This window comes from Pseudomonas songnenensis (genome assembly GCF_003696315.1).
GTDB lineage: Bacteria > Pseudomonadota > Gammaproteobacteria > Pseudomonadales > Pseudomonadaceae > Stutzerimonas > Stutzerimonas songnenensis.
The window spans coordinates 791,714-848,389 of record NZ_RFFN01000001.1 but is presented as its reverse complement, the minus strand read 5'-3'; the positions used below and the strand labels follow the sequence as shown (position 1 = coordinate 848,389).

50 protein-coding genes, 1 other RNA gene and 2 pseudogenes (1 of these 53 running past the window's edge) are annotated in these 56,676 nt (G+C 63.8%); 18 read left to right on the top strand and 35 right to left on the bottom strand.

All coding sequences use genetic code 11. The annotated features are described in order from the left end of the window. The first annotated feature begins 212 nt into the window (after positions 1 to 212). The 7 genes from EA798_RS03920 (at position 213) to ssrA (ending at position 8,935) form a co-directional block, all read left to right on the top strand. Positions 213 to 1,907 carry an L-lactate permease gene (locus EA798_RS03920; protein ID WP_122098111.1) on the top strand — a complete coding sequence of 565 codons (1,695 nt, stop codon included), beginning with the start codon at positions 213 to 215 and terminating at the stop codon, positions 1,905 to 1,907. A 233-nt stretch (positions 1,908 to 2,140) separates the two neighbouring features. After that, complete coding sequence (locus EA798_RS03910; RefSeq protein ID WP_122098109.1) at positions 2,141 to 2,962, top strand: (Fe-S)-binding protein; 822 nt, start codon at positions 2,141 to 2,143, stop codon at positions 2,960 to 2,962. Continuing rightward, the gene (locus EA798_RS03905; protein ID WP_122098108.1) at positions 2,959 to 4,419 is read left to right on the top strand and encodes a LutB/LldF family L-lactate oxidation iron-sulfur protein; all 1,461 of its coding nucleotides are present in this window, start codon (positions 2,959 to 2,961) and stop codon (positions 4,417 to 4,419) included. The genes EA798_RS03910 and EA798_RS03905 overlap by 4 nt, the downstream gene beginning before the upstream one ends. Then, positions 4,416 to 5,087, top strand: coding sequence for a LutC/YkgG family protein (locus tag EA798_RS03900; RefSeq protein WP_122098107.1), 672 nt, complete (start codon positions 4,416 to 4,418; stop codon positions 5,085 to 5,087). The genes EA798_RS03905 and EA798_RS03900 overlap by 4 nt, the downstream gene beginning before the upstream one ends. Continuing rightward, a complete protein-coding gene (locus EA798_RS03895; RefSeq protein ID WP_122098106.1) occupies positions 5,084 to 7,936 on the top strand; it encodes an FAD-binding and (Fe-S)-binding domain-containing protein in 2,853 nt (950 codons plus the stop codon). The genes EA798_RS03900 and EA798_RS03895 overlap by 4 nt, the downstream gene beginning before the upstream one ends. Positions 7,937 to 8,117: 181 nt before the next feature. Then, positions 8,118 to 8,423 (top strand): hypothetical protein, encoded by a 306-nt coding sequence (locus EA798_RS03890; RefSeq protein ID WP_104096814.1) that lies wholly within the window; start codon positions 8,118 to 8,120, stop codon positions 8,421 to 8,423. Positions 8,424 to 8,556: 133 nt separating this feature from the next. Continuing rightward, positions 8,557 to 8,935: a transfer-messenger RNA gene (gene ssrA, locus EA798_RS03885) on the top strand. An 89-nt stretch (positions 8,936 to 9,024) separates the two neighbouring features. Here the strand turns inward: ssrA and EA798_RS03880 are convergent. From EA798_RS03880 to EA798_RS03840, 9 genes and pseudogenes are all read right to left on the bottom strand, one after another. Beyond that, positions 9,025 to 9,354 (bottom strand): XRE family transcriptional regulator, encoded by a 330-nt coding sequence (locus EA798_RS03880; RefSeq protein ID WP_037038764.1) that lies wholly within the window; start codon positions 9,352 to 9,354, stop codon positions 9,025 to 9,027. Between the two features lie 3 nt (positions 9,355 to 9,357). Beyond that, positions 9,358 to 9,711 (bottom strand): type II toxin-antitoxin system RelE/ParE family toxin, encoded by a 354-nt coding sequence (locus tag EA798_RS03875; RefSeq protein ID WP_122098105.1) that lies wholly within the window; start codon positions 9,709 to 9,711, stop codon positions 9,358 to 9,360. A 48-nt stretch (positions 9,712 to 9,759) separates the two neighbouring features. Beyond that, positions 9,760 to 10,743, bottom strand: coding sequence for a phage integrase (locus tag EA798_RS03870; protein ID WP_122098179.1), 984 nt, complete (start codon positions 10,741 to 10,743; stop codon positions 9,760 to 9,762). Continuing rightward, a pseudogene (locus EA798_RS03865) lies at positions 10,743 to 11,819 on the bottom strand (hypothetical protein); the annotation flags it as partial. The pseudogene EA798_RS03865 and the gene EA798_RS03870, both read right to left, overlap by 1 nt. 126 nt (positions 11,820 to 11,945) lie before the next feature. Beyond that, a pseudogene (locus EA798_RS21050) lies at positions 11,946 to 12,149 on the bottom strand (hypothetical protein); the annotation flags it as partial. A 69-nt stretch (positions 12,150 to 12,218) separates the two neighbouring features. Next, the gene (locus EA798_RS03855; RefSeq protein WP_244221253.1) at positions 12,219 to 12,497 is read right to left on the bottom strand and encodes a hypothetical protein; all 279 of its coding nucleotides are present in this window, start codon (positions 12,495 to 12,497) and stop codon (positions 12,219 to 12,221) included. A 108-nt stretch (positions 12,498 to 12,605) separates the two neighbouring features. Next, positions 12,606 to 12,995, bottom strand: coding sequence for a hypothetical protein (locus tag EA798_RS20690; protein WP_208643706.1), 390 nt, complete (start codon positions 12,993 to 12,995; stop codon positions 12,606 to 12,608). Then, the gene (locus EA798_RS03845) at positions 12,988 to 13,203 is read right to left on the bottom strand and encodes a hypothetical protein (RefSeq protein WP_045666264.1); all 216 of its coding nucleotides are present in this window, start codon (positions 13,201 to 13,203) and stop codon (positions 12,988 to 12,990) included. The genes EA798_RS20690 and EA798_RS03845 overlap by 8 nt, the downstream gene beginning before the upstream one ends. Beyond that, positions 13,200 to 13,418, bottom strand: coding sequence for a hypothetical protein (locus EA798_RS03840; protein WP_045429958.1), 219 nt, complete (start codon positions 13,416 to 13,418; stop codon positions 13,200 to 13,202). Before EA798_RS03840 ends, EA798_RS03845 begins: the two co-directional genes overlap by 4 nt. A gap of 245 nt (positions 13,419 to 13,663) precedes the next feature. On the opposite strand from EA798_RS03840, the gene EA798_RS20830 reads away from it, so the two are divergent. Beyond that, positions 13,664 to 13,813 carry a hypothetical protein gene (locus EA798_RS20830; RefSeq protein ID WP_338068754.1) on the top strand — a complete coding sequence of 50 codons (150 nt, stop codon included), beginning with the start codon at positions 13,664 to 13,666 and terminating at the stop codon, positions 13,811 to 13,813. A gap of 162 nt (positions 13,814 to 13,975) precedes the next feature. Here EA798_RS20830 and EA798_RS03830 read toward each other — a convergent pair whose 3' ends face one another. From EA798_RS03830 to EA798_RS03800, 7 genes are all read right to left on the bottom strand, one after another. Continuing rightward, the gene (locus EA798_RS03830) at positions 13,976 to 14,824 is read right to left on the bottom strand and encodes a putative phage abortive infection protein (RefSeq protein ID WP_147456776.1); all 849 of its coding nucleotides are present in this window, start codon (positions 14,822 to 14,824) and stop codon (positions 13,976 to 13,978) included. A gap of 750 nt (positions 14,825 to 15,574) precedes the next feature. Further along, positions 15,575 to 16,600 carry a sensor histidine kinase gene (locus EA798_RS03825; protein ID WP_122098101.1) on the bottom strand — a complete coding sequence of 342 codons (1,026 nt, stop codon included), beginning with the start codon at positions 16,598 to 16,600 and terminating at the stop codon, positions 15,575 to 15,577. A 9-nt stretch (positions 16,601 to 16,609) separates the two neighbouring features. Next, positions 16,610 to 18,088 (bottom strand): ATPase domain-containing protein, encoded by a 1,479-nt coding sequence (locus EA798_RS03820; RefSeq protein WP_106157707.1) that lies wholly within the window; start codon positions 18,086 to 18,088, stop codon positions 16,610 to 16,612. Continuing rightward, complete coding sequence (locus tag EA798_RS03815) at positions 18,085 to 18,519, bottom strand: hypothetical protein (protein ID WP_244221249.1); 435 nt, start codon at positions 18,517 to 18,519, stop codon at positions 18,085 to 18,087. Before EA798_RS03815 ends, EA798_RS03820 begins: the two co-directional genes overlap by 4 nt. Before the next feature lie 270 nt (positions 18,520 to 18,789). Next, positions 18,790 to 19,905: a maltose/maltodextrin ABC transporter ATP-binding protein MalK gene (gene malK, locus EA798_RS03810; protein ID WP_122098100.1), complete on the bottom strand. Its 1,116-nt coding sequence runs from the start codon at positions 19,903 to 19,905 to the stop codon at positions 18,790 to 18,792. Positions 19,906 to 19,981: 76 nt separating this feature from the next. Beyond that, positions 19,982 to 21,610, bottom strand: a complete 1,629-nt coding sequence (locus EA798_RS03805; RefSeq protein WP_122098099.1) for an alpha-glucosidase — start codon at positions 21,608 to 21,610, stop codon at positions 19,982 to 19,984. A gap of 150 nt (positions 21,611 to 21,760) precedes the next feature. Beyond that, positions 21,761 to 22,309, bottom strand: coding sequence for a sugar O-acetyltransferase (locus EA798_RS03800; protein WP_122098098.1), 549 nt, complete (start codon positions 22,307 to 22,309; stop codon positions 21,761 to 21,763). A 177-nt stretch (positions 22,310 to 22,486) separates the two neighbouring features. On the opposite strand from EA798_RS03800, the gene EA798_RS03795 reads away from it, so the two are divergent. Beyond that, a complete protein-coding gene (locus EA798_RS03795; RefSeq protein WP_122098097.1) occupies positions 22,487 to 23,110 on the top strand; it encodes a glutathione S-transferase family protein in 624 nt (207 codons plus the stop codon). A gap of 45 nt (positions 23,111 to 23,155) precedes the next feature. On the opposite strand, the gene EA798_RS03790 is transcribed toward EA798_RS03795, so the two are convergent. From EA798_RS03790 to malE, 5 genes are all read right to left on the bottom strand, one after another. Further along, positions 23,156 to 23,584 carry a hypothetical protein gene (locus EA798_RS03790; RefSeq protein WP_122098096.1) on the bottom strand — a complete coding sequence of 143 codons (429 nt, stop codon included), beginning with the start codon at positions 23,582 to 23,584 and terminating at the stop codon, positions 23,156 to 23,158. 136 nt (positions 23,585 to 23,720) lie between these two features. Next, positions 23,721 to 26,468 carry an HTH-type transcriptional regulator MalT gene (gene malT, locus EA798_RS03785; protein ID WP_122098095.1) on the bottom strand — a complete coding sequence of 916 codons (2,748 nt, stop codon included), beginning with the start codon at positions 26,466 to 26,468 and terminating at the stop codon, positions 23,721 to 23,723. A gap of 99 nt (positions 26,469 to 26,567) precedes the next feature. Beyond that, complete coding sequence (malG, locus tag EA798_RS03780) at positions 26,568 to 27,458, bottom strand: maltose ABC transporter permease MalG (RefSeq protein WP_038663183.1); 891 nt, start codon at positions 27,456 to 27,458, stop codon at positions 26,568 to 26,570. 10 nt (positions 27,459 to 27,468) lie between these two features. After that, positions 27,469 to 29,034: a maltose ABC transporter permease MalF gene (gene malF / locus EA798_RS03775; protein WP_208643705.1), complete on the bottom strand. Its 1,566-nt coding sequence runs from the start codon at positions 29,032 to 29,034 to the stop codon at positions 27,469 to 27,471. 67 nt (positions 29,035 to 29,101) lie between these two features. Then, positions 29,102 to 30,289, bottom strand: coding sequence for a maltose/maltodextrin ABC transporter substrate-binding protein MalE (gene malE / locus EA798_RS03770; protein WP_122098093.1), 1,188 nt, complete (start codon positions 30,287 to 30,289; stop codon positions 29,102 to 29,104). 252 nt (positions 30,290 to 30,541) lie between these two features. Between malE and EA798_RS03765 the strand changes: the two genes are divergently transcribed. Together EA798_RS03765 and EA798_RS03760 are read left to right on the top strand one after the other, a co-directional pair. Then, complete coding sequence (locus EA798_RS03765) at positions 30,542 to 32,611, top strand: alpha-amylase (protein ID WP_122098092.1); 2,070 nt, start codon at positions 30,542 to 30,544, stop codon at positions 32,609 to 32,611. Next, complete coding sequence (locus EA798_RS03760; RefSeq protein ID WP_122098091.1) at positions 32,608 to 33,726, top strand: hypothetical protein; 1,119 nt, start codon at positions 32,608 to 32,610, stop codon at positions 33,724 to 33,726. The genes EA798_RS03765 and EA798_RS03760 overlap by 4 nt, the downstream gene beginning before the upstream one ends. A 357-nt stretch (positions 33,727 to 34,083) precedes the next feature. Here the strand turns inward: EA798_RS03760 and mta are convergent, their stop codons facing one another. Continuing rightward, the gene (gene mta / locus EA798_RS03755) at positions 34,084 to 35,742 is read right to left on the bottom strand and encodes a glucan 1,4-alpha-maltotetraohydrolase (protein ID WP_038663198.1); all 1,659 of its coding nucleotides are present in this window, start codon (positions 35,740 to 35,742) and stop codon (positions 34,084 to 34,086) included. A gap of 387 nt (positions 35,743 to 36,129) precedes the next feature. Here mta and EA798_RS03745 point away from each other — a divergent pair, with 387 nt between their 5' ends. Together EA798_RS03745 and EA798_RS03740 are read left to right on the top strand one after the other, a co-directional pair. After that, positions 36,130 to 37,422, top strand: a complete 1,293-nt coding sequence (locus EA798_RS03745; RefSeq protein WP_106157695.1) for a maltoporin — start codon at positions 36,130 to 36,132, stop codon at positions 37,420 to 37,422. Between the two features lie 120 nt (positions 37,423 to 37,542). Then, positions 37,543 to 38,466 (top strand): MalM family protein, encoded by a 924-nt coding sequence (locus tag EA798_RS03740; RefSeq protein ID WP_122098090.1) that lies wholly within the window; start codon positions 37,543 to 37,545, stop codon positions 38,464 to 38,466. Positions 38,467 to 39,295: 829 nt separating this feature from the next. Here the strand turns inward: EA798_RS03740 and sugE are convergent. The 6 genes from sugE to zwf form a co-directional block, all read right to left on the bottom strand. Continuing rightward, entirely contained in the window at positions 39,296 to 39,616 is a 321-nt protein-coding gene (sugE, locus tag EA798_RS03735; protein ID WP_003283584.1) for a quaternary ammonium compound efflux SMR transporter SugE, read from the bottom strand. A gap of 270 nt (positions 39,617 to 39,886) precedes the next feature. Continuing rightward, the gene (locus tag EA798_RS03730) at positions 39,887 to 40,750 is read right to left on the bottom strand and encodes an aldo/keto reductase (RefSeq protein WP_122098089.1); all 864 of its coding nucleotides are present in this window, start codon (positions 40,748 to 40,750) and stop codon (positions 39,887 to 39,889) included. Between the two features lie 12 nt (positions 40,751 to 40,762). Beyond that, the gene (locus EA798_RS03725; RefSeq protein WP_122098088.1) at positions 40,763 to 42,391 is read right to left on the bottom strand and encodes an NADP-dependent glyceraldehyde-3-phosphate dehydrogenase; all 1,629 of its coding nucleotides are present in this window, start codon (positions 42,389 to 42,391) and stop codon (positions 40,763 to 40,765) included. A gap of 70 nt (positions 42,392 to 42,461) precedes the next feature. Then, positions 42,462 to 43,199: a bifunctional 4-hydroxy-2-oxoglutarate aldolase/2-dehydro-3-deoxy-phosphogluconate aldolase gene (locus EA798_RS03720; protein WP_122098087.1), complete on the bottom strand. Its 738-nt coding sequence runs from the start codon at positions 43,197 to 43,199 to the stop codon at positions 42,462 to 42,464. 18 nt (positions 43,200 to 43,217) lie between these two features. After that, entirely contained in the window at positions 43,218 to 43,931 is a 714-nt protein-coding gene (pgl, locus tag EA798_RS03715) for a 6-phosphogluconolactonase (RefSeq protein WP_122098086.1), read from the bottom strand. Beyond that, positions 43,918 to 45,387: a glucose-6-phosphate dehydrogenase gene (zwf, locus tag EA798_RS03710; protein WP_041014497.1), complete on the bottom strand. Its 1,470-nt coding sequence runs from the start codon at positions 45,385 to 45,387 to the stop codon at positions 43,918 to 43,920. The genes pgl and zwf overlap by 14 nt, the downstream gene beginning before the upstream one ends. A 171-nt stretch (positions 45,388 to 45,558) precedes the next feature. On the opposite strand from zwf, the gene EA798_RS03705 reads away from it, so the two are divergent. After that, a complete protein-coding gene (locus EA798_RS03705; RefSeq protein ID WP_014820929.1) occupies positions 45,559 to 46,428 on the top strand; it encodes a MurR/RpiR family transcriptional regulator in 870 nt (289 codons plus the stop codon). Positions 46,429 to 46,501: 73 nt separating this feature from the next. Here the strand turns inward: EA798_RS03705 and EA798_RS03700 are convergent, their stop codons facing one another. The 4 genes from EA798_RS03700 to mdtD all read right to left on the bottom strand — a co-directional run bounded on the left by EA798_RS03700 (position 46,502) and on the right by mdtD (position 51,305). Continuing rightward, the gene (locus EA798_RS03700; RefSeq protein WP_003279722.1) at positions 46,502 to 47,461 is read right to left on the bottom strand and encodes a glucokinase; all 960 of its coding nucleotides are present in this window, start codon (positions 47,459 to 47,461) and stop codon (positions 46,502 to 46,504) included. Further along, complete coding sequence (edd, locus tag EA798_RS03695) at positions 47,458 to 49,284, bottom strand: phosphogluconate dehydratase (RefSeq protein WP_122098085.1); 1,827 nt, start codon at positions 49,282 to 49,284, stop codon at positions 47,458 to 47,460. The genes EA798_RS03700 and edd overlap by 4 nt, the downstream gene beginning before the upstream one ends. Before the next feature lie 100 nt (positions 49,285 to 49,384). Then, positions 49,385 to 49,645 carry a hypothetical protein gene (locus EA798_RS03690; protein ID WP_122098084.1) on the bottom strand — a complete coding sequence of 87 codons (261 nt, stop codon included), beginning with the start codon at positions 49,643 to 49,645 and terminating at the stop codon, positions 49,385 to 49,387. 232 nt (positions 49,646 to 49,877) lie between these two features. Then, positions 49,878 to 51,305, bottom strand: coding sequence for a multidrug transporter subunit MdtD (gene mdtD / locus EA798_RS03685; protein WP_003279717.1), 1,428 nt, complete (start codon positions 51,303 to 51,305; stop codon positions 49,878 to 49,880). A gap of 273 nt (positions 51,306 to 51,578) precedes the next feature. Between mdtD and EA798_RS03680 the strand changes: the two genes are divergently transcribed. The 4 genes from EA798_RS03680 to EA798_RS03665 are packed head-to-tail and all read left to right on the top strand — an operon-like array spanning position 51,579 to position 54,700. After that, positions 51,579 to 52,112, top strand: a complete 534-nt coding sequence (locus EA798_RS03680) for an iron transporter (RefSeq protein ID WP_003279715.1) — start codon at positions 51,579 to 51,581, stop codon at positions 52,110 to 52,112. Then, positions 52,112 to 52,450 (top strand): cupredoxin domain-containing protein, encoded by a 339-nt coding sequence (locus tag EA798_RS03675; RefSeq protein ID WP_003279714.1) that lies wholly within the window; start codon positions 52,112 to 52,114, stop codon positions 52,448 to 52,450. Before EA798_RS03680 ends, EA798_RS03675 begins: the two co-directional genes overlap by 1 nt. Positions 52,451 to 52,472: 22 nt before the next feature. Continuing rightward, positions 52,473 to 53,330: an FTR1 family iron permease gene (locus EA798_RS03670; RefSeq protein ID WP_122098083.1), complete on the top strand. Its 858-nt coding sequence runs from the start codon at positions 52,473 to 52,475 to the stop codon at positions 53,328 to 53,330. Continuing rightward, a complete protein-coding gene (locus EA798_RS03665) occupies positions 53,327 to 54,700 on the top strand; it encodes a 4Fe-4S binding protein (protein ID WP_122098177.1) in 1,374 nt (457 codons plus the stop codon). The genes EA798_RS03670 and EA798_RS03665 overlap by 4 nt, the downstream gene beginning before the upstream one ends. A gap of 176 nt (positions 54,701 to 54,876) precedes the next feature. On the opposite strand, the gene EA798_RS03660 is transcribed toward EA798_RS03665, so the two are convergent. The 3 genes from EA798_RS03660 to EA798_RS03650 form a co-directional block, all read right to left on the bottom strand. Continuing rightward, positions 54,877 to 55,572, bottom strand: coding sequence for an anaerobic ribonucleoside-triphosphate reductase activating protein (locus EA798_RS03660; RefSeq protein ID WP_122098082.1), 696 nt, complete (start codon positions 55,570 to 55,572; stop codon positions 54,877 to 54,879). Next, positions 55,569 to 55,724 (bottom strand): anaerobic ribonucleoside-triphosphate reductase, encoded by a 156-nt coding sequence (gene nrdD / locus EA798_RS03655; protein ID WP_003279708.1) that lies wholly within the window; start codon positions 55,722 to 55,724, stop codon positions 55,569 to 55,571. Before nrdD ends, EA798_RS03660 begins: the two co-directional genes overlap by 4 nt. A 74-nt stretch (positions 55,725 to 55,798) precedes the next feature. Then, a protein-coding gene (locus EA798_RS03650) for a ribonucleoside triphosphate reductase (RefSeq protein ID WP_122098081.1) crosses the window boundary here: on the bottom strand, positions 55,799 to 56,676 show its final stretch. The gene runs 1,141 nt beyond the window's last position; the window shows 878 of its 2,019 coding nt (coding positions 1,142-2,019); its start codon lies beyond the right edge, outside the window — the gene reads right to left on this strand; its stop codon occupies positions 55,799 to 55,801.

The window sequence follows — 56,676 nt, the reverse complement described above, 5'->3', positions numbered from 1 at the left end:
CACAAGGCCAGCGGTTGCGACCAAAGTCTATAGCTAGCTAATTGACGCCCCTATACGCAGCTCTTACGCTGGCCATTCCCTTCTGTTAATTGGTCTTACCAATTTACAGACTGGTCTAAAAATAAGAGGACTCAGCATGAGATCTGCGCACAACAACAACTCCACGGTCCGCTCAGGGCCCCATCTGAACCGAACCGCAGGGGAAGCCTGACATGTCCAACGGACTGCTCGCACTTTTCGCCTTCACACCCATTCTGCTCGCAGCAATCATGCTGATCGGTCTGCGCTGGCCCGCCAGCCGCGCCATGCCGCTGGTCTTCCTGTTCACCGCAGCCATCGGGCTGTTCGTCTGGGACATGAGCGTCAACCGCATCATCGCCTCCACGCTGCAGGGCCTGGTGATCACCCTCGGCCTGTTGTGGATCATCTTCGGCGCGATCCTGCTGCTGAACACCCTCAAGCATTCCGGCGGCATTACCGCCATTCGCGCGGGCTTCACCACCATCAGCCCTGACCGTCGTATCCAGGCCATCATCATCGCCTGGCTGTTCGGCTGCTTCATCGAGGGCGCCTCCGGCTTCGGCACCCCGGCCGCTATCGCCGCACCGCTACTGGTTGCGGTCGGCTTCCCGGCGATGGCCGCAGTCCTGCTGGGCATGCTGGTACAAAGCACGCCGGTGTCGTTCGGCGCGGTCGGCACACCGATCGTCGTAGGCATCAATAGCGGCCTGGATACCGCCACCATCGGTGCACAACTGGCGGCACAGGGTTCGAGCTGGAACGCCTACCTGCAGCAGATCACCAGCAGCGTGGCGATCACCCACGCCATCGTCGGCACCGTGATGCCGCTGATCATGGTGCTGATGCTGACGCGCTTCTTCGGCAAGGAGAAGAGCTGGAAAGCCGGCTTTGAAGTACTGCCGTTCGCGATCTTCGCCGGCCTGGCATTCACCCTGCCCTACGCCGCCACAGGCATCTTCCTCGGCCCGGAATTCCCATCGCTGCTGGGTGGCCTGGTGGGCCTGGCAATCGTCACCACCGCCGCCCGCTTCAAGTTCCTGACGCCGAAGACTACCTGGGACTTCGCCGACGCCAAGGAATGGCCGGCCGAGTGGCTGGGCACCATCGAAATGAAGCTGGACGAGATCGCCGCCCGCCCGATGAGCGCCTTCCGTGCCTGGCTGCCCTACGTGCTGGTCGGTGCGATCCTGGTGATCAGCCGCGTGTTCCCGCAGGTCACTGCCACGCTGAAATCGGTCTCCATCGCCTTTGCCAACATCCTCGGCGAAACCGGTGTCAATGCGGGCATCGAGCCGCTGTACCTGCCGGGCGGCATCCTCGTCATGGTGGTGCTGATTACCTTCTTCCTGCATGGCATGCGCGTTTCCGAGCTCAAGGCTGCCGTGAAGGAATCCAGCGGCGTACTGCTCAGCGCCGGCTTCGTGCTGCTGTTCACCGTGCCGATGGTGCGCATCCTGATCAACTCCGGCGTCAACGGCGCCGAGCTGGCCAGCATGCCGATCGTGATGGCGCGCTATGTAGCCGATAGCGTCGGCAGCATCTACCCGCTGCTGGCGCCAGCCGTCGGTGCGCTGGGTGCGTTCCTCGCCGGCTCCAACACCGTCAGCAACATGATGTTCAGTCAGTTCCAGTTTGGCGTTGCACAGTCGCTCGGAATTTCCGGCGCGATGGTAGTTGCCACCCAGGCTGTTGGCGCTGCGGCAGGCAACATGGTTGCGATCCACAACGTGGTTGCTGCTTCCGCCACCGTCGGCCTGCTCGGCCGTGAAGGCTCCACGCTGCGCAAGACCATATGGCCTACGCTGTACTACGTGCTGTTCACGGGGGTGATCGGCCTGATCGCCATCTACGTGCTAGGCGTGACCGACCCACTGGTCGGAGTGTAAGAAACAGGAATCGTGCCCCCGCTTGGGGGCATGGTTGCATTCCAGAAACCGCACCTGACAGGCAATTGAAAAACCTAGGCGAGGCAGGCAAGACGAGGCAAAAGCAGCCGAAGACGCGCAGTTTAGGTTTCTAAACGAGCATTCTCAGGCCGCTTTTAACGACGTATGCCCACGCAGATAGTTTTTTCAAAAGCCTGTTTGCGGATAACCGGGCTAACCCGGAGACCAAGCCGATGAGCGAACTCTTCTACGATGCTGCGCCGAACGCTACCCGCGTCGCGCCGCCGCTGCCAAAGCCGCGCGAATACCCCGCCAAGCCGAGCCAGGTTTATCTGTTCGGTACCTGCGTGGTCGACCTGTTCTATCCCGAGGCAGGCCTGGATGCCATCCGCCTGCTCGAACGTGAAGGCCTGACCGTGCACTTCCCGCAAGGTCAGACCTGCTGCGGTCAGCCGGCCTACACCAGCGGCTACACCGACGAGGCACGCAACGTCGCACGGGCGCAGCTGGATCTGTTCGCCAACGACTGGCCGGTGGTCGTCCCTTCCGGTTCCTGCGCCGGCATGCTGCGCCACCATTATCTGGACCTGTTCAAGGACGAGCCGCAGACCCTCAAGAAGGCGCAAGCGCTGGCCGAGCGCACCTTCGAGCTGGCCGAGTTCCTGCTCAACGTCTGCAAGGTCGATTTCAAGGACGCCGGCACGCCGACCAAGGTTGCCCTGCATACCTCCTGCTCGGCCCGCCGCGAAATGAACACCCACCTGCACGGCCGCGCCCTGCTTGCCCAGCTGGGCCAGGTCGAGCGCGTCGAGCACGACCACGAAAGCGAATGCTGCGGCTTCGGCGGCACCTTCAGCGTACGCATGCCCGACATCTCCGGCGCCATGGTGCTGGACAAGACCCGCGCACTGAAGGAATCCGGCGCGCATCAGGTAGTCAGCGCCGACTGTGGCTGCCTGATGAACATCAACGGTTCGCTGGAGAAGCAGCGTGAAGCCCTGCGCGGTCAACATCTGGCGACCTTCCTCTGGCAACGCACCGGAGGTGCCCGATGAACGCCGAACAACGTATTCCCGCGATACAGATCGAGAACGCCGGCGACCCGGATTTCCGCGCCCGTGCCCGCAAGTCCCTGAAGGACGACCAGCTGCGGCGCAACTTCCGCACCGCCATGGACTCGCTGATGACCAAGCGTGCCGTGGCCTTCAGCGATGCCGACGAACGCGAGCGGCTGCGCGAGATGGGTAACCGGATCCGCGCCCGCGCACTGTCCAAGCTGCCCGAACTACTCGAGCGGCTGGAAACCAACCTGACCCGCAACGGTGTGAAAGTGCACTGGGCGGAAACGGTTGAAGAGGCGAACAACATCGTCCTCGAGATCGCCCGCGCCCACGAGGCGAAGCAGGTGATCAAGGGCAAATCGATGGTCAGCGAAGAGATGGAGATGAACCATTTCCTCGAAGGCCATGGCATCGAATGCCTGGAATCGGACATGGGCGAGTACATCGTCCAGCTCGACCACGAAAAGCCTTCCCATATCATCATGCCGGCAATCCACAAGAACGCCGGCCAAGTCGCGTCCCTGTTCCACGAGAAACTCGGCGTGGAGTACACCAAGGACGTCGACCAACTCATTCAGATCGGCCGCCGCACCCTGCGCCAGAAGTTCTTCGAGGCCGATATCGGCGTCTCGGGCGTGAACTTTGCGGTGGCTGAAACCGGCACCCTGCTGCTGGTCGAAAACGAGGGCAACGGGCGCATGTCCACCGGCGTGCCGCCGGTACATATCGCCGTCACCGGGATCGAGAAGGTCGTGGAGAACCTGCGCGACGTGGTCCCGCTGCTCTCGCTGCTGACCCGCTCGGCGCTCGGCCAGCCGATCACCACCTACGTCAACATGATCTCCAGCCCGCGCAAGGCCGACGAGCTCGACGGCCCGCAGGAAGTACATTTGATCCTGCTGGACAACGGTCGCAGCCAGGCCTTCGCCGACAGCGAGCTGCGCCAGACGCTCAACTGCATCCGCTGCGGCGCCTGCATGAACCATTGCCCGGTGTACACCCGCGTCGGCGGCCATACCTACGGCGAGGTCTACCCCGGTCCGATCGGCAAGATCATCACCCCGCACATGGTCGGCCTGGACAAGGTGCCGGATCACCCCAGCGCCTCGTCGCTGTGCGGCGCCTGCGGCGAGGTCTGCCCGGTGAAGATCCCGATTCCGTCCATCCTGCGGCGCCTGCGCGAGGAGAACGTCAAGGCGCCGGACGACCCGCAAAAGGTCATGCGCGGCCAGGGCAGCAAGTACTCGCGCAAGGAACGGCTGATGTGGGCCGGCTGGCGCCTGCTCAACACCAGCCCGACGCTGTACCGCGTATTCGGCTTCTTCGCCACACGCCTGCGCGGCCTGACGCCATCGAACATCGGCCCCTGGACGCAGAACCACAGCGCACCGAAACCTGCTGCCCGCTCGCTACACGAGCTGGCCCGCGAGCACCTGGAGGGCAAGCGATGAGCGCCAAGGCCAATATCCTCGCCAAGCTGAAAAAGAGCCTGGAAGGCACCACGCCTATCGTCGATGACTACGACGTATCGCTGGTCACCCAGCCCTGGAGCTACGCGCCCGAGCAGCGTATCGCCCGGCTGCGCCAGCTGATGGAAGCGGTGCACACCGAGATTCACCTGACCACGGACGCCGGTTGGCCCACCCTGCTCGAACAGCTGCTGCACGACCGCCAGCTGCCGAGCCTGCTGATCGCCCCGACCACGCCGTACGGCCAGCGCTTCACCGCGCATTGCGCCGGCCGTGAAGGCCTGCCGACGCTGAAGGCCTACGACCGCCCGGTCGAGGACTGGAAGGACGAGCTGTTCAACGACACCCCGGCGAGCCTCACCGGCACCCTCGGCGCCATCGCCTCCACCGGCAGTCTGATCATGTGGCCGACCCGCGAGGAGCCGCGCCTGATGAGCCTGGTGCCGCCGGTGCATTTCGCCATCCTCAAGGCCAGCGAAATCCACGACAACTTCTACGAGATCCAGCAGAAGTTCCAGTGGGCCGCCGGCATGCCGACCAATGCGCTGCTGGTCTCCGGCCCGTCGAAAACCGCCGACATCGAACAGGTGCTGGCCTACGGCGCCCACGGCCCGAAGGATCTGATCCTGCTGATCCTGGAGGACGCATGAACGCGGCCGCGCAGCTCGAACGCGCGCCATTACCGGCAGTGTTCCTCCGCGAAGTCGAACGCCTGATCCCGGTCGAGCGGCGCTTCGACGACCCACTCTCCACCCTCGCCTTCGGCACTGACGCAAGCTTCTACCGGCTGATTCCCAAGCTGGTGGTGCGCGTCGAATCCGAAGCCGAAGTGATCGCACTGCTCAAGCTGGCCCACGCGGAAAACGTTCCGGTGACCTTCCGCGCCGCCGGCACCAGCCTTTCCGGCCAGGCGATCAGCGACTCGGTGCTGATCGTGCTCGGCGACAACTGGAACGGCCGCGAGATTCGCAACGGCGGCGAGCAGATCCGCCTGCAGCCCGGCGTCATCGGCGCCAATGCCAACGCCGTGCTCGCACCTTTCCAGCGCAAGATCGGCCCTGATCCGGCCTCGATCAATGCCGCCAAGATCGGCGGCATCGTCGCCAACAATTCCAGCGGCATGTGCTGCGGTACGGCACAGAACACCTACAAGACCCTCGCCGGGCTGCGCGTCGTGCTGGCCGATGGCACCGTGGTCGACAGCGAGGATGCCGCCAGCGTTGCCGCGTTCCGCAACAGCCACGCCGCTCTGCTCGAGCAGCTGGCTGAGCTGGGCCGCGAAACCCGCGCCAATACCGAACTGGCGGCGAAGATCCGCCACAAGTACCGGCTGAAGAACACCACCGGCTTTTCGCTCAATGCGCTGGTCGACTACGACGAGCCGCTGGATATCCTCAACCACCTGATGGTCGGTTCCGAAGGCACGCTGGGCTTTATCAGCGCGGTGACCTACGACACCGTACCGGACCACCCGCACAAGGCCAGCGCGCTGGTGGTGTTCCCCGACGTGGAAACCTGCTGCCTCGCCGTACCGGTGCTCAAGCAGCAACCGGTGTCCGCGGTGGAGCTGCTCGACCGCCGCAGCCTGCGCTCGGTCGAGCACAAGGCCGGCATGCCCGAGTGGGTGAAGGAACTGTCGCCGACTGCCTGCGCACTCTTGATCGAATCGCGCGCCGCCAGTCAGTCGCTGCTGCACGAGCAGATCAACCTGATCATGACCTCGATCGCGCATTTCCCGGTGGAAAAGCAGGTCGATTTCAGCGAAGACCCGGTGGTTTACAACCAGCTGTGGAAGATCCGCAAGGACACCTTCCCGGCGGTCGGCGCCGTGCGCCAGACCGGCACCACGGTGATCATCGAGGACGTGACCTTCCCGGTCGAGCGCCTGGCCGAAGGCGTCAATCGGCTCATCGAGTTGCTCGACAAGCACCGCTACGACGAGGCGATCCTCTTCGGCCATGCCCTGGAAGGCAACCTGCACTTCGTCTTCACCCAGGGCTTCGATGATCCGGCGCAGGTCGCCCGTTACGAGGCCTTCATGGGCGAAGTGGCGCAGCTGGTTGCCGTCGAGTTCGGCGGCGCGCTCAAGGCCGAGCACGGCACCGGGCGCAACATGGCGCCCTTCGTCGAGCTGGAATGGGGCAGCGAGGCCTACGCGCTGATGTGGAAGATCAAGCGCCTGCTCGACCCCAGCGGCATCCTCAATCCGGACGTGGTGCTCTCCGAAGACCCGGACATCCACCTGAAGAACCTCAAGCCGATGCCCGCCGCCGACGAGATCGTCGACAAGTGCATCGAGTGCGGCTTCTGCGAGCCGGTCTGCCCATCCAACGGGCTGACCCTGACGCCGCGCCAGCGTATCGTCATCTGGCGCGATATCCAGGCGCGCAAGCGCGCCGGTGTCGACACCACGGAAATCGAGCGGCTCTACCACTACCACGGCGTCGAGACCTGCGCCGCGACCGGCCTCTGCGCCCAACGCTGCCCGGTCGGCATCAACACCGGCGACCTGGTGCGCAAGCTGCGCGGACGCGAAGCGAGCAAAACAGGGACCGCCAACTGGCTGGCCGATCATTTCTCCACGGCCGTGCAGGGCACCCGGTTCATGCTGCATGCCGCCAATGGCGCGCACATCATTCTCGGTACCAAGCGCCTGGCCAAGCTGTCTGCGACCATGACCAACGCCAGCAAGGGCCGCGTGCCGCAGTGGACCCCTGCGACACCGCAGCCGCTGCAACGCCTGCATCTGCCCAAACCAGCCGTGCAGGACGAGCGTCCGCGCGTGGTCTATCTGGCCGCCTGCGTTTCCCGTGCAATGGGCCCGGCGGCACGCGATCAGGAACAGGAGCCGCTGCTCGACAAGACCCGCAGCCTGCTGGAAAAGGCCGGCTACCAGGTGATCTTCCCCGAACAGTTGAACGATCTGTGCTGTGGCCAGCCGTTCGCCTCCAAGGGCTATGCTGAACAGGGCGAACGCAAGCGCCAGGAAATGCTCGACGCGCTGCTCAAGGCCAGTCGCGGCGGGCTCGACCCGATCTACTGCGACACCAGCCCCTGCACGCTGCGCCTGGTCCAGGGCCTGACCGATCAACGCCTCGACATGTACGACCCGGTGCGCTTCATCCGCACGCATCTGCTCGACAAGCTGGACTTCGTCCCGCAGGACAAGCCGATCGCCGTGCACGTCACGTGCAGCACCCAGCATCTGGGCGAGGCGCAGGCGCTGATCGATATCGCCCGCCGCTGCGCAAACGAGGTGGTCATTCCGGAAGGCATCCACTGCTGCGGCTTCGCTGGCGACAAGGGCTTCACCACGCCGGAACTGAACGAGCACGCACTGCGCAGCCTGAAGAACGCCGTGCAGATCTGCGAAGAAGGCATCTCCACCAGCCGTACCTGCGAGATCGGCCTGTCGCGTCATGGCCAGATCGACTATCACGGCCTGGTCTATCTGGTTGACCGTGTAACGCGAAGCAAAACAGCCACGCAGCCGCTCTAGAAAGGGCACTACGGCCCCGCTCAGCGAAGCGGGGCCGTTTCGTTTGTGTCGCTTCGATGAACGCTCACGCGCAATCGCAGTCGGAATTTTAGAGCCCCTGACGGGTTCGATTCGACTCGGCGCCGCCGTTTCAGCAGTTATCAGGCAGGCCCGGGAAGTCCACAAGACTGGAGGACCCACAATGAAAGTTCATGCACTGCTCGCATCCGCGGTACTGCTAGCCAGCCCCGCCGTTTTCGCCCAGAACGACCTGTGCCAGACCAACCTGCAGGAAATCGATGACAACATGGCCACCAGCACCGCGACCCTGGGTGAGCCGGCCAAGAGCAAAGTCGAGGAGTACGTCCAGCAGGCGCGCCAAGCCCAGCAGTCCGGCGACACCGAGGCCTGCATCGCCCACTCCACCAAAGCCCTGCAAGAACTGAAAGGCCCTGGCAGCTCCGGTAGCGGCGGCACCGCAGGCTCCGGCTCCGGCGGCGGCAACTGAGCCGAGGCGGCGGGATCGTGCAAGCGATCCTGCCGCAGCTGCCTGTACACTTTTTAACCAGCATGATTAAAAAGTGATCGACATCCCGAAAGGATCGCCGTACACTCCCGCCCCAGCACCACAAGCGTCACCAGGGGCCGATTAGGATTCGACGCCGGTAACAAAACTTGAGGGGCATGCCGAGTTGGTAACAGAACTCGTAAATAAACTGTTGCAAACTTATAGTTGCCAACGACGACAACTACGAAGGGTACGCGCTAGCCGCCTAACCTTCATCTGGTAGCTTCGGCTCCAGCGGTCACTAGGGGATGCCTGTAAACCCGAAATGACTGTCAGACAGAACAGGATCGCCGCCAAGTTCGCTGTAGACGTAACGGCTAAAACTCATACAGCTCGCTCCAAGCACCCTGCCAATCGGGCGGCGCGGAGTTAACTCAGTAGATCTGGCTAAGCATGTAGAACCGATAGCGGAGAGCTGGCGGACGGGGGTTCAAATCCCCCCGGCTCCACCAATTAGAAGCACTTAAACCCCTGATTTTCCTAGAGAATTTCAGGGGTTTTTGCTTTCTGGAATAGCGGGTGTCGAAGAAGTGTCGAAGACTCACGCCTGCTGAGCGGCAGCTTCGATCTCGGCGAAGTTGCTGATCTTCACCGAACCATCTGGGAACCGGGCGATGACCTCAAGCTGCCCGCCCATTGCTTCGATGTGGCTACGCAGCGTGGAGATATACATGTCGGTGCGCTTTTCCATTTTCGCGATCGACGGCTGCTGTACGTGCAGTAGCTCGGCCAGCATCTTCTGCGACAAGCCACGCGCCTGACGCAGCTCGTTCAGCGGCATTTCAGCAAGCAGCTCCTGGGCTTTGGCTTCCACGCGAGCCTGAGCCTCTGGCGACATCTTTGCGCGCAAGTCTGCGAATTTCTTGGCCATCTTTCAGCCCTCCTTCTCAAGCTGTTCCAAGTGCTCGTCATAGAGACGATCTGCCAACGGAACGTTGATTTCATACCAACGGTTGTCGCCCGTCTTGTCTCCGCCAATCAGCAGGATCGCCGAGCGCCTGGGATCGAATGCATACAGCGTTCGTATCGGGCGCCCGTTGTGCTGGGTTCTCAGCTCTCGCATATGCCCATGACGTGACCCATTGATAGCGCTGCTATGTGGGAATCCGAGCGCCGGCCCCCGGTCTTCCAGCAAACGCACGGAGACCGCTATGGACTCCTGCTCCTCCGCAGTGAGCGACTCCCACCAGTCACCAAACTCATCGGTGTACTCAACGTCCCAAGTCATGCGAAATATAGCCCCTATGGAATATTCCATCAATGGAATGATGACACTCTAAGAAAAAACCGGCCCTAACCGTACCGCATCCTGCAGATGATCCGGCGCCAGATGCGCATACCGCATCGTCATGGCCAAGCTCGAATGGCCTAGGATCTTCTGTAGCGTGAGGATGTTGCCGCCGTTCTGGATGAAGTGGCTGGCGAAGGTATGCCGCAGCGCATGGGCGGCCTGCCCTTTCGGTAGCCTGATCGTGGTCCGCGCCAACGCACGCCGGAACGAGGTTATCGCTGGGTTGAAATGCCCGTGGCGCTTCCAGTGCTTGGTTATCTTCTTTTCCAGCTCCGGCGAGATCGGGACCGACCGAACCTTCCCGCTCTTGGTCCTGCTGAACGTGATAACACCGTTTCGGATAGATCCCGGCTGCAGCCTTTCGGCTTCGGACCATCGTGCCCCGGTTGCCAGACAGATCATGGCGACCAGCTCCACATGCGGGTTATCGCAGCCGTTGCGGATCGACTCCAGCAGTTCAGCGATCTGCTCATTCGTCAGCCATGAAAGCTCACGCTCCTGGATCTTCAACGGTTTCACCAGCGCGAGCGGGTTCTCGTACTTGATGACTCCCAAGCCGCGAAGCTCGTTGTACACCGAGCGCAAATAGCCCAGCTCATTGTTGAGCGTTTTCGGTGAGGCGCCTGCCTCCATGCGAACGCGGCGATCATGCGCATAGGCTTGCGGGTCGATCCGTGAGGCGATGGGATCTCGCAGCCGCTTGGCCAGAGCATCAAGCTTCTTGCGACGCCGCAGACCGTCTCTCAGCGAATGGCCGTGCAGGTCATACCAGGATTCGATCAGCGCACTCAGCCGTCGCGTGTCTGCCGTGCTGGGCGACCACTCCCGGTTCTCTATCACCTTCGCCCGACACGTCGCCTCGAACCGTTGGGCTTCGCCCTTGGTCTTGAACGTCTTGCGAAAGCGCTTGCCCTTGATCGGCTCTACATCGACTTTCCAGCGGCCATTGTCGGTTTGCTGGATCGCCATCAGATCGCCCTGCCCCACCTCACATGGCGTTCCTGCAGCAGATCCTTGATGTGCTTGTACAGATCCCGCTCGCTCATCTCTTTGGCGGCGTAGTGATCGCGGATGACCGGCCAGCAGTCCCATTGCTTCAGGGTCTCGAATGCTTTCTTAGCGCCCACTCGCTCCCTTGCCAGCAGGCTTACGAAGTTTCCCAGGAAGAGCTCCACGTTCTTGCCTGAGAAGCCTCGAGAGGTCTTGTAGTACCGCTTGTATTCCGTCTCATCGACCAGGGAATCGACCGGCAGATCGACCCGCGCATCGTCGCGCATCAGCGTCCAGATCGGGTCGAAGTAGCCGGGCCGGGCGAGCAACTTGAACTGGCTGAGGCCATAGCGCCACAGGCCGTCGAGGTGTGCCGAGAACGCTGCGAACGAGTCCGTGTCAATGGCTTGGCCGGTCTTCACGTCTACCGAGCCGCTGGCGAACTGCTGGATGATCGAGTGGTGATAACGCAGCTCGACGCGCCACACGTCCTGGGCTGGGTTGTAGTTCTCCGGGTCCTTGGCATCGAACGAATCCCGGCGACGCCAGACGCTTTCCCAGTAGTCGAGCTTGTCCGTTGCGCGGGCCTGTTCGGTCTTGTTGTAGATGCAGAGCTGGACGCCGCCAGCGGAACCGAACATAGACGTTTCCCCGCGACCGTAGACGCTGGACTTCGTCGCCCACTCCACCTGATTGATGCCCGAGATATCCCGATGTGTTCTGGCCCGGCAGTGCAGACGTGCCACCAGATCGACCGGAGGTTTCCAGCCTTGCAGATCCAGGGCGAGGTGGACGGCACACTGGTTGCGCTCCCGGTGGGTCATCACGGCAGCGGCGTAGTAGTCCATGCGTTCCTGGAGCCGTTCCGGCGACAGCGCATCGATGGCGTGCGGTGACACTTCGATTTTCAGGTGTGGGCCGATCTGCTCCAGCTTCGCGTTGAAGTTCTTGATCAGCAGCACGAAGCCCAGGTCGGCGTTCTGCAGCTTGTACTGGTAGCCCGAGTCCCGGCCCACACGTCCGGCGTGCCAGATCTCCCCGGCAAACTCGACCATCGNCTTCGCGTTGAAGTTCTTGATCAGCAGCACGAAGCCCAGGTCGGCGTTCTGCAGCTTGTACTGGTAGCCCGAGTCCCGGCCCACACGTCCGGCGTGCCAGATCTCCCCGGCAAACTCGACCATCGCGCCCGGCTTCTCGAACAGCGCCATGATCTCGGGGCGGATCAGCCCGCGGTACAGCTGGCGGACCGTATCGACGCCGCAGCGCAGCAAACGGACCTTGGACAGATCGACGAATGCCGCCGTGCTGGGATCGACGAACAGACGCCCGTTGCGATCTTCACGGGCAAGCATGTCCAGGCGGAGAAAATCTTTTGGTTTGGCCATTTGGTTTTACTTCCTAATGCTGATTAATGCGGTGCTGAACCTTCGTTTATCTGACGTGTTACAGGGACGTCAGCGAGGCGGCGCGCGCACGCCGGCACAGGCGACGCGCTCGCTCCGCTCGGCGTAGAGCTGTGCAGCCGTGCGCGCGCCAGAGAGCTTTAATGCGGTAACGGGGTCGGTGAATAACGTGGTCGGATCTTCAGGACAGGTTTGTTCCTGGATGAAGGTCATCAGGTGGGGACGTTGGGGCGGCGGCGTGCTGAGCCAAGCGATGCAGAGCGCGAGGCTGGCCAGCACGAGCAGGTGGGGAAGTTTGAGATCGGCGCGGCGCGCGAGGACGAATAACACCAAGGGCGCCGCCCTTGTCATCCCGCTCTTGCCGCCGAGGGCTCGGGAGCGTGGGGTGGAAAAGCTACCCCACACTCCCCGCGATAGGCTGGTCATGGTCGTGCAGGGTCAAGGGTGCGCTGCGCCCGTGCTTCCGTTCGACGGGACGGTGAAGCTGTCCCGACGAGCCGGGAGCGCGGCCCCTGACCTCCCAGCATTAGGGAGGGCAATGCGGTCCAGTACGTTGCCGGAACCATGCCGGTCGCGGTGCCGCATCACCCTGATGGTGAGAATGTCCATGAACGGGATTTCGCTCGGTGTGCGCCCGTCACTGGTGAAGCTCATGGCCATGAAGTAGGGGTAATCCCAGACACCTTCCTTCTCCAGCACCACGCCAACGACGTGCACACAGCACCAGTACGGCGGCTCGTCTTCATCCATGTACAGCTCCATCAGCACGGACTCGCCGATGTAGGCCATTGCGGCTTGGGTATCCAGGGTGATGCCGGGCTTACGCATGGCTGTAGTCTCCTTCCTTGAACTCCTTTTTGCCTTTCTTCAGGTCGGCCCGCAGGCGCGCGAGGTTGACCATGCGGAAGTCCGCGAGGCGCATGGTTGGGATGGTGCCGGTGGCGGCCCAGTCGGCGGCCTCTTCGACGGAAACGCCGCTCATTTCGGCAAAGGTCTTGAGGCTGCACAGGTCGAGGCTGTCGTCTGCCTTGCTCATAGCGTCCACTCCTGTTCGAGAAGCTGCTGGGTCAGCAGGGCGACATTGACCATGGTGCGTTTGCCCACCCGCTTCGACGGCAAGTAGTTCCGCTCCACCCAGGTGCGCACCACGATGGGTTCGTCGCCCATGCCGATCCACTCGGCAAACTTCTGCCACGGCATCAGGGGCGGGGCGCCGTGCAGCTTTTGCGGGTCAAGACCTTCCGTATCCATAAGCTTTGTTCCACTATGTTCGGCATTGTCAGTGTTTTGCGGTCAGTGAACTATGTTCACTGAACAAAGCATACCAACGCGCCCACCGTGGTGAAATAGTTTCAGTGGAGTATTTTTAGATCGTTATGGAATCAATCCAGCAGCGCGCTAGAACCTTGATCGCCAAAGCAGGCTTCGACTTGTTGATCAAGCACAGCGATATCGGCCTAAACCGCTGGCACACCGTGAGATTCAAGGACGTCCGTATGAGCACGGAAGAGCTGGAGGTACTGGTAAAGCTGTACCCGCAGTACGTGATGTGGCTGGCAAGCGGGCAGATCGCCCCAGAGGTAGGCCAGACCAGCCCCGACTACGACGAGGCCAACCGAAACTTGAGCCAACCCAGCGCGGGATAGCAATCACACGGAAAGTAGCTAGGCGATGGTATGCCCGAAAGCGCCAAGTTTCGGCCTCGAGCACAGAACTCGAGTGAAAAGGATTTAACCTACCGAGCGATCACAAGTCGAAAGGATTAAGCAACATTATTTTACCTAGACTTATATCGCATCAGACGCCGCTCAAGAGTCGGCTTTAGCGGAGGCTTTGATCTGCTTTCGTAATAGCCTCATCGTCTTTTTGTCGTGAGGAAGGATAAGGCTTATCTTGACTTTCTTGATTTCCACTCCATGAATTCGATTATAGAGCTCGCGATGTGTGGTGCTTAGATTAGTGTAACGAATTCTATGCGTTATAAGATTTGATACGTGGAGTAGCTGGCGAAGCCTGTCATCCTTTTCTGAGACTAAGCAGCAATAGAAGATGTACTTGGCTTCAGCTGAGGTTATCTGACTAGCAACAATCTCCCAGTACGGCTCGCGCTCGACATCATCCTTCAAGTCTCGTTGAATTAATTCTAATATTGATCGCAAAGTTCCTAGGTAGCGCGCTTGGCGAATAAGTAGCTTTTGGATCTCTATGAAAAGCTGCACTTCATATAAAGGGCGCTGATCCTCGGACTTTAGGAGATGTAAGTAATTCTGCATTGCCACGTTTAAGCGCTTGCAGATATAACTTAACGCGTCGATTCCCTCGAGAGCTTCAGTTCCATCGGTGACTCGGACACTAGCTAGATTGTCACGATACAAGTCAAGAAGCCGATAAAAAGATCCTTCGAAACGCTGTATGCGGAATATTTCTCTGGACTCTGTCAGCTCTTGCCGCTGATGTAGAATTGTAATGACAATCCCGGCAAAGGCCAGACCTGAAAATAGTGATGTCGTGACGCCAAAAGTATCTCCTAGTGCGCCTGCATGGGATATAGATAACTCGGTTATCGGCCAGGTCAACCAGATAACAAGCGAACCATAAGAAGCAATACATAAAAAGATGGCAGAGACGGCTAAGGTCGCGTATCTATTTAGGTTCACTAAACTCCCTCACGTAATTTTCTATTCAGAGATAGCCTTTCCTTAAGAGGGAAAGAATAGCGCTCATGTAAAGAAAAAAACAACGCATTGGATCAAGTGCCAGTGTCGAAAATCTGTCGAAATCACTGCAGAGCAATGCGGTACAACGCGGGCGAAACGGGGCACCAGGCCCAGTAATGCCGGGCTTTGCAGGTCAATGCGGAGCAAAAAGTGGGGTTCAAATCCCCCCGGCTCCACCAAACACAAAGCCCCGAGAATCTTGAGATTCTCGGGGCTTTTTCTTTGTGCTGTCGAAAGACGGTATGGAGCTTTCAGATAACGGGTTGGAGTAGCTGCCAACAAACGCTTGAGGTTCACAAGCGGCCTATTTTGCGCAAGATGCCTGCCTCGTCCTCCCGACGCCTCTCATTCCATCACCGCAAAGCCAACCCCCACTATGCTGTTCTGCTACGCCTACTGCACGGCGCGGTGCGGTGCGGTGCGGTGCGGTGCGGAAAATAAATCTGTCCCCTTTAGCGTCCCCTTTAGCCACGGCACCAGATAAATCCCGGCTGCAACTGCTCCGCGTCGGGCTAAGTCGGCCAGACAGGTCATTGCGACCTCGAAGTGCGGGTTATCGCAGCCGCTGCGGATCGACTCCATCACTCGGCCATCTACTTATTTGCCAGCCACGAAAGCTCAGGCTGCTGGATCCGCGTAGGCTTGAGCAGCGCCGAAGGGTGTTCCTACCTGATGACGACAGCACCCGCCTCAACCAGCACTCACCAACGGTAACGTCACCACGAATTCGCTGCCCTTCCCACTGCCCTCGCTCATGCCGACGACCTTGCCGCCGTGCGCTTCGACCAGCTCCCGTACGACAGTCAGGCCGATGCCCAGCCCGGACCCGTTGAAGCCGATGGCGTGTTCGTCTTGCACGTAGGGGTCAAAGATGAAAGGCAGCACTTTGGCGGAAATGCCGATGCCGCTGTCGCTGATGCTGATTCTCAAAACGTCAGCCTCGACTGTTGCAGCGAGGGCGATTTTGCCGCCGGCTGGTGTGTACTTGGCGGCATTGGCCAGCAAGTTGCCGAGAATCTGTGTGAGGCGAGCCGGGTCTCCGTTTACGAATAGAGCGCCGTTGGGAAGGTGGGTTTCGAAGTGCTGCTGTTTCGCCGTCATCACCGGGCTGCACGCCCCGATGGCATTGTTCAGAATCTCGATCATATCGACGTGCTGACACTCGACTCGCAACTTTCCAGTACTCACGCGGGAAACATCGAGCAGGTCATCGACCAGCTTTGAAATATGCCGTACCTGCCCCTCGATCAACTCGCGCATCCGCGGTAGCTGGTCGCTCGGCAGCCGAACCATACGCTCGGCAATCAGGCTGATGGGCGTTAGTGGGTTGCGCAGTTCATGGGCCACCATTGCGAGGATGTTTTTCTGCTGACTCAGTGCGCGCTCTGCGGTGGCATGCAGGTCTTGCGCGCTGAGTGCAGCGAGGACCAGTTGCGCATTCGCTTCACGCAACTCTTGGTACAAACACTGATCCTCCAAGCGCGGGAGGGTTGCAGCGTCTGATTGCGCAAGCAGTATCGCCAAGACCAACTGCTGATTGGCCTCTATCAGTTGCTCGACCTGCTGGGTATCCACCAGTCGATTGGTGGCGTCGCTCAACTGATTTTGCAGCGCGGCCAACACGGCCCGCGCCTCGACGGTCTTTTGCCCAAGCAGGAAGAGCTCGTGAGCGGCATTGGCCACCTCGCGTTCCTCCTTGCCGTCGTTTTCGCTCACGAGTCGGGCTCAAACATTTTTTATGTCCTGCGTGTGGCGGTCCTGCACTCTGTTCGTCGGTCGGCCACCGAGCAGTCCTTCTTGATCCGGCAGCATGTCGCGAATCTGCAGGCCGTTTTCGTCGATGTGGTATTGGCGCAACTCATTGCAGTGCGCGCTGGCGCGTACCTTGACCACCGCCATGATGCGCAGCAAGCGGCTTTCCACTTCAATATAGCGCTGCACGATGATCGCGTCGGTCATGAACGCCGTACCGTAGGGGCTGAAGCGCAAGTCGGTGTAACGGTCCTCCAGCTCAGAGGTCATCAACACGCTGACCCCGGCCCCCGTCAGCGCCGTGACCATGCGCGACAATGACTCACGGAAGTCCTCTCGGAAGGTCGGCGCCAGCGCCAGTTCGAAGCCCGAAAGCGAATCGATCACCACCCGGGTAGCATTCAATCGGCTGATCTCGCTCAGGAGTAACTGGACGACTTCGTCGATGGAAAGATCCGGGGCACGGCTGTCCACCAAACCTACCTGCCCGCTCATGATCAGGTTGGCCAACTTGGGATTCTGCGAGTAGCTGGGCCGCTGCTCGAACACGGCGATTACGCCGGTTTCGCCATTGCGCGCGCCTTCGGCCAGGAAGGTCGCGGCCAAAATGCTCTTACCCGATCCCGACGGCCCTGCCACCAGCAACGAGTAGCCCCGAGGCAGGCCCCCGCCGAGCATTTCGTCCAGCTTGGGCACGCCCATTTTCAAGCGTTTGATTGGGTGCTCCGGTGGTGCCTCCACCGAGAAATTGGGGATTGCCGGGGCGAAGACTTTGACCCCCGAGGTGGTGATGCGGAAGGTGTGCAGCCCAGGCACTGTCGGCTGGCCGCGCATCTTCATGATCTCCATCTTGCGCACCATGGAATTGCGCTCGACGCTCTGGCGCAGCCAGATCAGCCCATCGGCCACGGTGAAGATAGGGTTGGTGTCGGTTTCGGTGAAGTATTCACCGATCAGGAAGGTCGTTGCCTGCCAGGTGGTCATCAACATGCCCAATTGCTGGATGAACTGCGGCAGGTTGTTGTTCGGGTTGTCCTGAGTCTGGCTGGCCAGCACCACGGAGCGGAATGAGTCGACGAACACCAGCGACGGGGAGTGCGCCTCGACTTCACTGACGATACGCCGCAGCACTTCGTCCAGATCGCCGGCCAGGGTGTCGTCGGCCAGGTTGATGTAGCGAATCGACCGGTTTATCGCTTCGCTGTCGAAGAAGTCGAACTGCTGCTGATAACGCAGCATCTTCAGCGGCGGCTCGCCGAGCACGGTGAAGAACAGCGCCGGGCGTTCAGGCGTCGCCAGGGAAAACATCATCTGGTGCGCGAGGGTGGTTTTGCCGCAGCCAGGCGGACCGGCAATGAGGTTGAACGAAAACTCCGGAAGGCCTCCGCCCAGCACCTCGTCCAGTCCTGGCACGCCGGTGGCCAGACGGTTGATAGCTACTTTGGTGCTCATGGCGAATTTTCCTGCGAAGGGGTTTCACTCAAAGAAGGCTGCCACACGCCACGAAGCAGACGTGCGGTAAGCGAGGGCCCGATCAGCGTGGTCAGCAGCTCGTAGAGAGTAGTCAGCAACATCTCACCGAAAAACTGCGCGTCGCTTTCGTCCTGCTCGACGAGTACGGTTTTGAGTTCAATCAGATCCATCGGCGTCTGCAAATTGTCATACGTGCAGGCCAAACGAGGATGGGTGGATGCACACAGATGCAGGCTGCGGCGATAAAGCGCGATCACGCCTTGCTGACCAATGATGGGCGTAAGGGCTGCGCGTATATCCTGCAGTATCGCGACGATCGCTTCGGCAATTCGTGCAGTGTCAGCATCGGGACCAGCACGGTGCGCCAGAGAAGCTACGATCTGGCGGCTCTCTTCGCTTAGCGTGGACATGGCTGACTACTATCTGATGAGCAGAGCCCGATGGTACACCCTATAGCGCCCTATCGAGTCTCCATCGGGCGCAGCATTGCAAACGCGGTGTTTGCGGAGGGTGGATGGGGCGAAGGACAACGCCGGCGGGCACCGCCCCTAGCGTCGCGCCCCTTGGTTCAGACGCCTGCTGCAATTGCAGCGCGAAGCTGCCCTAGTCCCTGATTGGTGCGGCAGGGCGATTGAGCCCTGTCGCAGCGCTGCCCTTCTACGCACAGCGTATTGAACCAATCATCCGTAAATCGCCGGCTCCCGATAGTGCCGGGTGCAGGCCTCACCGTTTTCACGGAACAGGTGGCACTTGTCGGCCTTGAGGCCAGCGGCAAAGGTTTCACCTTCGGTGACGCGCAGGTTGCCGTCGACGCAAAGGGTGATCACGTCCTGCAGGCGCTCCAGCGTGAGGTACAGGAGGTTGTACTGGCCCAGCCGTTCGGCCACGGTGATCTGGCCGTGGAAGGTGAAGTCGGCCTCTTCCGGCATGACGAAGTGTTCGGGGCGAATGCCGAGGGTGAGCGGGTCGCCGGGGCTCACCGCGCTGCCGTCCACCGGCAGGGTCAGTGGGTAACCGCTGGGCAGCTCGATGGTGACGGCTTCAGGGCTGGCGGAAATGGCCCGCACCTCGACGAAGTTCATTTGTGGCGAGCCAAGAAAGCCAGCCACGAAACGGTTCTTCGGGTAGTGGTACAGATGCAGCGGCTGGCCGACCTGGGCAATTTCGCCGGCATTGAGCACGACGATCTTGTCGGCCAGGGTCATGGCTTCAACCTGATCGTGGGTCACGTAGATCATGGTGGAGCGGATGCGCTGGTGCAGACGGGCGATCTCGATGCGCATCTGCACGCGGAGGAAAGCATCGAGGTTCGACAGGGGCTCATCGAAGAGGAAGACCTTCGGCTCGCGGACCATGGTGCGGCCGATGGCGACGCGCTGGCGCTGACCGCCAGAGAGGTCCTTGGGTTTGCGTTCGAGCAGCTTTTCCAGTTGCAGGATTTCCGCGACCGCCTCCACGCGGCGCGCGATCTCGCGCTTGTCGACGCTGGCGAGCTTGAGGCCGAAGGCCATGTTCTCAGCAACGGTCATGTGCGGATAAAGCGCATAGGACTGAAAGACCATGCCCACCGAGCGATCCTTGGGTGGCAGGTCATTGACCCGCTGGTCGCCGATCAGCAGATCGCCCGAGGTGATGTCCTCCAGCCCGGCGATCAATCGCAGCAGGGTGGATTTGCCGCAACCGGATGGGCCGACGAAGACGACGAATTCGCCGTCTTCGATATCCAGGTCGATATGCCGGGTGATCGGCGTACCGTCGTAACTCTTGCAGATGTCGCGCAGCGTGACACTGGCCATCGTTGTTGTTCTCCGTTGGATGCCGCCATGCACTCTCTATTTGCAGCGGCGGGCTGGCCCACCGCTGCCAACTCGCTTAACCCTCGAGCCGCACGTAGCCGAAACCATGGGCCGGCAGCCGTGCCCATTGCCCATCGTATTCGGCGAAGCTGGCCGGCACGTCCACCAGCGGCACCGCCTGCCCGGGCAGCTCATAGCTGCGCGGCACGTCGCCCAGGTTGAACAGGCACAGCCAGACTTGCTCGCCGAGGCGCCGCTCGAACACCAGCAGGGCGTCGTCATGGTAGACCATGTGGATATCGCCCTCGATCAGCAGGCGCTGCTCACGTCGCCAGCCGAGAAAACGCCGATAACAGTTGAGCATCGAATGCGGATCGGCTTCCTGCGCCGCCACCGACAGCGAGCGGTGCGAGTCATCCACCGGCAACCACGGCTGGCTCCCGGTAAAGCCGGCATGATGCGCCTCGCTCTGCCACGGCATCGGCGTGCGGCATCCGTCGCGCCCTTTGAATTCCGGCCAGAAGGTAATGCCGTACGGATCGACCAGATCTTCGTAGCGCAGTTCCGCTTCCGGCAGGCCCAGCTCTTCGCCCTGGTACATGCAAACGCTGCCACGCAGTGATAACAACAGTGCCATCAGCAACCGGCCGCGCTCCGGGTCGGGTCGGCCATTGAGCGCCCAGCGCGTCATCACCCGCACCACGTCGTGGTTACCCATGGACCAGCACGACCAACCGTCCGCGAGTTCGCGCTCGATGCCTTCCACGGTGTGGCGGATATAGGCCGGGCTGCACTGCTCGGTGAGCAGGTCGAAGGAATACGCCATGTGCAGCGTGTCGCCGCCGCTGGTGTAGGCGGCCATGGTGCGTAGCGACTCGTCGCAGCCGATCTCGGCCACCGAGGACGCGCCGGGATAGCGCTGCAGCAGGGCACGCAGACGACGGAGGAAATCCATGTTTTCCGGCCGTGTCTTGTCGTAGATATGGCGCTGGTAGGCGTAAGGGTTGTCGATACGCACACCGATGCTGCCTTCGCGAATCTCGGTATTTGACGGGTTGTCGCGCAGTTCGGCATCGTGGAAGTAGAAGTTCGCGGCATCCAGGCGGAACCCGTCTACGCCGAGCTTGAGCCAGAACTCCATATCATCGAGCACCTGATCCTGCACAGCCTGGCAGTGGAAGTTCAGGTCCGGCTGGCTGGAGAGGAAGTTATGCAGGTAGTACTGCCGGCGCCGGCTGTCCCAGCTCCAGGCCGGACCGCCGAACACCGACAGCCAGTTGTTCGGCACGGTGCCGTCCGGCTTGGGGTCGGCCCAGACGTACCAGTCGGCCTTGTCGTTGTCGCGGCTGGAACGGCTTTCGACGAACCACTGATGCTGGTCGGAGGAATGGTTGAGTACCTGGTCGATCAGCACGCGCATGCCGCGTTCGTGGCACGCCTCGACCAGCCGGACGAAGTCGTCCAGCGTGCCGAACAGCGGATCGACGCCGCGGTAATCGGCCACGTCGTAGCCGAAATCCTTCATCGGCGAGGTGAAGAAAGGCGACAGCCAGATGGCGTCGACGTTGAGGCTGGCGATGTAGTCCAGCTTGTGCAGCACGCCGGGCAGGTCGCCCACGCCGTCGCCGTTGCTGTCGAAGAAACTACGTGGGTAGACCTGATAGATCACCCCGCCGCGCCACCAATTCTGAAGTTGCTCGGACATGCCACGTTACCTATGAGTGACCAGTGAAGATGTGGCCACTCTAGGTGCGGCAACCGGTCGCAACATCCTCCGGCGGCGGGCTGTTGCAGGCGTAAGGGCCGGGCGTAGACCGCCCGCTTGCCGAGGGCGTAGACGGCGACAGCGAGCCGGTCAGCGCAGCCGCGCCGGGTTGCCGACCACCGTGGCACCGGCCGGCACGTCACGGGTGACCACGCTGCCGGCGCCGATCACCGCGTCGTCACCTACCGTCACACCCGGGAGGATGATCGCCCCGCCACCGACCCAGACGTTGCGACCGATATGGATAGGCCGGCCGAACTCCACTCCCGAACGGCGCGCCTCGGGATCACGCGGATGGTCGGCGGTGTAGAGCTGTACCGCCGGGCCGATCTGCGCACCGGCGCCGATATGCACCTCGACCACATCGAGAATCACGCAGTTGAAATTGAGAAAGGCGCCTTCGCCCAGGTGGATGTTGTAGCCGTAGTCGCAGTGGAACGGCGGGCGGATCACCGCACCGGCACCGACCGAGGCCAGCCGCTCGGCCAGCAGCGCCCGGCGCTCGTCCGGCGAGGCGGCGAGTGCTGCGTTGTAGCGCACCATCCAGGCCTTGGCCGCGGCCTGATCGGCAACGATCTCCGGGTCACCGGGGTAGTAAAGCTCACCGGCCAGCATCTTCTGTTTCTCGCTCATCGCCATGGCAACGTCTCCATCTCTGAAAGCCCGAGGGTGCCACAGCCAGGCGCTGCACTCCTCCTCCCCCGCCCGGCGGCCAACGGACGAGGCGATAGATGGTTCCGCACGATGCCTTCGCATCCACCGGCGGGCTCGACTAGGGTTGATGCACTGTTCACCCTCGCCTTCGGAGCATTGCCTGTGAAACTGATCGGTCGCTACATGTCGCCTTTCGTCCGCCGCGTCGGCGTCAGCCTGCATCTGTTGGACATACCGTTCACCAACGAACCGCTCAGCGTTCTGACGGATAGTCTGAAGATTCGCGAGTACTCGCCGCTGGGTCGAGTGCCCGCGTTGGTGCTGAACGATGGGCAGGTGCTGATCGACAGCAATGCCATCCTCGATTATTTCGATCAGCAGGCGGGCGCCGAGCGCGCACTGCTGCCGCTGTCCGGCACTGAGCGCATCGAAGCGATGAACCTGCTGGCCTTTGCCGTCGGTGCCTGCGAGAAAACCGTGGCGGCGTATTACGAGCGCGATCGGCGGCCGGAAGGGCTGGTCTGGGACGACTGGTATCGTCATTGCGAGGATCAGGCGCGCGGCGCGCTGGCGTTGCTGGACGCACGCCAGGCCGAGCGCGGCGAGCGACCGTTGCTGGGCGAGCGCATGAGTCAGGTGGATATCAGCGCGGTGGTCGCCTATGACTTCGCCCGCCTCACCCTGCCCGACACGCTGGCGCCGGACGGCGCGTTCCCCCACCTGGCCTCAGCGTCACAGCGCGCCAACACCCTGCCCGCCTTCGCCCGGACGCAGTGGAAGGGCTGAGCGGCGCCCTGCAGTCCAAGCGCTATCGGCGCATTGCCGGTGAGCTCAGCGCGGCGCGCGAACCTGGGCCACCACCTCGTCAAGGGTCGGGTTGGCCTTGCCCATGCCATTGAAGAACACGGCGGGAATGCCACCGCTGAGCACCGCGACGGTGCGCTGCAGCTGGGCCCGCTGCTCGGCGTCGGGGTTGCTCGTCTCGGTACTGAAGTGGCTGGAGCGCTGCACCGCGATGCCCATGCGGGACAGCCCGGCCGCCAGCTCGTCGGCCCGCCGCGCTTCATCAGAAGGACAGTTGACCGGCGCAAAAACCATCACCACGCCCGGGCGCGCACCACCGGGCATCGCCACCGAGATGAACCCCGAGGGGCTGCTTGTCGTGCTTGCCTGGAGCAATGCCTCCTGCTGATGGCCGCTCCACAGTTTGTAGCCGAGACCCAGGACGGCGGCGATAAACAGCACGCGGGCCAGGCTCATGGGCGGCCTCCGTCGTGCTGTGCTGCGCCGAGCGGGCGCCGGCCGGTTCGTTGAGCTGTCGTTATCATCCGCCACATCCCTGTTGTGCTGTACGGCCCGCGAGCATAGCCGGTCGCATCGGCGGCGGCGAGCGGGCCTAGTCCCCCTGAATCTTGCTCAGCAGGTCGCGTGCCAGCTGCACCGCTTCGCTGCGATGGGTGATGTTGAGCTTCTGGTAGAGGCTGCGGATGTGCGTCTTGATGGTGGTGGGCGCGACGTTGAGGTGATCGGCGATCTGCTCGTTGGACTGCCCGGCGTGGATCAGGCTGAGCACCTGCCATTCGCGCCGGGTCAGCGGTGAGCGACGGATCAGCTCGGGCACGTCGGGGCGGTTGATGATGTCCTGGATCACCGCCTCGTCGAGGGTGATGCGGATGGCGCGGCTGAAGTCGCGCTGCTGCTGCGCCAGCTGGATCAGCCGCGTGGCACGCTGGGCTTCCGGCTCGTCGAGGGTGCGCTCGTGCAGCAGGCACTTGAGCATGCCGATGATCGGCTTGCCGACTCGCAGGAAGCTGCCGATCGCGCCGCTGCCGCTGGCCAAGGTCATGGCCCGTTGCAAATGGTCGAGCGCCTGCTGGCGTTCTTCACGCAGCCAGTGCAGCTGCGCCAGGAGGATGTGGTTGCGATTGCGGTCCATCAGCAGACCGTGACACTCGGCGTCGGTCAGCAACTGGCGCAGGATCGGCAACGCGCTGTCCAGCTGCCCCAGCGATACATGGGCACGGGCGTGATTGCGCGCGTTGAGCTGGGAGAAGTGGTTGGCACCAGCGCTGACCGGTGGCGCACTGATCAGCCATTGACGAATTGCCTCGCGGTCCTGGCTGGAATCCCAATAAGCAAGCATCACCGCATGGGCATTGGCCAGCCAGTCGATGTGGTAGCGATCATCGGCGAGCATCGTTTGCATCTGGCCGATGTAATCGGCGCAGGCATTCTGCTGGCCGCGGGCGTAGGCGACGCCGGCCAGCAGTGCGTGGCTCTGTAGGCGCCAGCGCTGGTCACCAAGTTCGTCGAGAATCTGGATGCCCTGCAGCGCGCACTGCTCGGCGGCATCCAGCTGATGCCACTCCAGCAGCACCTGACCGCGTACCCGGTAGATGAACTCGACAATCGGCGTGGCCTGCAGGTTCTGCTGTTCGATGTACTGGATGGCCCTTTCCTGCAGCGTGTAGGCCTTCTGCAGATGCCCCTGGGCGATGGCGATTTCAGACAGTTGGCCAAGGTTCCACACCACCAGATGCGAAGCATTGATCTCCCGTGCGCGACGCTCGGCTTCCTCGTACTGCTTCTGCGCCTGCGGCAGTGCCCCCTGCACGAAATGCGCCTCGGCTAGCCCTGACATCGCTGCCACGCGCGAGGTGCGCATGATCAGCGGTTCGCGGGTCAGCGCCTCCTGAGCCAGTGCGATGGCGCGTTGTTCATCGCCCTGGTTCATCGCCACCTGCGCCCGGACGGCATTGAACTCGCAGACAATGCGCGCCCAATCCTGTTCGGAGCAGCTGCGCTGCAGGGTCAGCTCGCTGGCCTTGAACCAGCGCTCGACGTGATCGAACTGATAGGAGTTCTGCGACACCCAGGCCTGCAACAGGGTTAGCAGCGGCGAGCCGGCGATTACCGGTTCTGGCAGGGTTTCCAGGCATTGCTGCAATAGCCCGAGACGGCCCTGACGATAGAAGGCGCGCCCGTGGCGCTGCAGAATTTCCGCGACCTGCTGCGGATCACTCGCCTGCACCGCGTGCCGTGCGGCCTCTTCGGGCATGTTTTCGGCCAGTAGCGCCTCGGCGGCACGCAGATGCAGCTGATTGACCCGCTGCGGCTGGTGGGTGCGCAGCTCGCCCTGCAGGAACACGGCGAACAATGGGTGATAGCTGTACCAGCGACGCAGGCTGTCCAGCGGCTGGATGAACAGCCCGCTGCGCTCGAGCCGCTCGAGCATTTCGCGGCCGTGGCAGGCTTCGGTCAGGCGGTCGGCCAGTGCCGCATCAAAGCGATCGAGCAGGCAAGTGGCTTCAAGAAAACCACGCAGGTCTTCAGGCAGACCCTCGACCACCTGTTCGCGCATGTAGTCGCGGATATCGGGGTGGCCAAGCAGCAGGTTTTCCAGAAACAGGTCCATGCCGCGGCTGGTCTGCACTTCCTGCAGCGCCAGCTGCAGTGCGCAGGGCCAGCCACCGATGCGGCGGTTGAGCCGTTCGACCTGCTCGCGGTTGATGTTTACCGGCACGCCCAGCTCCAGCAGGGCCTGCACCTCGTCGTCCTCGAACGCCAGCTGGCGGGCATCGAGCAGCAGCAGCTGATGCTTGACCCGCAGCTCGGCAACGCCAAGCTCCGGCAGCCGGCGGCTGCACACCAGCAACGTCATCCAGCAGGGCATATGCCGCAGGAAGAAGCGCAGCCCGGCGATCAGCTCACGCTCGTGCAGCACTTCAAATTCATCGAGCACGATCAGGATCGCCTCGTGCTCGCCCGGCAGTTCGGCCAGCAGTTGAGTGAACAGCGCATCCAGCGAGACCTGGCCCTGCTCGGCGAGTGCAGCGGATAGCGGGCAACCGGCATCGAGCTGGCGGTCCAGCGCCTGGGTCAGGTAGCGGGCGAACTGCAGCGCCAGGTTATCGCTGGCATGCAGCTGTAGCCAGGCGACGCGGCCATCGAAGGCCCGCGCCCATTGCGCTGCAAGGGTGGTTTTGCCGAAGCCGCTGGCCGCATGCAGCACGGCCAGGCGTACCTGTGGCAGGCGCAGTTGCCACTCGTCCAGTCGTGGGCGTTCGAGCAGGCCCGGCGGCAGCATGGGGATCGCCAGCTTGGTGGGGATCAGCGGCAGCAAGGCTGGCATCGAGGCATTCATGGACGGCTCCCTGTTCTCGTTATTGTTCTCGTCGTGGCCTGGCGCACCGGCTCGCATGGCTTCCGCTCCCCGGTCTCGCGCCCTGTTTCGCTATATCCTTCAGCCCTTCACGCCGCCCGCGGTAAGACCGCCGACGATCCACTTCTGGCAGTAGAGGAACACCGCGGTGATAGGTATCCCGGAGAGCACCGCCGCCGCGGCGAAATCACCCCACAGGTAGTTTTGCGGGTACAGGTACTGCTGGGCACCCACCGACAGGGTCAGCTTGTCCACGTCCATCAGCAGCACCGAGGCGATGGGGTACTCGGTGACACTGGTGATGAATGCCAGGATGAACACCACCGCCAGGATCGGCACGCTCATCGGCAACAGGATATGGAAGAACGCCTGCCAGGTGGTCGCGCCATCTACGATGGCGGCTTCCTCCAACGAGGCATCGATGCTCTCGAAGTAACCCTTGATGGTCCAGATATGCAGTGCCATGCCGCCCAGCGAGGCGACGATCACCGCGCCGTGGCTGTTCACCCCGAGCCAGCTGACGTGCTGACCAAGCTGGTCGAACAGCGCGTAGATGGCCACCAGCGAGAGTACCGGCGGAAACATCTGAAAGATCAGCATGCCTTTGAGGATCGGCGCTTTGCCGCCGAAACGCATGCGTGCGAAGGCGTAGGCGCTGGTAGTCGACAAGAGCAGGATCAGCACCGAGCTGACCAGCGCGATCTTCACCGAATTCCACAGCCACAGCAGCACCGGGAATGGCGGCTGGGTGACGCTGCCATCCTCGTGGGTGTAGGGGATGCCCAGCGCCAGCGACCAGTGCTCCAGCGTCGGGTTCTCGGGGAAAAGGCTGCCGGTGGCGAAGTTACCCTCGCGGAAGGAAATCGAGATCACCATCAGCAGCGGAAAGAGGATCACCGCAACGAACGCCAGCAGCGCCGCGTGGGTTGCCCACAGCCGGTAACGGGCGGATTTGGGTTGCACCATGGCCATGCGGTTCTCCTTATACCTTCACTTTCGAGAGTTTGAGGTTGAGCAGCGCCATGGCGCCCACCAGCAGGAAGATCATCGTGGCGATCGCCGCGGCCAGGGCGAAGTCCTGCCCGGAGTCCTGGAAGGCGATGCGGTAGGTGTAGCTGACCAGCAGATCCGTGGTGCCGGCCGGCGTGGTCGCGCCGATGATGTCCGGGCCGCCGCGGGTCAACAGCGTGATCAGCACGAAGTTGTTGAAGTTGAAGGCAAAGCTTGCGATCAGCAGCGGCATCAGCGGCTTGATCAGCTGCGGCAGGGTGATGCGCAGCAGGTTGTCCAGCGGACTGGCGCCGTCGATCGCCGATGCCTCGTACTGGTCCCGCGGGATGGCCTGCAGCAGCCCCATGCACAGCAGCAGCATGTACGGGTAGCCGAGCCAGGTGTTGACGATGAGAATCATCGTGCGCGCCAGGGCCGGGTCGCTGAACCAGTCCGGGCGCATGCCGAACAGGCTGTCGAGCAGCAAGTTGATCTCACCGAAGTTCTGGTTGAACAGGCCGCGGAACACCAGGATCGAAATGAATGCCGGTACCGCATACGGAAGGATCAGCATCAGTCGGTAGAAGGCCTTGCCGCGCACCAGTTCCCACTGCAGCAGGCTGGCCAGCACCAGGCCCAAGGCCAGTGTGAAGACCACCGTCAGGCCGGCGAAAGCGAAGGTCCAGGCGAAGATCTGCATGAAGGGTTCGCGGATGCTCGGCTCGGTCAGCACCCGGGAGAAGTTGGCGAAGCCGGCGAACACGGTGAAGCCCGGTGGCACAGCCTTGCCGGTTTCGTCGACATAGAAGCCGCGCTCCATGTCGGCGGTCAGCCGCGCGCCCGTGCGGTTGTCGACCAGCACGCCGGGGCCATCCTGCCGATATTGCGGCTCCACCGCCGCCACCTCGCGTAGCCCGTACAGCCGCAGCAGGCTGCCGTCCGGGGCCTGCATCACCCACTGTTCCAGCGCCTTGCGTCGCTGTATCACCTCGCGCAGCGCCAGCGCATCGCCCAACTCACCAGCGGCTTCGGCCGGTTGCAGGGAAAGCGGCGCTTCGACGTCTGGCTCTCCGGTCAACGGCGGGCTGACGAACACGCCCTGCTCGCCCTTGTCGATGCGCAGACGCTCGCCATCAGGACTTTGATGCAGCGTAAAACGGAAGCGCTCGCCGGCCAGGTAGGTCTGATTGAGGTGATAACGCTCGACCTGTGCCTGGCTCAGCAGATGGCTGCCGCTGTAGTTGGTAAAGCCGATGCCCACGGTGTAGAGCAGCGGGAAGATCACGAACACCAGCATCCCCGCCACCGACGGGAAGATGTAGCGCTGCGCGTACATGCGCCGGTTGATGAACAGGTAGCTGGCGATGCCCGAGACCACCAGCCCGAGCAGGGCGAATGCCATCTGCCCCTGAACGTAGAGGGCAACCACCAGATACAGCGCAAAGGCATTGAAGGCCAGCCAAAGCAGCCAGCGCAGGCCTGTGGTCACGGGGCGGGGCAGGCCCCAGGGAGTCGAACGGGTCATGGCAGGGCTGGGCAACTCGGCACGGGCATTCACGGGAGAAGAACCTATATGAACGGAGCTTAGTCTGCCGGCGCGCCTGTGCAGGCGGCCGGCGACGGGTTCAACGGGTGATGCGCTTGGCGGCATCATCCAGCGCGGCATCGACGTCCTGTCGGCCGGAGGTGATGTTGGTCAGCGCAGCGGCCATGGATGACCAGAACGCGCCCATCTCCGGCACGTTGGGCATCGGCTCACCCATTTGCGCGTTCTCGAAGGTCGCCTTGATGTGCGGGTTGGCAGACAGCTCTTCCATGTAGGCCGTGTTGGCCACGGCGCCCAGCGGCACGTCGGCGTTCACGGTCTTCAGCCCCTCGACCTGCAGCAGGTAGTTCTCGAGGAACTCCACGGCCAGATCCTTGTTCGGGCTGGCGGCGTTGAGCAGCGCCGCAGCAACGCCAACGAAGGGCTTGCCCGGCTCGCCGTCGACACCCGGAATCGGTGCTACGCCGAAGTCGATGCCACTCTTCTCGATGTTCGACCAGGCCCAGGGGCCGCTGATCATCATCGCCGAATCGCCTTTGTTGAACGCCGCCTCAGCCACGCTGTAGTCGGCACCCTTGGGCATTGCACCCTTGTCGATCAGGTCGCGCAGCACCTGCGCACCGGCCTTGGCGCCAGCGTTGTTAACCCCGGTGGACTTGACGTTGTAACCGCCGTCGTTCTGCTCGAATACGTAACCACCCTTGGCCGAAAGCAGCGGCCAGGTGAAATAGGTGTTGTTGTAGTCCCAGAGAATGGCGCGCTTGCCTTGGGCGGCGAGCTTCTCGTTTAGCGCGAGAACGTCATCGAAGGTCTTCGGCGGGGTGTCCACCAGCGCCTTGTTGTAGATCAGGCCGATGGTTTCCACCGAAATCGGGTAGCCCCACAGCTTGTTGTCGTAGGTCACCGCCTGCCAGGAGAAGTCGGCGATGCCGGACTTGGTGTCGGCGCTGGGGGTAACCGGGGTGAGCAGGCCGCTCTTGGCCCATTCGCCAATGCGGTCGTGGGCCCAGATGAAGATGTCCGGGCCGTTGCCGGTGGCCGCAGCCTGCTGGAACTTGTCGGTGGCGCTGTCGGGATGGGCCACTTCGACGGGGATGCCGGTTTCGGCGGTGAACTTCTTGCCAACTTCGGCCAGGCCTTTATAGCCCTTGTCGCCGTTGATCCAGACAACCAGCTTGCCTTCCTCGATCGCCGCCAGCGCCGGTAGCGGCAGGCTGAAGGTGGCCGCCAGGCCGACGGTGGCGATACACCAGAATTTCTTGTTCATGCTTCGCTTTCCTCGTGGCTTCTTATTAGTTGTTCCACCTGCTGCCGGCCTGAGGCTCTGGCAGTCGTTCCATCCTCGGCGCGTCCTATGCCATGTGCATCCTCCTCCCCAAGGGGGCGGAGGGCGTAGAAGCGGGGCGTAGATAGTTGGTCGCAGCCACACAAAATACGCCATCAGACTAGCGTTTACGCCTATACCCAGCTGCAAACGCGCGGTCAAATGTAGCGAAAAAGCATAATGGAGCCACATCTGATGCGTGCCCACCGGTTATCCGTCCTACCGCTACTGTTCGGCCTCGCCCTGCCCTTGTCCGGCCTCGCCGCTCCCGAGCTGAGCGTTCGCCTGAACGACCAGCCGCTGTCACCGAGCTGGAACCCGCTGGCAGCCGATCGCTACGACACGGAGCTGGAACTTGAACCCGGTCGGCTGCATCTGGTGATGCCGCAAGCAGGCGTCGAAAACAGCGCGCTTGCGCCGTTCCGTCGTCAGCCGCTTGGCAAAGACAGCGCCTACCGCTACGAAGTGCCCGAGGCCGGGCGCTATCGTTTGATCGTCGAGACCGGCCCGGACGCGGCGCTGCGCTTGTTGCCGATCAAGGCCGCCGAACCGAAGGCGGCTGCGTCGGTCTGCCAGGCCTGGGATGGCGGCGCGGTGGAGGTGGCGGTTGGCGACGTGTTCCGCGATGGCCAGACCCTGCGCGACGCGCTGTCCGGCGCCACGACGGTGGTCCGCGACGGCCGGGTCAGGCTGCACCCCGCCACCGGCAGCGACGGCCTCTTGCTGCTCGAAGCCGCCGAGCCGGCCAAACCGGCACCGCACGACTGGCGCAACGCGATCGTCTACTTCGTGCTCACCGACCGCTTCGCCAATGGCGATCAAGGCAACGACCGCAGCTATGGCCGCGAGCCGGATGGAGAACAGGAGATCGGCACCTTCCACGGCGGCGACCTCAAGGGGCTGACCGAGCGGCTCGACCATATCGCCAGCCTGGGCGTCGACGCGCTGTGGATCAGCGCGCCCTACGAGCAGATCCACGGCTGGGTCGGCGGCGGCGATCGCGGCGACTTCCGCCACTACGGTTACCACGGCTACTACGCACTCGACTTCACCCAGCTCGACGCCAACATGGGCAGCGAGAACGACCTGCGCACCCTCATCAGCGCGGCCCATGCCCGCGGCATCCGCGTGCTCTTCGATGTGGTGATGAACCACCCCGGCTACTCGACCCTGCAGGACATGCAGCAACAGGGCTTCGGCGCCCTGCGCGACGGCATGGCCGACTACCTGCCCGAGCAGTGGAGCGCCTGGCAGCCGGAGCCCCACGAGAACCTGCACGCCTACCACAACCTGGTGGATTACGAGCACCCGAGCTGGGCCGCCTGGTGGGGCCGCGACTGGGTGCGGGCCGGCATCGCCGATTACGACACACCGCCCAGCAGCACGGTCGATCCGCTCAAGGGCTCGCTTGCCTTTCTGCCGGATTTCCGCACCGAGTCCGAGGCGGTCGTCGCGCTGCCGGAGTTTCTCGCGCGCAAGGCGCAGACCCGTGCCGAGCCGCGCGAAGGCTACCGCGTGCGCGACTACCTAATCGAATGGCTGACCGGCTGGGTCCGCGAGTTCGGCGTCGACGGCTTTCGTGTCGACACCGTCAAGCATGTCGAACCCGCCACCTGGGCCGAACTGCGCGCCGCCGCGGAGCGCGCCCGCGCCGATTGGGCTAGTACCAACCCGGACGATCCCATGGCCAGCGAGCCGTTCTGGATGGTCGGCGAAGTGTTCGGCCACGGCCCCGAAGCCAGCGACTATCTGAACCAGGGCTTCGATGCGCTGATCAACTTCGACTTTCAGGAGCAGGCCGTGGCTGCCAGCGACTGCCTCGCCGCCGCCGAACCCAGCTACGCCGACTATGCCAGGCGCCTGGCCGAGACGCCCGGGCACAACCTGCTGAGCTACGCCTCGTCCCACGACACAGCGCTGTTCAACCAGCTCGCCAAGGGTGACCTGACCCGCCAGCGCGGCCTCGCCGCCGCCCTGCTGCTGGCGCCCGGCGCGGTGCAGGTCTATTACGGCGACGAAAGCGCGCGCGCCTTCGGTGCCAGCGGTTCGGACCCGTATCAGGGCACCCGCAGTTCGATGAACTGGGCCGAACACCAACGCCCTGAAGTTGCCGCACTGATCGAGCACTGGCAGCGGATTGGTCAGTTCCGTGCGCGCCATCCGGCCATCGGCGCGGGTGAACACAAACTGCTTTCGCCCGGCCAGCCCTATGCCTTCGCCCGCGAGCTGGGCGAGGACAAGGTCATCGTGGTGCAGGCACGATGAGTGCCGCCTCGCTGACCGCAGCGGCACGGCGCCAGGCCCAGCTGGCCTTTCTCGCCAGCGGCACCGAGTTTCGCCTGGGCCGCGCGGAGGATTGCCCGCTGCCACCGGAACAACTGGCGGCGGTGCGTGGCGACGAGCCCTGGGTGCGCGCCTGTCTCGACGACGGCCTGACCGCTCGGGTCTACCGCGTGCAGCTGGCCGGGCGCGACTGGGCGCTGAAGGTCGCCCGGCGGCCCTGTCGTGTGCAGAACCCGGACGGCCAGACGAGCTTTCTCAACGAGCTGCAGCGCCGCCGCGACCTTGCCCGGCTGATGCGCACGCCGGAGCAGGCCGAACGCCTGGCCGGCATCGTGCCGACGCAGTACGCCTCGCTGCAGCAGGGCATCGTGCTGTCGCCCTGGGTCGAAGGCCGGCGCATCGATCGCTGGGACGAACGTCAGCTCGTCGAGCTGTTCGACCTGCTGATCGCCCTGCTGCTGGCCGGCCTGTTCGAATGGGATCTGGCGCCTGGCAATACCCTGGACGATGGCCGCATCCGCCTGTTCGATTTCGGCTACCTCTACCCCTTCGACCCGCTGCGCCAGTACAACAGCGACGGCCTGGCCTCGCCTGGCTTTCACCCCGCCGAGCGTTTCGAGACGCGCCAGCTGTTCGCCTGCCTGCTGCGTCTGGAACAGCAAAGCGAGACATGGGCACTGGCGGATTTCGAGCTGGAGAAACGCATCGCGCTGGATGCCTACGAGCGGTTGCAGCGAGAACTCGCCGCCCGTGGTGCCAGCCAGGGCGTGCTGGACTGGCTGAGCGGCCTGATGCGTCGCTGGCGCAACGCGCTGGCTGGCGATCTAGGCGGGTTATACCTGCAGGAGGCCTGGCGCTCGCACTGGCTGGACGTGAAGGACGACCTCAGCGGGCAGAGCTGCACGCCGCTTACCCTGCAGCGCCTGGCCTGGCTCCGGAATAAAGCCACTGCCCTGCATGCCGACCTGCTCGCCAGCGGCGCACTGGCCAACGAGCGAAACCCCGGCCGCGATGCCTTGCTCGACGAGCTACGCCAGGCCGAAGCCCAGGCGATTCGTTGGCAATTGGCAGATGTTCAGAACGCCCAAGAGGTATGAGCCGCGCGGGTGGGGCGACGCTATCGCCACAGCGGGAACCTGAAGGTTGGCTGCAAGGCGAAGCTCCGCTGCGGTGGGCTGAAGCCCATTCTACGATGCGGCCAATCTCGCCCTACGCGTAAGCGTGCGACTCGCAACGGCAGTCGTCCCTGTAGGTACCAGCAGCACCTGCGCTGTCTCGCTCAAAATCCGCAGCTGGACCAGCCGCCGTAGGGTGGGCTTCAACCCACCACAACGATCCCAGCAACAGCCACGCGGCTACCAGGAACCACGGCCGAACCCAACACAACGGTGCCGCCAACAAAAAACCCGCCTCACATAGGCGAGGCGGGCCACAGGTGCTCGTGCTTCTTAGGGCTAGAAGCGCCCGACCGTACTGGTGCCTTCGCTGGGCGTCAGGCGGTTGTTCGCCCCGCCCTGCCACTGCCGCACCAGCGTTGCGTTGGCCTCATTGCGGATCAGGCATTTCCATTCCACGTTCTGGCCGGCAGGCAGCGAGATGCTGCCTTTCCAGGTCGGGTAGCCGCTGGTATCGGTCAGGCGCACGGCCGATGTTGGGCTCCAGTTGCCAAGCTGGCTGACGTTACCGGCCGCGTAGACGCTGTCACCAGGTTGCGTCACACCGTTGTCGCAGCGGAAGTTGACGCTGACCAAGGCGCCGGGCTCACCACCACCGTTATCGCCACCGCTCCCGGCGCCGCTGCGCCATACCCGCACCTGCCCGTTGCTGGCATTGACCGCCTCGCTGAAGCTGCCGCTGGCGACCTGGCCGGGATTGCCCAGGTTGGAGTTGAGCGCCACCACCAGGGTTTGCTGGGTTCCGCTGACGGTGGCGACCAGGCCGCTGTAGCCTTCATGGAAGCTGATCGCCGAGTCCGCGCGCACGCCAGCCGCGCGGCGCACCTGGATCAGCTGGCGGATGAAGTCACCGTAGCCCCAGTCGTACATGTGCGACCAGTACACCACCGGCGTGCCGGGGCTGGTGAGGATGTAGGCGTAGGCCTGGCGAATCAGCCCGTCTTGCAGCGCCCAGTGGTGCTGCCCGCCGTTCTGCCCGGGCGAATAGCCGGTGTCGTGGTTGTCGACAAAGGTCACCGCCACCTCGCGCCAGCGCGGGTCGGGGTTGCCGTTCAGGCCGTTCTTCCAGTCGGCGATCGAGCCGTTCTGCATGCGCTCCTTGAGGGCGAAGTCGAACACCGGGCACTTGGCCCGATCGGACCAGTCCTTGATGATCTGCTGCCAGCTGGCGGTGTTGCGCCAGTCCCAGCTCGGGTATTCCGAGGGGCCTTTCCACAGCTCGCCGACGCAGAAGCTGTTGTCGGCACTGTCGGTCATCCAGCTGTTGACCCGCTCCGGTGCGAAGCCGCGGACGAAATCGAAGCGGAAGCCGCCGGCGCCGTACTGGCTGCGCAGATTGGCGAACTCGTCGCGGAACATGCCGTAGACCTGCGGATGGCTGGTGTTGAGGTCTGCATCGCCGCCGACGAAACGGTCGCCGTCGTCGCAGTCATTGGGATAATTGCCCGGATCGGCGCAGTCGTTGCGCCAGAAGCCCTGACCGGCCGGCAGGTTGATTTCCTTGTTCGGGTAGCCGCGGTTCATGTGGTTGGGCACCACGTCGTAGAGCACCTTCACCCCGGCACCACCCAGCGCCCCGGCGGCCTGGCGCAGCTGGGCATCGCTGCCATAGCGGCCGTTCTTGTTGAAGTCGTGCCAGAAGTAACCTTCGCCGCCGCCGGACTTGCCGCCTTCGCTCCAGCTGGAGAAGTCACGCCAGGGCACCGGCATCCAGATTGACGAGAAGCCGTCGGCAGCGATGGTCGAGGCCTGTTGGCGGAGGATGTTGTACCAGTCGTTGGGCGCTTCGCGGACGACGTTCCAGTGGAAGCCCTGGAGGATGATTTCGTCGCCGCCGTGGTAGCGAACCCCGGCCGGGCTCTTGCCGGCCTGATCGGCCAATGCGGGAAACGGCAGCAGGACTGCCGCCAATACGGCGGCACGCAGGATGTGGCTCATCGCAATACTCCGGTTCTTGTGCTTGTACGGGTATCCGACGGCAAGGCCGCCAGACGAGGATGAACGCCGGCCGGGTCTTCGACCGGCACCCGCAGGCTGCCCCTGCACGCCCCCGTCACCAACCTCCCCCGCCCAGTTGCAGGCGGCGTAGTGGCCAGGCCGAAGGCCCCTGGCAATCATCTGCACCCCTCTCGTCTCATCCCCACCCCGGGGATTACGCCGTTCTCATCCCTGGTACGCCCTCGCCCTGCGCCAGCGAAATCCGCTGCCGGGAGGATGCTGCCGCCGTTCCTATCCCCGAGGCTTCTGCCACCCAGCTGCGCCGCCCCTGGCAGGCAGCTACGGCGTGATCGATTCGGCATTAACAAGAAAAACAAGGACCTCGTCATGAAGCACACCGCGCACCCCCTGTTCGTCCTCAAACCCGCCTGCCTGCTTGCCGCCCTGCTGGTCGGCGGCCCGGCCCTGGCGGTCGACTTCCACGGCTATCTGCGTTCGGGCGTCGGCGCCACGGCCGGCGGCGGCGACCAGGCCTGCTTCCAGGCCGCCGGTGCACCGGCGAAATATCGCCTGGGCAACGAATGCGAAACCTACGCCGAGATCGGCCTCGGCCAGGAGGTGTGGAGCGAAGGCAACCGCAGCTTCTACGTCGACAGCATGATCGCCTACCGCTCCGACCAGGGTAACGACTGGGAAGCCACCGGCACCGACACCAACGGCGGCGAGAACAACCCCTTCGACGAGGCCGGCACCACCTCCATCCGCCAGTTCAACGTGGTCGGCAAGAACCTCATCCCGAGCCTGCCGGGCGCGGCGATCTGGGCCGGCAAGCGCTACTACAAGCGCCACGACGTGCACATCAACGACTACTACTACTGGGACGTCTCCGGCCCCGGCGCCGGTATCGAAGACATCGACCTGGGCTTCGCCAAGGCGAGCGTGGCGTGGATTCGCAACACCGACGGCGACTGGGTCTACCAGGGTTCGGGCACTGGCACCAACCTGGCCAACGACACCCTCGACTTCCGCCTCGCCGAGATCGACGTCAACCCGGGCGGCAAGCTGGAGATCGGCTACGACTACGGCAAGGCCAACCTCACCGACGAGCAGGAGCGCGACCCCGGCTACCAGGACCAGAAAGGTCATCTGGTCACCCTCGAGCACACCCAGAGCGACTGGTTCGGCGGCTACAACAAGCTCGCCCTGCAGTACGGCACCGACGGCATCATCGGCAGCAGCGGGCGCAACAACACCGGTAACAGCGACGGCAAGATGTTCCGCCTGGTCAACCAGGGCGTGGTCGGCCTGACCGACAACATCGAGATGATGTACGTGCAGATCTACGAGGACCGCGACTTCGACAACGACTCCGGGCAGACCTGGGCCAGCTTCGGCGTGCGCCCGGTGTACAAGTGGAGCGACGTGATGAGCACCGCGCTGGAGTTCGGCTATGACCGCGTTGATCCGCAGGCCGACGGCGAGCGCAGCCGCGACCTGAAGAAGCTCACCCTCGCCCAGCAGTGGTCGGCGGGCAACAGCTTCTGGGCGCGCCCGCAGATCCGCGTGTTCGCCACCTACGCCAAATGGGACGGCGGACGTTACCAGGCCGCCAGCGAGTCCATCGATGCCGGTGACGACGACGGCATCACCTTCGGCGTGCAGGCCGAGGCCTGGTGGTAAACCGCACCGTTTGAACGCCGTTGCGCCAACCGCGACGGCGCCCTTTCCGCTCCCACCGTCCTGACGGTGCCTTTGCCCCGACGCTGGCAGGTCGGGGCATTTTTTGTTCGGAGAACCATCATGCATCGCTTGTCCTTTCTTACCGCCGGGCTATTGATCCTGGCGCTCACCGGCTGCGGTAGCGAACCGCTGCGCCGGGTCGATGCCCTCACCACCAGCCCCAAGCCGCTGGAACGGCCGATCGAACAGGCGCGTAGTGCGCTGGCCGCCGCCCCGACCTGCTGCAGTGGGATCGACCAGTTGCCGTACCAGCCACTCGAAGCCGGCTTCACCGGTGACGTGCTGATCGACACCCAGGCGCCGGCTTACAGCTTCGAGACCGGCAAGAGTTTCTTCCGCGCCTTCAGCCTGCCGGCCGGCGGCCCCTCATTCGAGATCCGTCTCTACAGCCAGGCCGGCAGCAGCGTGCTGGCGCCCAACGCCATGCTGCTGGACAGCCGCATGCGCCCGACCCGACTGCTGGATGGTGACGATTTCACCTACGTGCCGCCCACCGGGCTGAAAGGCGACAGCCTGGATGCACGCATCCGCATCGACCGCTCCCAGCCTGAACACCCTGGCAACGAGCGCTACCTGATCCTCTACACCAGCGACGCACAGATGGCCGGGCAGACCGTTTTGCAGCACCCGGCCAAGGCCTATGCCAAGGCAGCGGGCAACGAGCCGCCGAGCATTCCCGATCCAGTGGCGCCGCACTCGCCGGTGGGGGTGATCAGGCTGGTGATGATCCCCGACCGTGACGCCAATGCCCCGGCCAAGGGCTACGTGCCCGGCTACAGCATCGGCCAGGAAATGGGCAACGAACTGCCCGGCACGCCGGGACCGGCAGTACTGCCAGAAACCTCGGCCTACTACCGCCAGGCGATTGATGCCGCACTGACGCAGAAGGACCTGGAACGCGCCCTGCGCCTGGCCGAAGAAGCCACGCGAGTGGGTGATAGCGGAGCGAAGAAGTACCTGCTGGAGCGCATCGAGATTCGCTGAACAAAACCGGCAAGTGCGCGCACCATCGCCTGCTACCACTGTAGGGTGGGCTTCAGCCCACCAGATGCAGGAGGGCCGACTCTCCCAGCCGGCCCGGTACGAACGAGACGACTCGCACATCTGCGCCATCGAAGCGGTGGATGGATAAAACGTCATCCACCCTACGACGCCTGCTGGCACCGTAGGGTGGGCTTCAGCCCACCAGATGCAGGAGGGCCGACTCTCCCAGCCGGCCCGGTACGAACGAGACGACTCGCACATCTGCGCCATCGAAGCGGTGGATGGATAAAACGTCATCCACCCTACGACGCCTGCTGGCACCGTAGGGTGGGCTTCAGCCCACCAGATGCAGGAGGGCCGACTCTCCCAGCCGGCCCGGTACGAACGAGACGACTCGCACATCTGCGCCATCGAAGCGGTGGATGGATAAAACGTCATCCACCCTACGACGCCTGCTGGCACCGTAGGGTGGGCTTCAGCCCACCAGATGCAGGAGGGCCGACTCTCCCAGCCGGCCCGGTACGAACGAGACGACTCGCACATCTGCGCCATCGAAGCGGTGGATGGATAAAACGTCATCCACCCTACGACGCCTGCTGGCACCGTAGGGTGGGCTTCAGCCCACCAGATGCAGGAGGGCCGACTCTCCCAGCCGGCCCGGTACGAACGAGACGACTCGCACATCTGCGCCATCGAAGCGGTGAATGGATAAAGCGTCATCCACCCTACGACGTCTGCTGGCACCGTAGGGTGGGCTTCTGCCCACCAATTGCAGGAAGGCCGAGTGCGCAAACCGCCTTGCGCGCACGTCAGGACACGGCGCTGCGCGTCAGGCCGTCAGCTTCAACCCCACCAACCCCGCCAGCAGCAGCACGACACTGACGAGCCGCGCGGTCGAAGCACTCTCGCCGAAGATGACAATACCCAGGGCTACAGTGCCTAGCGCACCGATTCCGACCCAAATGGCATAGGCGGTACCCACCGGCAATACCTGCATTGCGCGGGCGAGAAGGAAGAAGCTGGCGGCCATGGCCACCAGGGTGAGCACGCTCGGCAGCGGGCGGGTGAAGCCTTCGGAAGCCTTGAGGCCAATGGCCCAACCTACTTCCAGGAGGCCGGCAATGGTCAACATGATCCAGGCCGAATGCATGACGATGACTCCATCAACTGCAGGGCCGTCCCCGCACGATTCGACATGCCAGCGGGTCGTCCCGCGGCGGACGCGACCCTAGCACAGCCGCGCACCAATTTGGACCACGCACAGGGCCCATTGATCGATAGCGTTCCTAATCGGGAAATGCCGAACCATCGCAGATGTCCGCGGTAGATGGATGAAGCGTCATCCACCCTACGAACCTCGCGTAGGGTGGAAAACTGCGAAGCATTTTCCACCTTAGATAGCGGACAGATCTCCCCTGCCTCAGGCCACCTCATGCCCGCGGGCCGCTTCGCTCAGGTAGAACCAGGCGGGACGGTCCAGCTCCAGTTCAGCGCCCAGCAGCGCCTCCTCGATCCGCTCCCAGCGCAGGCTGCCGAGGATCGGCAACGGACGACCGGGTAGCTGCCGCAGCCAGGCCAGCGCCACCTGATTGGCCGTTGCGCCCCGATCCGCGGCGACTTCTTCGAGCGCACTGCGCAGTCGCTCGCCGAAACGCCCACCGGCCATCGGCGACCAGGCCAGCACCTGCAGACCGGCAGCCTGCAGCGCATGCAAACCGCCATCCCACACCCAGTCCTGGGCCTGCAGTGACAGCTCGATCTGGTTGCAGCGCAGCGGCACGCACTGGGCCAGTGCCTGGCAATGCAGGATGCCGGCGTTTGACAGCCCGGCCCAGCCGACCTTGCCGCTGGCGATCAGGTCGTTCAGCGTGTCGGCCACCTCGTCGACCTGCAGCAGCGGGTCCGGGCGATGCAGCAGGAAGCCATCGAGCCGCTCGACACCCAGCCGCGCCAGGCTATCGTCCACCGCCCGGCGCAGATAGCGGGCACTGGAGTCGTAATGCTTGACCCGCCAGCGCGAACAGTCTTGCTCCGCCGGCACGATATCGGCCTTGCCGATGATCTGCAGGCGCTGGCGCAACCCGGGTGCCTGACGCAGGGCCGCGCCGAAGTGCGCCTCGCATTGCCCGCCGGCATAGATGTCGGCATGGTCGAAGCCGTTCAGCCCGCGCTCGACACAGCGTTCGATAAAGCCCAGCAACGCCTGGGGCTCGCCCAACTCGGGGTATTCCAGCAGGCGCATCATGCCCAGCAACAGCGGCTGGGCGAGCACGGGTGCGGCCATCGTGGCGCTCCGTCAGAAGATGTAGTCGGTGGTCAGGAAGCTCGACTGGCGGTCACGAATGATCCGGTCGACCAGCTCCTTGTTGGCCTCGTTGAAGCGCGTCGCCACCAGGGTACGGATGGAGAACACGCGCAGGGCGTCATGTACCGACAGCGTGCCTTCGGCGGAATTCTTGCGACCATTGAACGGGTAGCTGTCCGGCCCGCGCTGGCACTGGGCATTGATGTTGATGCGACCGACCTGGTTGACGAAGGCATCCACCAGCTCGCCGACCTGCGCCGGATCGTTGCCGAAGATCGACAGCTGCTGGCCGTAGTCGGAGGCGGTCACATAGTCGATCACTTCCTGCAGGTCGCGGTACGGCACTACCGGCACCAGCGGGCCAAACTGCTCTTCGTGATAGACACGCATGGACGAATCAACCGGGCTCAGCACCGCCGGATGAAAGAAGGTTTGGTGCGACTCGCCGCCGCCGGCATTGACCACTCGCGCGCCCTTGGCCACGGCGTCTTCGAGCACCGCATGCAGATAATCGGTCTTGCCCGGCTCGGGCAGCGGCGTCAGCGCGACGCCGGGCTCCCAGGGCATGCCCGGCTTGAGCGCGTTGACCCGCGCAGCGAAGCGTTCGAGGAAACCATCGAGCACCGCCTCATGCACGAAGAGGATCTTCAATGCCGTGCAACGCTGGCCATTGAACGACAGCGCACCGGTCACCGCCTCTTCCACGGCGTTGTCCAGATCGACATCCGGCAGAACGATGCCCGGGTTCTTCGCATCCAGCCCCAGCGCGGCGCGCAGGCGGTGCGGACGCGGGTGCAGTTTCTTCAGATCGGCGGCGCCCTTGTGGGTGCCGATAAAGGCGAACACGTCGATCTTGCCGCTGGCCATCAGCGCGCTGACCGTCTCGCGGCCTCGACCGTAGATGACATTGATGACGCCGGCCGGGAAGCTGTCGCGGAAGGCTTCGAGCAGCGGATGTACCAGCAGCACACCGAACTTGGCCGGTTTGAACACCACCGTGTTGCCCATGATCAGCGCCGGGATCAGCGTGGTGAAGGTTTCATTCAGCGGGTAGTTGTACGGCCCCATGCACAGCGCCACGCCCATCGGTACCCGACGGATCTGCCCCAACGTACCCTGCTCCAGCTCGAAGCGGCTGGAGCTGCGGTCCAGTTCCTTCAGAGCATGGATGGTGTCGACGATGTAGTCGCAGGTGCGGTCGAATTCCTTCTCCGAATCCTTGAGGTTCTTGCCAATCTCCCACATCAGCAGCTTGACCACCGCGTCGCGCTGTTCGCGCATGCGCGCCAGAAAGCTCTCGACATGGGCGATGCGCTCGGCCACGCGCATGGTTGGCCAGGCACCGCGACCGTAGTCATAGGCGGCGACAGCGGCGTCCAATGCACGCAACGCGGCGTCGGCATCCAGCAACGGCGTGCTGCCGAGGACCACCTGATGCTCGCTGCCATCGGCCTCGCGCAGAAACACCGGGCTGCGAACTTCGGCCAGCGGGCCGTCCCAGTGCATCAACTCGCCATCGACCAGATAATCGCGCTGCGTCACCGGTGCGTCCGGACGATAGGCTTCGGGAATCTCATCCAGACGGGGGAAAAGCTCGGAAAGCGGGCGCGCGTTGCTCATGCAACCTCCAGGTAGCGAGAAGATAGGGGAAGATGCGGCGGGCCTTCGCCCGCCGCGGGGGATGGGACGATTACAGCTCCCGCTGTTCGGCACGCTCGGCGCGCAGGTCGAAGTCGCGCGGCAGCTCGGCCGCCGGCGCGCTGTCCAGCGCCTGCAGGGCCTGGCGCGTGGCGCTTTCGATGGCGGCCCAATCGCCGGCACGCACGGCCTTGGCGTCGACCATCCAGGTGCCGCCAACGCACATCACATTGGCCAGGCTGAGGTAATCCCGCGCATTGCGCGCATTGACGCCGCCGGTCGGGCAGAAGCGGATGTCACCGAACGGCCCGCCGAGCGCCTTGAGCGCTGCCACGCCGCCACAGATCTCGGCGGGGAACAGCTTGAAGCGGCGATAGCCCATCGCGTAGCCGAGCATAATTTCCGAAGCACTGGCGACGCCTGGCAGCAGCGGTAGCGGGCCCTGCAAGGCGGCTTCAAGCAACGCCGGCGTGCTGCCGGGCGAGACGATGAACTGTGCACCAGCGGCCTCGGCCTGCTCGAGCATGTTGGCGTCGAGCACGGTGCCGGCGCCGACGATCAGCTCCGGACGCTGCTCGCGCAGCAGGCGAATGGCGCCCAGGCCCAGCGCCGAACGCAGGGTGATTTCGAGCACGCGCAGGCCACCGGCGGCCAGAGCATCGGCCAGCGGCAGAATGTCCGCCTCACGCTCGATGGTGATCACCGGCAGGATGCGCGCAGCGCTGCACCACTTGTCGATCAGGGCGATCTTGTCGTTCATGGCGTCGGCGCTGGTTTGGATAGATGTCATGGAAGATTCCTTGCGGCCTCAGGGGCACCAGTAGATTTCGAGGGGACGGGCGAGGAAGGCGCGAATCGGCATCGCTTCGTAGGGCTCGCCAGCCAGGGCCTGATTGAGCGTGGCTAGCTTGCCCGGGCCGTGCAGAGCGAGCAGCGTCAGGCGGGCGCTGGCCAGCAGCGACAGGCTCATACTCAGGCGCTGGCGCGGCACAGTTGGCGCCTGCATCGGCAGGCAGCGCCGCGTACCACGCGGGTCGAGCGCCTGCTGCAGATTCGGGCTCTCCGGGAACAGCGAGGCTGTGTGGCCGTCCTCGCCCATGCCCAGCACCAGCACGTCGATCGGCGGCAGCTCGGCCAATACGGCGTCGGCGCGTTCGGCGGCCTCTTCCAGAATCGCCGCGCTCTGGTACAGGCCAACCAGGCGTGCCGCGGCGGCCGGCCCCTGCAACAGATGGCGACGCAGCAGGCCTTCGTTGCTGTCGGGATGGCTGACCGGCACCCAGCGCTCGTCGGCGAGGCTGACGGTGACCTTGGCCCAATCCAGTTCCTGCTGCGCCAGGCGCTCGAAGAAGGCGATCGGGCTGCGGCCGCCGGAAACCACCAGGGTCGCCGCACCGCGCTCGGTGATCGCACCACGCAGGGCGTTGCTAACGGTCAGTGCCAGTTCGCCGGCCAGCTGCTCGGCGTCACCAAGGCTGAAACCCAGGGTCTGCACGGGCAGATCGAGATTAGAGATCGTCATACCAACTCCTGCCATCACGGCTGATCAGGGCAATCGAGGCAGCCGGTCCCCAGCTGCCTGCTGCATAAGGTTTGGGTGGGGCGCCGACGCGCTGCCAGCCGTCGATCAGCTGGTCGCACCACTTCCAGGCGTATTCGATTTCGTCCTTGCGCACGAAGAGGTTCTGGTTGCCCTTCATCACTTCCAACAACAGGCGCTCGTAGGCATCGGGGATACGCGGGCTCTTGTAGGTTTCCGAGAAGTTCAGCTGCAGCGGGCCGCTGCGCAGCTGCATGCCCTTGTCCAGGCCCTGGTCCTTGGTCATAACCAGCAGCGAGATGCCCTCCTGCGGCTGCAGGCGGATGATCAGCTTGTTGCCGATCAGCTGGCGCTGTTCCGGGGCGAAGATGTAGTGCGGCGGCGCCTTGAAGTGGATAACGATCTGCGACAGCTTCTGCGGCATGCGCTTACCGGTACGCAGGTAGAACGGCACGCCGGCCCAGCGCCAATTGCAGATTTCCGCCCGCAGCGCGACGAAGGTTTCGGTGTCGCTCTGGGTGTTGGAGTTTTCTTCCTCCAGATAGCCCGGCACGTGGCGGCCAAGGATGCTGCCGGCGACGTACTGGCCGCGCACCAGCTGCTGGCCAAGATGCTCCGGCGCGATGGGCGCCAGCGCCTTGAGCACCTTGACCTTCTCGTCGCGGATGCTGTCGGCCGAGAGGTCGCTGGGCGGGTCCATGGCGATCAGGCAGAGCAACTGCAGCAGGTGATTCTGGATCATGTCGCGCAGCTGGCCGGCCTGGTCGAAGTAGCCCCAGCGGCCCTCGATGCCGACGGTTTCGGCGACGGTGATCTCCACGTGGGAGATGTGGTTCTGGTTCCACTGGGTTTCGAACAGGCTGTTGGCGAAGCGCAGGGCGATCAGGTTCTGCACCGTGTCCTTGCCCAGGTAATGATCGATGCGGTAGGTGCGGTCTTCCGGGAAGAAGCGCGCCACCGCGTCGTTCACTTCGCGGGAAGATTCCAGGTCATGGCCGATGGGCTTTTCCAGCACCACGCGGGTGCGCTCGGCCAGCCCGGCCTCGGCCAGCCCGGCGCAGATCGCACCGTAGACAGATGCCGGGGTGGCGAAGAAGGCGACGATGCTTTCCGCGTTGCCGGCCTTGTCCGCTAGCGCGACGAAATCCTCGGCGCGGCGGAAATCCATGCTCAGGTAGTCCAGGCGCGCCATGAAGCGCTGCAGCACGGCTTCGTCGAGGTCGCGCTCGCCGACGTGGCGACGCAGATGTTCTTCGATCATCGCCAGATGGCTCGCCGCCTCGCCGCTCTCACGAGCCAGCGCGAGCAGGCGCGTTTCGGTTGGCAGCAGGCCGGCGCGATCAAGCTGATAGAGCGCGGGAAACAGCTTGCGCAGGGCCAGATCACCGAGGGCGCCGAACAGCGCCAGGGTGCAGGGTTCGACAGATAATGGCGTCATGATGTTTGTTCTTCTACTAAAACTGCACTATGAATACACGGCGATGCCCTGTTATTCAAGTTCAATGTAGTAATAAAAACAACATTTACCGCAAATTTAGATACCTGTGGCCGCTCCGCAGCGCCCCCAGTAGGATAGGCCACCCCTTTGGCAAGCCGCATCAGGACCGACATGGACCGCGTACACAACCTGCTCGAGCAGATCCAGCGCCGCATCGAAGACCTCAACAAGGCCGAGCGCAAGGTCGCCGAGGTGATCCTGCGCAACCCGCAGCAGGCCACCCGCTTCAGCATCGCCACCCTGGCGCAGACCGCGCAGGTCAGCGAGCCGACAGTGAATCGCTTCTGTCGCTCGTTCGGCGTCAGCGGTTATCCGGAACTGAAGATGCAGCTGGCGCAGAGCCTGGCCAGCGGCGCCGCCTACGTCAGCCAGGCGGTGGAACCCGACGACGGCCCAGCGGAATACACCCGCAAGATCTTCGGCTCGGCCATCGCCTCACTGGACAGCGCCTGCCAGAGCCTCGACCCGCAGCTGGTCAGCCGCGCCGTCGACCTGATGATCCAGGCCCGGCAGATTCACTTCTTCGGCCTCGGCGCCTCGGCCTCCGTGGCACTGGACGCGCAACACAAGTTCTTCCGCTTCAACCTGGCAGTGACCGCCCATTCGGACGTGCTGATGCAGCGCATGCTGGCCTCGGTGGCGCACACCGGCGAGCTGTTCGTGATCATTTCCTACACCGGGCGTACCCGCGAGCTGGTGGAGGTGGCGCGCATCGCCCGCCAGAACGGCGCCTCGGTACTCGGCCTGACCGCCGCCGGCTCACCGCTGGCACAGGCCAGCACGCTGAGCCTGAACATTCCGCTGCCCGAGGACACCGACATCTACATGCCGATGACCTCGCGCATCATCCAGCTCACGGTGCTCGACGTGCTCGCCACCGGCATGACCCTGCGCCGCGGCGTGGATTTCCAGCCGCACCTGCGCAAGGTAAAGGAAAGCCTCAACGCGAGCCGTTATCCGGCGGATGAAGAGCCGAGCTGAAGCAACCGCGCCGGCACAAGGCGGAGATGTTGCTTTAACAACATCCCACCATCACACACCCGAAAGCGCCAGATCAGCGTGCCAGCGCCTGCTCCAGCGCCACACCGGCGCCCTCCAGCCCCGGATAGTCAGCGGTAACCAGCCACACCGGCACATCGCCGAGATAGCCGCTCATGCAGCCCTTGCTGGTAAAGCCGCGGGCAAAACCACTGGCCGCGAAGAAATCGGCGAAACGCGGCACTACGCCGCCGACGATATACACCCCACCGCGCGCACCGAGCGTGAGCACGTTATTGCCGGCAACCCGGCCGAGCCACACGCAGAACTGCTCCAGGGTCGCCACCGCCACATGATCGCCCGCGAGCGCGGCCGCCGTGACTTCAGCCGGCGATGCCAGTCGCGGCGTCAAACCGGCCAGGGTGCAGACCGCACGATAGAGCATTAACAGGCCACCGCCACTGAGCACGTCTTCGGCACGCACATGACCAAGCTGCGCGAAGAGCATCTGCCACAGCGCCGCCTCGTGCGCATCCGCCACGGGCAGGTCGACGTGCCCGCCCTCTCCCGGCAACGCACGCCAGTTGCCACCGCCCAAGGGCATCAACGCGGCGACGCCAAGCCCGGTGCCCGGCCCGATGACCAGCGCCGGCGCATCCAGCTCGGCCTCGCCAGCACAGATCATGCGCCGCCCCGCTTCGCCTACCCGCGTCATGCCCAGCGCCATTGCAGCGAAGTCATTGATAAGCAGCAGCTCGTTCAACTGCAGAGCGCCGCAGAAGTCGCGGCGCGTCAACCGCCAGTGATTGTTGGTAAAGGTGAACTGCTCGCCCTTGACCGGCCCGGCGCAGGCCAGACAGGCCGCCTCGACGCTGCCCGGCGCCAGGCCCAGGGATGCCAGGTAATACTCAACCGCCGTTTCGGGCGTGACGAAATCCGCCGTCGCCAGCACCCGCACGGACTCCAGCCGCGAGTCGCGCCATAATGCGAAGCGCGCATTGGTCCCGCCGATATCTCCGACCAGCGCCAGTGTCATCGCAGCGCCTCCAGCCCGGCCGTGAACACGCTGGCGCCCTGCTCGGCGGAACTGAACGCCGAGCGCATGAAGCCGAACAGCTCGCGCCCACAGCCCTGCACGCTCGCAGCCGGCACAGCAGCCGGCGATCGGTCGGCCAGCTCGGCGGCATCGACCAGCACCTCGAGCACACCCCTCTGCCCGTCCACACGCAGCAGATCGCCGTCACGCACGCGCGCCAACGGGCCGCCATCGATTGCCTCGGGACAGACATGAATCGCCGCCGGCACCTTGCCCGACGCACCGGACATGCGCCCGTCAGTGACCAGTGCGACCTTGAAACCGCGGTCCTGCAACAGACCGAGATAGGGCGTCAGCTTGTGCAACTCAGGCATGCCGTTGGCACGCGGCCCCTGGAAGCGCACTACAGCAACAACATCGCGCTCCAGCTCGCCCGCCTTGAACGCCGCGACCAGCTCCAGCTGATCGGCAAAGACCCGCGCCGGCGCCTCCACGACGCGGTGCTCGGGCGCCACGGCGGACACCTTCATCACGCCACGCCCGAGATTGCCGCTCATCACCCGCAGCCCGCCTTCGGCCGAGAACGGCCGCGCAATCGGCCGCAGGAGGCTTTCGTCCAGGCTCGCCGCAGCGCCTTCACGCCAGGTCAATCCACCGCCTTCGAGGAAGGGCTCCTGGGTATAGCGACTGAGGCCACGGCCCATGACGGTATGCACATCCTCGTGCAGCAGGCCCGCGTCGAGCAGCTCGCGTACCAGCAGCGCGACACCGCCAGCGGCATGGAAGTGGTTGATGTCCGCCGAGCCATTGGGATAGACGCGGGCCAGCGTCGGCACCACGGCGGAAAGGTCGGCCATGTCCTGCCAGGTCAGCTGGATGCCCGCCGCCTGGGCGATGGCCGGCATGTGCAGGGTGTGGTTGGTCGAACCGCCGGTGGCATGCAGCGCGACGATGGCGTTGACCAGCACGCGCTCGTCGACCAGCTCACCGAGCGGCGTGAAGCCGCCGCCCTGTGGCGTCAACCGGGTGACCTGGCGCGCGGCCTCGGCGGTCAGCGCATCGCGCAGTGGCGTGCCTGGATTGACGAAGGAGGAACCCGGCAGGTGCAGGCCCATCACTTCCATCAGCATCTGATTGGTGTTGGCGGTGCCGTAGAAGGTGCAGGTGCCAGGACTGTGATAGGCCTGCATTTCCGCCGCCAGCAGCTCGTCGCGCCCGGCCTTGCCTTCGGCGTAGCGCTGGCGCACCGCCGCCTTGTCCTTGTTGGCCAGGCCGGATGGCATCGGGCCGGCCGGCACGAACACGGCGGGCAGATGACCGAAGCGCAGCGCGCCGATCAGCAAACCGGGAACGATCTTGTCGCAGATGCCGAGCAGCAGCGCCCCATCGAACAGGTTGTGCGACAGCGCCACCGCGGTGCTCATGGCGATCACCTCGCGGCTGGCAATGGCCAGCTCCATGCCCGGCTCGCCCTGGGTGACACCGTCACACATCGCCGGTACGCCGCCGGCCACCTGCCCCACCGAGCCGATCTCGCGCAGCGCCTGGCGCAGGCGCTCGGGGTAATCCTCGTAGGGCTGATGCGCCGAGAGCATGTCGTTGTAGGCGGTGACGATGGCGATATTGGCCGCATCCGGCAGGCGCAAGCGCTGCTTGTCCTGGGCGCCGCAACCGGCAACACCGTGGGCAAAGTTCGCGCACTGCGCCCCGTTGCGTGCCGGCCCGGCGCTGGCAGCGCCACGAATCATGGCGAGATAGGCTTCGCGTGTCGGCCGGCTGCGCTCGATCAGGCGCTGGGTGACTTGGACCACGACGGGATGCATGAAACCTCCTACTTGTAGTTTTTATAAACAATAGGAGCGAATCATAACGGCGAAACACGGCTTTTCGAAGAGATATGTTTGTTTAAACAACAAACATTATTCACTGGCGCAGCAATTCCAGCTGACGGCGTAGCTGGGCGACGCAGGCCTTTTCCGCCCGCAGTCCGCAAGTCAGCTCAGCCTTGTCCTGCTCCAGGCGCACGATTACCTGACCAAGGCCATCCAGCAGCTCGCGCAGCACCTCCAGTTCTCGGCATTGGCTTTGCCGGCCCATCCATAGCAACCAGAGCACTACCAGTAGCACCATCACGCTGCACAGCGAGGTGCCGATCAGCAGCCAGGCGAGGCTCATTGCACTCATCGTTTCGCTCCTTTGATTGCGGCGCAGTGCCGCTTCCAGAGGCCCAACGATATGTAGCTTATGATTACAGGTCGATAATGTTTACTTGCACAGGTAAACAATTGCAGCAGGTCATTGCTGCCATCCGGTCGCGAAGAATAGTCACGTAACACGTAGGCCGTTAGGCGATGTGCCAGCATGACGCAGCGCGATGCAACCACCTGTCGCCTTTCCTTACAGGTCAACACCGGATTTAATCGCCGACCTCCACCGTCCGACGAGCGTCGTCGGGCTCGCCAGGATCGCGCTGCTCAAGCTGCAGGAACAACGCAGCGGCGAGCATCGCCATGCCGCCGACGCAGAGAAACGTCAGCTGAAACGCCCGCAACACTTCGCTGCCCTGCGCATCATTCACGGTGAACCCACCCAGGAGCGCGCCGGCAGTGGCGACGCCGAGACTCATCGATAGCTGCACCACCACCGACAGCAGGCTGTTGCCACTGCTCGCGTCGGCATGGCTGAGGCCGACCAGGGTAACGGTGTTCATCGCGGTGAACTGCATCGAGTTGACCATGCCGATCAGCCCCAGGTGCACCAGCAGCAGCCAGGTCGGCGTTTGCCCATCGATAGTCGCCAGGCTGGCGATCAGCGAGCCGAGCAGCAGCGTGTTGCCGATCAGCAGACGGCGATAACCGAGACGATCGATGATCGGCTTGGCCAGGGATTTGACCGCCATAGCCCCCAAGGCCAGCGGAATCATGCTCATCCCCGCTTGGGCTGGCGAATAGCCCAGCGCCACCTGCAGCAGCAATGGCAGCAGGAACGGCAGCGCACCACCACCCAGGCGGGCGAACAGGTTGCCGAAGATGCCCACCGCAAAGCTGCGCGTGTGGAACAGCTTGGGACTGAACAGCGGCGCATCGATGCGCCCGGCGCGCAGCCAGTAGGCGGCCATGCACGCTGCGCCGCCGAACAGAAGCAGCATCACGCGAGCGTGCGACATATGCATCTGGCCGAGCCCCTCCAGGGCGACAGTGACCAGCACCATCGCCGCACCGAACAGCAGGAAGCCGAGCGTATCGAAGCGCACCCGCTCCGGTCCCTTGAGGTCCGGCATGAAGCGCAGCGCAGCGATGCAGCCGATTACCCCCACCGGCAGGTTGATCAGGAAAATCCAGTGCCAGGAGGCGTACTCCACCAGCCAGCCCCCCAGCGTCGGACCGAGCAACGGCCCGACCAGCCCCGGCAACGCGATAAAGGCCATGATGCGTACGAAGTCGCTGCGCGGAAAGGCCCGCAGCACCACCAGACGCCCCACCGGCAGCATCAATGCACCGCCCAGCCCCTGCAGCACACGGGATGCCACCAACTGGTTGAAGCTGGTGGACAGCGCACAGAACAGCGAGCCCACGGAAAACAGCACGATCGCGGTGACGAAGATGCGCCGGCTACCGAAACGGTCGGCAATCCAGCCGGACGCCGGAATCAGCAACGCCACGGTGAGCATGTAAGCGATGACCACGCCCTGCATGCGCAACGGGTTCTCCGCCAGATCACGCGCCATGGCCGGCAGCGCAGTGTTGAGAATGGTGCCGTCCAGCGTCTGCATGAAGAAGGCGATGGCCACCAGCCACGGCAGAATCCGCGCGGTACGAGCGTCGAGTGATACAGGCGGTTGCATGAAGGCCCCAACTACAAAAGTTGCACCATGTTAGAGGATTCGCTCGCCGCCGGTTCGCGCAGACATCGCTCACGCCCCCGCATCAATAGCGGCTGTGACGACCGGTCGCAGCCCATCGCTAGCCCGCGCGAACAGCAGCCTGTAGCGCCATACAGGCTTGCATACATCCCCGGGTAACAAAATATTTCTTGGGAAATTGACGCGAATCATTATCATTCGGAAGCGCAAGTGCAATCTTCTCTCCGTCCTTTTTCTGCTTTTCCGGAGGCTTCAATGCGCATCCCTGCCACCCTGGCCATCACCACGCTGCTACTCACCCCACTCGCCCAAGCGAAGGAATACCCCATTGGCGAACCGCAGCATTGCGGCGGCATGGAGGTCGGTGCGGTGTATCTGCAGCCGGTCGAAATGGACCCACCGGGCATGATGCGCGCCGCCGCCGAATCCGACGTGCACCTGGAGGCCGACATCAGCGCCACCGAAGACAACCGCAATGGCTGGCAGGAAGGCAGCTTCGTACCTTATCTGAGCATCCACTACACGCTGCGCAAGAAGGGCTCCGACGAAGTCGTCGAAGGCGATTTCCATCCGATGGTGGCTAACGACGGCCCGCACTACGGTGACAACGTCAAGTTGCTCGGTCCGGGCAAGTACCAGCTGACCTACAAGATCCTGCCGCCAGGCTCGGGCCACAACATGTTCGGGCGCCACACCGACAAGGAAACCGGCGTCGCCCCCTGGTTCGAAGGCTGCGAGCTGACGTACGAGTTCACCTACGCCGGTATCGGCAAGAAAGGGGGTTATTGATGCGTCGCGCCGGGCAATTGCTGCTCGGCGTACTGCCGCTGCTGGTCGGGCTCGCAGGCCCGGCTCAGGCAGCGCTGCCGACGTACGAGCTGACCATCCGTGACGGCCACTTCGAGCCGGCAACCATCGAAGTTCCGGCCCGCCAGCGCTTCAAGATCATCGTGCACAACGCCGGCAGTGGGCCGACCGAGTTCGAGAGCACGCCATTGCGCGTCGAGAAGGTGCTGTCACCCGGGGTGACCTCCTTCGTCGTGATCCACCCGCTGAAGCCGGGCCGCTATCCGTTCTTCGACGAATTCCATATGGATCTTCCCGAAGGCGAGATCATCGCCAAGTAGTTGCTTTTCTGAGGAGAGTCCCATGGGCCAATCCATGTTCATCGTCTGGCGCGAAAGCGTCGAGGCCCTGCTGGTCATCGGCATCCTGCATGCCTGGCTGCGTCAGCAACCGGGCGCCGGCAATGCGCTGCGCATGCTCTGGGCCGGTGTCGCTGCCGGCCTCGGCCTGGCTGCTGCGCTGGGCTGGGGTGTACTGCAGGCCGGCGACTGGCTGGCCGGTAGCGGTGGCGAATGGTTCCAGTGCGCGATGCTGCTGGTAGCCAGTATGCTGATCCTGCACATGGTCGGCTGGATGCACCAGCACGGTCGCACACTGAAGACCAGCCTGCAGAACAGCGCCGCGGAAAAGCTCAGCCAGGGCAGCGGCTTCGGCCTGTTGCTGCTAGCCATGCTCGCCGTCGGTCGCGAAGGCAGCGAGACGGTGGTGTTCCTCTACGGCATCGGTAACCAGCAACAAGGGTTGGACCTCACCCGCTTCGTCATCGGCGGCGTGCTCGGTTTCGTGCTCGCCCTGCTCAGCTATGCCGCGCTGCAGGCCGGCAGCCGCTATTTCAGCTGGCGGCGTTTCTTCCAGGTCAGCGAGGTGATGTTGCTGCTGCTCGGTGGCGCGTTGCTGATGGCCGCGCTGGACCGCTTCAGCGGCCAGCTGATGGGCATGGACGTACCGGAAGTGCTTTACACCGTGTTTGGCGATCCGCTCTGGGATACCTCAGCCCTGCTGGATGACGGCGGCACCCTGGGCGGCACCATCGCCGGCCTCACCGGCTATCGCGCGATGCCTTCGCTGGCAGCCGTGGTGATTCTGGGACTGTATTGGCTTGCCGCATGGGCCTGGCTCAGACCCCGGACACAGGTGCAGCTCGCTGCGAGGCCGGCATGATCACCCAGGCGCCGTGGCTGGCGCGACTCGGTGACCTGCTGCGCCAGCATGCGAAGGCCATTCGCACGCTGCAGTGGCTGGTAGTGGCCTTCTACCTGACGCTGCTGGTGATCCCCGCCGCTCTCGATCTGCCGCCAGCCCAGGCCGGCATGCTCGACAACCTGACGGTACTGGCGCAGTTCATCTTCTGGGGCCTGTGGTGGCCGTTCGTGCTGCTGTCGATGATCTTCTTCGGCCGCCTGTGGTGCGGCGTGCTCTGCCCGGAAGGCTCGCTCAGCGAATGGATCAGCTGGCGCGGACTGAACAAACGTACGCCGCGCTGGATCCGCTGGAGCGGCTGGCCGACCATCGCCTTTATCCTCACCACCGTCTACGGCCAGCTGATCAGCGTCTATGACTATGCCCAGGCGGCACTGCTGATCCTCGGCGGCTCCACCGTCGCGGCGATGCTGGTGGGCTTTCTCTACGGCCGCGGCAAGCGCGTCTGGTGCCGCCATCTGTGCCCGGTCAGCGGCGTGTTCGCCCTACTCGCCCGGCTGGCGCCGGTGCACTACAAGGTCGATGAGCAGCGCTGGCTGGAGAATCGCGAACCCCATCTGCCGACACCCAACTGCGCCCCGCTGATCGACATCCGTCGCATGCAGGGCAACGCCGATTGCCACGCTTGCGGTCGCTGCAGCAGCCAGCGCGGCGCAGTGCAGCTGAGCGCCCGTTCGCCGAACTCGGAAATCCTCATCGTCGGCGGTCAGCAACAAATCGATCACTGGGACAGCACCCTGCTGCTGTTCGGCATGATCGGCCTGGCCATGGGCGCCTTTCAGTGGACAGTCAGTCCCTGGTTCATCACCCTCAAGCAGGCTGCGGCGGAATGGCTGGTGGATCGCGACATCTTCTGGCCGCTGGAAGCCAACGCGCCCTGGTGGCTGCTGACCCACTATCCGCAGGCCAACGATGCCTTCACCTGGCTCGATGGCGCAGTGATCCTCACCTACATCTTCGGTGCCTCGTTGCTTGTCGGCGGCGCGCTGTGGTTGCTGCTACGCGCCGCCGTGCGGGTGATGCGCCGTGGCAACAACGTATTCCAGCACCTGGCATTGGCGCTGGTGCCGCTGGGTGGCGCCGGTCTATTTCTCGGCCTTTCCGCCACCACGGTGAAGCTGCTGCGCTACGAGGGCTTCCTGCTGGCCTGGGCGCAACCGGCTCGCGCCGCGCTGCTGATCGGCGCCGTGGCGTGGAGTCTGTACCTGGCGTGGAACGTGATCAGCCGTCACGGCGGCAACGGCCTGCGCCGGCTGCTGGCGTTTGCCTGCGTCAACGTGGGTTGCGCGCTGGTGGGCTACGGCTGGTGGTTGCAGTTCTGGGGCTGGTGAGTTGCCTGTACATGGTGGGCTAGAGCACGTTCAAGATGGGGCTGCAGCACCGGCAGGCGCAGGGTGGGTTCAGCCAACCAGAATCCCTTCAACGCCCTGCACGGTGGGCTAAAGCCCACCCTACAGAGCCAGGCCTAGCGCGTAGGCAGCGCGTGGAAAGGTGCTCGCCACCTTCGCTAGCCACGCAACACGAATGAAGGAAACAGACGATCCATGCGCTCCCACAAGCGCTGCTGGTCGTAGGGTGCACGGCTTTCGGCGAGGTTGTCGTCGAGCATCCGCGCGGTGCGTACGCATTGCACGGCGAAGCGTTCGACACCCAGCCGGCGCAGGCGCTGGGCCATCTCCCAAAGGGTATCGGCGTCAAACAGCTGCCAGTGCACGGTGGTCCGGCATTCGTGCTCGACGCCGCTTTCCAGCAGTTGTTCGAGACTCTTCCAGTTGGCCTTGCCGCTGCCATCCACGCCGGTGATCGCGGTGCTGTGCTCGGGTAGCGCCTTGATATCGAAACCGACCCAATCCACCAGCGGCAGGATGTTGGCGAACAGCTTCGGCTTGATGCCGGCGCTGTGCAGGCCGACCTTGTAGCCCAGCGCCCGCACCTGGGCGATCGCCTCGGGCAGCGCGGTCTGCAGGGTCGGCTCGCCACCGCTGAACACCACCGCCTCGAGCAGGCCGACGCGCTGTTCGAGAAAGGCGAGAATCTCCGACCAGGGTTTTTCCTCGTTGCCGCAGGCGGGAATCAGCTGCGGGTTGTGGCAGTAGCGACAGCGCCAGCCGCAGCCCTGACAGAACAGCACGCAGGCCAGATGGTCCGGAAAGTCCAGCGTGGTCAGGGGGACCAGCCCCCCGACGCGAAGTGCTGCGGTCACCGCGCCGCCGCTTCAGTGAAATGCAGGCGCTCGCGATGCTCGGACTGCTTGCCCGGATTGAACGCGGTAACCGGGCGGTGATAGCCCATCACGCGGGTCCAGACTTCGCAACGCTGGCGCTGGTCCTGGGGCAGTTGGCTGGCTGGGTTCATGGTGACGCTCCTTTTGCTGAGGGTGAAGTATGCGGCGCCGCACCTCTTGGAGCGGCGTGACATGGGATCGCAGATCAGACGGCCAGGGCCGCTTCGGCCTGTTGCTTGTGCAGCAGTGCCTCGTCGCATTTCGGGCAGAACTCGTGCTCGCCGGCGAGATAACCGTGCACCGGGCAGATCGAGAAGGTCGGCGTGACCGTCAGGTACGGCAGACGGAAGCGCGACAGCGCATTGCGTACCAGCTTCTTGCAGGCCTCGGCCGAGGAAATCTGCTCGGCCATGTACAGGTGCAGCACGGTGCCGCCGGTGTACTTGCACTGCAGCTCGTCCTGCAGCTCCAGGGCCTCGAAGGGGTCGTCGGTGAAGCCGACCGGCAGCTGCGAGGAGTTGGTGTAGTACGGCGCCTCGGCCGAACCGGCCTGGAGGATGTCGGGGAAACGCTTGCGGTCTTCCTTGGCGAAGCGATAGGTGGTGCCTTCGGCCGGCGTCGCCTCGAGGTTGTAGAGGTGCCCGGTGTCTTCCTGGAATTGCACCAGCCGCGCCCGCACGTGGTCGAGCACCTCGATCGCCAGCGCGCGACCGGCAGCGGTCTGCAGCCCCTCGGTGGCGTCGGTGAAGTTGCGCACCATCTCGTGCAAGCCGTTCACGCCAATGGTGGAGAAGTGATTGCGCAGGGTGCCGAGGTAGCGTTTGGTGTACGGGTAGAGCCCGGCGTCCATATGGTGCTGGATGACCTTGCGCTTGACCTCCAGGCTCTGCCGCGCCATGTCCAGCAGCACATCCAGCTGTTCGAGCAGCGCGGCCTTGTCACCACGGTAGAGATAGCCCAGCCGTGCGCAGTTGACCGTCACCACGCCCAGCGAGCCGGTCTGCTCGGCCGAACCGAACAGGCCGCCACCACGCTTGAGCAGCTCGCGCACGTCCAGCTGCAGGCGGCAGCACATCGAGCGCA

Excerpts from the sequence above, each read along its gene's own strand:
- EA798_RS03920 (WP_122098111.1), top strand. The coding sequence starts at position 213 with ATGTCCAACGGACTGCTCGCACTTTTCGCCTTCACACCCATTCTGCTC.
- EA798_RS03910 (WP_122098109.1), top strand. The coding sequence starts at position 2,141 with ATGAGCGAACTCTTCTACGATGCTGCGCCGAACGCTACCCGCGTCGCG.
- EA798_RS03905 (WP_122098108.1), top strand. The coding sequence starts at position 2,959 with ATGAACGCCGAACAACGTATTCCCGCGATACAGATCGAGAACGCCGGC.
- EA798_RS03900 (WP_122098107.1), top strand. The coding sequence starts at position 4,416 with ATGAGCGCCAAGGCCAATATCCTCGCCAAGCTGAAAAAGAGCCTGGAA.
- EA798_RS03895 (WP_122098106.1), top strand. The coding sequence starts at position 5,084 with ATGAACGCGGCCGCGCAGCTCGAACGCGCGCCATTACCGGCAGTGTTC.
- EA798_RS03890 (WP_104096814.1), top strand. The coding sequence starts at position 8,118 with ATGAAAGTTCATGCACTGCTCGCATCCGCGGTACTGCTAGCCAGCCCC.
- EA798_RS03880 (WP_037038764.1), bottom strand. The coding sequence starts at position 9,354 with ATGGCCAAGAAATTCGCAGACTTGCGCGCAAAGATGTCGCCAGAGGCT.
- EA798_RS03875 (WP_122098105.1), bottom strand. The coding sequence starts at position 9,711 with ATGACTTGGGACGTTGAGTACACCGATGAGTTTGGTGACTGGTGGGAG.
- EA798_RS03870 (WP_122098179.1), bottom strand. The coding sequence starts at position 10,743 with ATGGCGATCCAGCAAACCGACAATGGCCGCTGGAAAGTCGATGTAGAG.
- EA798_RS20690 (WP_208643706.1), bottom strand. The coding sequence starts at position 12,995 with ATGCGTAAGCCCGGCATCACCCTGGATACCCAAGCCGCAATGGCCTAC.
- EA798_RS03845 (WP_045666264.1), bottom strand. The coding sequence starts at position 13,203 with ATGAGCAAGGCAGACGACAGCCTCGACCTGTGCAGCCTCAAGACCTTT.
- EA798_RS03840 (WP_045429958.1), bottom strand. The coding sequence starts at position 13,418 with ATGGATACGGAAGGTCTTGACCCGCAAAAGCTGCACGGCGCCCCGCCC.
- EA798_RS20830 (WP_338068754.1), top strand. The coding sequence starts at position 13,664 with ATGAGCACGGAAGAGCTGGAGGTACTGGTAAAGCTGTACCCGCAGTAC.
- EA798_RS03820 (WP_106157707.1), bottom strand. The coding sequence starts at position 18,088 with ATGAGCACCAAAGTAGCTATCAACCGTCTGGCCACCGGCGTGCCAGGA.
- EA798_RS03815 (WP_244221249.1), bottom strand. The coding sequence starts at position 18,519 with ATGTCCACGCTAAGCGAAGAGAGCCGCCAGATCGTAGCTTCTCTGGCG.
- malK (WP_122098100.1), bottom strand. The coding sequence starts at position 19,905 with ATGGCCAGTGTCACGCTGCGCGACATCTGCAAGAGTTACGACGGTACG.
- EA798_RS03805 (WP_122098099.1), bottom strand. The coding sequence starts at position 21,610 with ATGTCCGAGCAACTTCAGAATTGGTGGCGCGGCGGGGTGATCTATCAG.
- EA798_RS03800 (WP_122098098.1), bottom strand. The coding sequence starts at position 22,309 with ATGGCGATGAGCGAGAAACAGAAGATGCTGGCCGGTGAGCTTTACTAC.
- EA798_RS03790 (WP_122098096.1), bottom strand. The coding sequence starts at position 23,584 with ATGAGCCTGGCCCGCGTGCTGTTTATCGCCGCCGTCCTGGGTCTCGGC.
- malT (WP_122098095.1), bottom strand. The coding sequence starts at position 26,468 with ATGAATGCCTCGATGCCAGCCTTGCTGCCGCTGATCCCCACCAAGCTG.
- malG (WP_038663183.1), bottom strand. The coding sequence starts at position 27,458 with ATGGCCATGGTGCAACCCAAATCCGCCCGTTACCGGCTGTGGGCAACC.
- malE (WP_122098093.1), bottom strand. The coding sequence starts at position 30,289 with ATGAACAAGAAATTCTGGTGTATCGCCACCGTCGGCCTGGCGGCCACC.
- EA798_RS03765 (WP_122098092.1), top strand. The coding sequence starts at position 30,542 with ATGCGTGCCCACCGGTTATCCGTCCTACCGCTACTGTTCGGCCTCGCC.
- EA798_RS03760 (WP_122098091.1), top strand. The coding sequence starts at position 32,608 with ATGAGTGCCGCCTCGCTGACCGCAGCGGCACGGCGCCAGGCCCAGCTG.
- mta (WP_038663198.1), bottom strand. The coding sequence starts at position 35,742 with ATGAGCCACATCCTGCGTGCCGCCGTATTGGCGGCAGTCCTGCTGCCG.
- EA798_RS03745 (WP_106157695.1), top strand. The coding sequence starts at position 36,130 with ATGAAGCACACCGCGCACCCCCTGTTCGTCCTCAAACCCGCCTGCCTG.
- EA798_RS03740 (WP_122098090.1), top strand. The coding sequence starts at position 37,543 with ATGCATCGCTTGTCCTTTCTTACCGCCGGGCTATTGATCCTGGCGCTC.
- sugE (WP_003283584.1), bottom strand. The coding sequence starts at position 39,616 with ATGCATTCGGCCTGGATCATGTTGACCATTGCCGGCCTCCTGGAAGTA.
- EA798_RS03730 (WP_122098089.1), bottom strand. The coding sequence starts at position 40,750 with ATGGCCGCACCCGTGCTCGCCCAGCCGCTGTTGCTGGGCATGATGCGC.
- EA798_RS03725 (WP_122098088.1), bottom strand. The coding sequence starts at position 42,391 with ATGAGCAACGCGCGCCCGCTTTCCGAGCTTTTCCCCCGTCTGGATGAG.
- EA798_RS03720 (WP_122098087.1), bottom strand. The coding sequence starts at position 43,199 with ATGACATCTATCCAAACCAGCGCCGACGCCATGAACGACAAGATCGCC.
- pgl (WP_122098086.1), bottom strand. The coding sequence starts at position 43,931 with ATGACGATCTCTAATCTCGATCTGCCCGTGCAGACCCTGGGTTTCAGC.
- zwf (WP_041014497.1), bottom strand. The coding sequence starts at position 45,387 with ATGACGCCATTATCTGTCGAACCCTGCACCCTGGCGCTGTTCGGCGCC.
- EA798_RS03705 (WP_014820929.1), top strand. The coding sequence starts at position 45,559 with ATGGACCGCGTACACAACCTGCTCGAGCAGATCCAGCGCCGCATCGAA.
- EA798_RS03700 (WP_003279722.1), bottom strand. The coding sequence starts at position 47,461 with ATGACACTGGCGCTGGTCGGAGATATCGGCGGGACCAATGCGCGCTTC.
- edd (WP_122098085.1), bottom strand. The coding sequence starts at position 49,284 with ATGCATCCCGTCGTGGTCCAAGTCACCCAGCGCCTGATCGAGCGCAGC.
- EA798_RS03690 (WP_122098084.1), bottom strand. The coding sequence starts at position 49,645 with ATGAGTGCAATGAGCCTCGCCTGGCTGCTGATCGGCACCTCGCTGTGC.
- mdtD (WP_003279717.1), bottom strand. The coding sequence starts at position 51,305 with ATGCAACCGCCTGTATCACTCGACGCTCGTACCGCGCGGATTCTGCCG.
- EA798_RS03680 (WP_003279715.1), top strand. The coding sequence starts at position 51,579 with ATGCGCATCCCTGCCACCCTGGCCATCACCACGCTGCTACTCACCCCA.
- EA798_RS03675 (WP_003279714.1), top strand. The coding sequence starts at position 52,112 with ATGCGTCGCGCCGGGCAATTGCTGCTCGGCGTACTGCCGCTGCTGGTC.
- EA798_RS03670 (WP_122098083.1), top strand. The coding sequence starts at position 52,473 with ATGGGCCAATCCATGTTCATCGTCTGGCGCGAAAGCGTCGAGGCCCTG.
- EA798_RS03665 (WP_122098177.1), top strand. The coding sequence starts at position 53,327 with ATGATCACCCAGGCGCCGTGGCTGGCGCGACTCGGTGACCTGCTGCGC.
- nrdD (WP_003279708.1), bottom strand. The coding sequence starts at position 55,724 with ATGAACCCAGCCAGCCAACTGCCCCAGGACCAGCGCCAGCGTTGCGAA.